The sequence below is a fragment of the Acinetobacter sp. ANC 4216 genome, from assembly GCF_004331195.1.
In the GTDB taxonomy this organism is placed as follows: Bacteria; Pseudomonadota; Gammaproteobacteria; order Pseudomonadales; family Moraxellaceae; genus Acinetobacter; species Acinetobacter kookii.
On sequence record NZ_SJOC01000014.1, the window covers coordinates 57,672 to 102,123 of the forward strand.

At 42.2% G+C, this 44,452-nt stretch carries 42 protein-coding genes and 1 rRNA gene (1 of these 43 running past the window's edge); 19 read left to right on the forward strand and 24 right to left on the reverse strand.

Annotated features, from left to right (window positions below):
- Positions 1–118, reverse strand: partial view of a cysteine synthase CysM gene (gene cysM, locus E0H88_RS12255; protein ID WP_131274373.1) — the start only. The gene continues 803 nt to the left of window position 1, outside the view; 118 of the gene's 921 nt are visible here — the first part of the coding sequence; the start codon lies at positions 116–118; its stop codon lies beyond the left edge, outside the window.
- A gap of 153 nt (positions 119–271) precedes the next feature.
- Between cysM and E0H88_RS12260 the strand changes: the two genes are divergently transcribed.
- From E0H88_RS12260 to rsfS, 5 genes are all read left to right on the forward strand, one after another.
- Positions 272–3,082, forward strand: coding sequence for a GacS-like sensor histidine kinase (locus E0H88_RS12260; RefSeq protein ID WP_131274374.1), 2,811 nt, complete (start codon positions 272–274; stop codon positions 3,080–3,082).
- Between the two features lie 126 nt (positions 3,083–3,208).
- Positions 3,209–3,997: a crotonase/enoyl-CoA hydratase family protein gene (locus tag E0H88_RS12265; RefSeq protein WP_092820289.1), complete on the forward strand. Its 789-nt coding sequence runs from the start codon at positions 3,209–3,211 to the stop codon at positions 3,995–3,997.
- A gap of 36 nt (positions 3,998–4,033) precedes the next feature.
- Entirely contained in the window at positions 4,034–4,900 is an 867-nt protein-coding gene (locus E0H88_RS12270) for an NAD(P)-dependent oxidoreductase (protein ID WP_131274375.1), read from the forward strand.
- A 34-nt stretch (positions 4,901–4,934) separates the two neighbouring features.
- Complete coding sequence (locus tag E0H88_RS12275; RefSeq protein WP_092820287.1) at positions 4,935–5,729, forward strand: hydroxypyruvate isomerase family protein; 795 nt, start codon at positions 4,935–4,937, stop codon at positions 5,727–5,729.
- Between the two features lie 77 nt (positions 5,730–5,806).
- The gene (gene rsfS / locus E0H88_RS12280) at positions 5,807–6,208 is read left to right on the forward strand and encodes a ribosome silencing factor (RefSeq protein WP_092820286.1); all 402 of its coding nucleotides are present in this window, start codon (positions 5,807–5,809) and stop codon (positions 6,206–6,208) included.
- Between the two features lie 100 nt (positions 6,209–6,308).
- Here the strand turns inward: rsfS and E0H88_RS12285 are convergent, their stop codons facing one another.
- The 5 genes from E0H88_RS12285 to E0H88_RS12305 form a co-directional block, all read right to left on the reverse strand.
- Positions 6,309–6,929, reverse strand: a complete 621-nt coding sequence (locus tag E0H88_RS12285) for a hypothetical protein (RefSeq protein ID WP_092820285.1) — start codon at positions 6,927–6,929, stop codon at positions 6,309–6,311.
- A 21-nt stretch (positions 6,930–6,950) separates the two neighbouring features.
- Entirely contained in the window at positions 6,951–8,285 is a 1,335-nt protein-coding gene (locus E0H88_RS12290; protein WP_131274376.1) for an ammonium transporter, read from the reverse strand.
- A gap of 369 nt (positions 8,286–8,654) precedes the next feature.
- Positions 8,655–10,109: an NAD(P)(+) transhydrogenase (Re/Si-specific) subunit beta gene (locus tag E0H88_RS12295; protein WP_092820283.1), complete on the reverse strand. Its 1,455-nt coding sequence runs from the start codon at positions 10,107–10,109 to the stop codon at positions 8,655–8,657.
- A 3-nt stretch (positions 10,110–10,112) separates the two neighbouring features.
- On the reverse strand, positions 10,113–10,436 hold the full coding sequence (locus E0H88_RS12300) for a proton-translocating transhydrogenase family protein (protein WP_092820282.1): 324 nt from the start codon (positions 10,434–10,436) through the stop codon (positions 10,113–10,115).
- Between the two features lie 11 nt (positions 10,437–10,447).
- Complete coding sequence (locus E0H88_RS12305) at positions 10,448–11,575, reverse strand: Re/Si-specific NAD(P)(+) transhydrogenase subunit alpha (protein ID WP_131274377.1); 1,128 nt, start codon at positions 11,573–11,575, stop codon at positions 10,448–10,450.
- Between the two features lie 978 nt (positions 11,576–12,553).
- Here E0H88_RS12305 and E0H88_RS12315 point away from each other — a divergent pair.
- Positions 12,554–13,480, forward strand: coding sequence for a DMT family transporter (locus E0H88_RS12315; protein ID WP_131274378.1), 927 nt, complete (start codon positions 12,554–12,556; stop codon positions 13,478–13,480).
- A 186-nt stretch (positions 13,481–13,666) separates the two neighbouring features.
- Positions 13,667–14,854, forward strand: coding sequence for an MFS transporter (locus tag E0H88_RS12320; protein ID WP_131274379.1), 1,188 nt, complete (start codon positions 13,667–13,669; stop codon positions 14,852–14,854).
- 60 nt (positions 14,855–14,914) lie between these two features.
- Here E0H88_RS12320 and E0H88_RS12325 read toward each other — a convergent pair whose 3' ends face one another.
- The 10 genes from E0H88_RS12325 to E0H88_RS12370 all read right to left on the reverse strand — a co-directional run bounded on the left by E0H88_RS12325 (position 14,915) and on the right by E0H88_RS12370 (position 27,258).
- Positions 14,915–15,559: a HEPN domain-containing protein gene (locus E0H88_RS12325; RefSeq protein ID WP_131274380.1), complete on the reverse strand. Its 645-nt coding sequence runs from the start codon at positions 15,557–15,559 to the stop codon at positions 14,915–14,917.
- A gap of 191 nt (positions 15,560–15,750) precedes the next feature.
- Complete coding sequence (locus E0H88_RS12330) at positions 15,751–16,884, reverse strand: glycosyltransferase family 4 protein (protein ID WP_131274381.1); 1,134 nt, start codon at positions 16,882–16,884, stop codon at positions 15,751–15,753.
- Positions 16,881–18,029 carry a glycosyltransferase family 4 protein gene (locus E0H88_RS12335; RefSeq protein WP_131274382.1) on the reverse strand — a complete coding sequence of 383 codons (1,149 nt, stop codon included), beginning with the start codon at positions 18,027–18,029 and terminating at the stop codon, positions 16,881–16,883. The genes E0H88_RS12330 and E0H88_RS12335 overlap by 4 nt, the downstream gene beginning before the upstream one ends.
- Positions 18,026–18,922 (reverse strand): GDP-mannose 4,6-dehydratase, encoded by an 897-nt coding sequence (locus E0H88_RS12340; RefSeq protein ID WP_131274383.1) that lies wholly within the window; start codon positions 18,920–18,922, stop codon positions 18,026–18,028. Before E0H88_RS12340 ends, E0H88_RS12335 begins: the two co-directional genes overlap by 4 nt.
- Positions 18,922–19,956, reverse strand: coding sequence for a GDP-mannose 4,6-dehydratase (gene gmd / locus E0H88_RS12345; protein WP_131274384.1), 1,035 nt, complete (start codon positions 19,954–19,956; stop codon positions 18,922–18,924). Before gmd ends, E0H88_RS12340 begins: the two co-directional genes overlap by 1 nt.
- Positions 19,957–20,000: 44 nt before the next feature.
- Positions 20,001–22,499, reverse strand: coding sequence for a glycosyltransferase family 4 protein (locus E0H88_RS12350; RefSeq protein WP_165493317.1), 2,499 nt, complete (start codon positions 22,497–22,499; stop codon positions 20,001–20,003).
- The gene (locus tag E0H88_RS12355; RefSeq protein WP_131274386.1) at positions 22,483–23,826 is read right to left on the reverse strand and encodes a class I SAM-dependent methyltransferase; all 1,344 of its coding nucleotides are present in this window, start codon (positions 23,824–23,826) and stop codon (positions 22,483–22,485) included. The genes E0H88_RS12350 and E0H88_RS12355 overlap by 17 nt, the downstream gene beginning before the upstream one ends.
- Positions 23,823–25,043 (reverse strand): ABC transporter ATP-binding protein, encoded by a 1,221-nt coding sequence (locus E0H88_RS12360; protein ID WP_131274387.1) that lies wholly within the window; start codon positions 25,041–25,043, stop codon positions 23,823–23,825. Before E0H88_RS12360 ends, E0H88_RS12355 begins: the two co-directional genes overlap by 4 nt.
- Positions 25,043–25,837: an ABC transporter permease gene (locus E0H88_RS12365; protein WP_131274388.1), complete on the reverse strand. Its 795-nt coding sequence runs from the start codon at positions 25,835–25,837 to the stop codon at positions 25,043–25,045. Before E0H88_RS12365 ends, E0H88_RS12360 begins: the two co-directional genes overlap by 1 nt.
- Positions 25,837–27,258: a mannose-1-phosphate guanylyltransferase/mannose-6-phosphate isomerase gene (locus E0H88_RS12370; RefSeq protein ID WP_131274389.1), complete on the reverse strand. Its 1,422-nt coding sequence runs from the start codon at positions 27,256–27,258 to the stop codon at positions 25,837–25,839. Before E0H88_RS12370 ends, E0H88_RS12365 begins: the two co-directional genes overlap by 1 nt.
- 331 nt (positions 27,259–27,589) lie before the next feature.
- Between E0H88_RS12370 and dusA the strand changes: the two genes are divergently transcribed.
- Positions 27,590–28,609 carry a tRNA dihydrouridine(20/20a) synthase DusA gene (gene dusA / locus E0H88_RS12375; RefSeq protein WP_131274390.1) on the forward strand — a complete coding sequence of 340 codons (1,020 nt, stop codon included), beginning with the start codon at positions 27,590–27,592 and terminating at the stop codon, positions 28,607–28,609.
- Between the two features lie 177 nt (positions 28,610–28,786).
- Here the strand turns inward: dusA and E0H88_RS12380 are convergent, their stop codons facing one another.
- Positions 28,787–29,164: a cytochrome b562 gene (locus E0H88_RS12380; RefSeq protein ID WP_131274391.1), complete on the reverse strand. Its 378-nt coding sequence runs from the start codon at positions 29,162–29,164 to the stop codon at positions 28,787–28,789.
- 153 nt (positions 29,165–29,317) lie between these two features.
- Positions 29,318–30,583 carry a bifunctional phosphopantothenoylcysteine decarboxylase/phosphopantothenate--cysteine ligase CoaBC gene (gene coaBC, locus E0H88_RS12385; protein WP_092820268.1) on the reverse strand — a complete coding sequence of 422 codons (1,266 nt, stop codon included), beginning with the start codon at positions 30,581–30,583 and terminating at the stop codon, positions 29,318–29,320.
- A gap of 112 nt (positions 30,584–30,695) precedes the next feature.
- On the opposite strand from coaBC, the gene radC reads away from it, so the two are divergent.
- Both radC and E0H88_RS12395 read left to right on the forward strand, forming a co-directional pair.
- On the forward strand, positions 30,696–31,388 hold the full coding sequence (gene radC / locus E0H88_RS12390) for a RadC family protein (protein ID WP_092820267.1): 693 nt from the start codon (positions 30,696–30,698) through the stop codon (positions 31,386–31,388).
- 73 nt (positions 31,389–31,461) lie between these two features.
- Positions 31,462–32,373, forward strand: coding sequence for a bestrophin family protein (locus tag E0H88_RS12395; protein WP_092820266.1), 912 nt, complete (start codon positions 31,462–31,464; stop codon positions 32,371–32,373).
- Positions 32,374–32,502: 129 nt separating this feature from the next.
- Here the strand turns inward: E0H88_RS12395 and E0H88_RS12400 are convergent, their stop codons facing one another.
- Positions 32,503–33,354: a PHP domain-containing protein gene (locus E0H88_RS12400; RefSeq protein ID WP_092820265.1), complete on the reverse strand. Its 852-nt coding sequence runs from the start codon at positions 33,352–33,354 to the stop codon at positions 32,503–32,505.
- 45 nt (positions 33,355–33,399) lie between these two features.
- On the opposite strand from E0H88_RS12400, the gene E0H88_RS12405 reads away from it, so the two are divergent.
- Genes E0H88_RS12405 through mnmC form a run of 4 tightly spaced genes read left to right on the forward strand, consistent with a single transcriptional unit; the run spans position 33,400 to position 36,842 of the window.
- Positions 33,400–34,014 carry an inner membrane-spanning protein YciB gene (locus tag E0H88_RS12405; protein WP_131274392.1) on the forward strand — a complete coding sequence of 205 codons (615 nt, stop codon included), beginning with the start codon at positions 33,400–33,402 and terminating at the stop codon, positions 34,012–34,014.
- Positions 34,015–34,040: 26 nt separating this feature from the next.
- A complete protein-coding gene (locus E0H88_RS12410) occupies positions 34,041–34,343 on the forward strand; it encodes a YciI family protein (RefSeq protein WP_131274393.1) in 303 nt (100 codons plus the stop codon).
- A gap of 4 nt (positions 34,344–34,347) precedes the next feature.
- Positions 34,348–34,866, forward strand: coding sequence for an SH3 domain-containing protein (locus tag E0H88_RS12415; protein WP_092820262.1), 519 nt, complete (start codon positions 34,348–34,350; stop codon positions 34,864–34,866).
- 56 nt (positions 34,867–34,922) lie between these two features.
- Positions 34,923–36,842 carry a bifunctional tRNA (5-methylaminomethyl-2-thiouridine)(34)-methyltransferase MnmC2/FAD-dependent 5-carboxymethylaminomethyl-2-thiouridine(34) oxidoreductase MnmC1 gene (mnmC, locus tag E0H88_RS12420; protein ID WP_131274394.1) on the forward strand — a complete coding sequence of 640 codons (1,920 nt, stop codon included), beginning with the start codon at positions 34,923–34,925 and terminating at the stop codon, positions 36,840–36,842.
- A 142-nt stretch (positions 36,843–36,984) separates the two neighbouring features.
- On the opposite strand, the gene E0H88_RS12425 is transcribed toward mnmC, so the two are convergent.
- On the reverse strand, positions 36,985–37,299 hold the full coding sequence (locus E0H88_RS12425; RefSeq protein WP_092820261.1) for a rhodanese-like domain-containing protein: 315 nt from the start codon (positions 37,297–37,299) through the stop codon (positions 36,985–36,987).
- A gap of 91 nt (positions 37,300–37,390) precedes the next feature.
- On the opposite strand from E0H88_RS12425, the gene E0H88_RS12430 reads away from it, so the two are divergent.
- On the forward strand, positions 37,391–37,879 hold the full coding sequence (locus E0H88_RS12430) for a YajQ family cyclic di-GMP-binding protein (protein ID WP_086195903.1): 489 nt from the start codon (positions 37,391–37,393) through the stop codon (positions 37,877–37,879).
- A gap of 32 nt (positions 37,880–37,911) precedes the next feature.
- Positions 37,912–38,412, forward strand: coding sequence for a DUF4442 domain-containing protein (locus tag E0H88_RS12435; RefSeq protein WP_131274395.1), 501 nt, complete (start codon positions 37,912–37,914; stop codon positions 38,410–38,412).
- Positions 38,413–38,532: 120 nt separating this feature from the next.
- On the opposite strand, the gene E0H88_RS12440 is transcribed toward E0H88_RS12435, so the two are convergent.
- The 3 genes from E0H88_RS12440 to E0H88_RS12450 are packed head-to-tail and all read right to left on the reverse strand — an operon-like array spanning position 38,533 to position 40,294.
- On the reverse strand, positions 38,533–38,904 hold the full coding sequence (locus tag E0H88_RS12440; RefSeq protein WP_240921688.1) for an acyl-CoA thioesterase: 372 nt from the start codon (positions 38,902–38,904) through the stop codon (positions 38,533–38,535).
- Positions 38,905–38,959: 55 nt separating this feature from the next.
- Positions 38,960–39,397 carry a thioredoxin TrxC gene (trxC, locus tag E0H88_RS12445; protein ID WP_131274396.1) on the reverse strand — a complete coding sequence of 146 codons (438 nt, stop codon included), beginning with the start codon at positions 39,395–39,397 and terminating at the stop codon, positions 38,960–38,962.
- A complete protein-coding gene (locus tag E0H88_RS12450) occupies positions 39,398–40,294 on the reverse strand; it encodes an alpha/beta hydrolase (protein ID WP_092820257.1) in 897 nt (298 codons plus the stop codon).
- Between the two features lie 124 nt (positions 40,295–40,418).
- Between E0H88_RS12450 and E0H88_RS12455 the strand changes: the two genes are divergently transcribed.
- From E0H88_RS12455 to E0H88_RS12465, 3 genes are all read left to right on the forward strand, one after another.
- The gene (locus E0H88_RS12455) at positions 40,419–40,754 is read left to right on the forward strand and encodes a protein tyrosine phosphatase family protein (protein ID WP_131274397.1); all 336 of its coding nucleotides are present in this window, start codon (positions 40,419–40,421) and stop codon (positions 40,752–40,754) included.
- 599 nt (positions 40,755–41,353) lie between these two features.
- Complete coding sequence (locus E0H88_RS12460; protein ID WP_131274398.1) at positions 41,354–42,601, forward strand: hypothetical protein; 1,248 nt, start codon at positions 41,354–41,356, stop codon at positions 42,599–42,601.
- Positions 42,602–42,792: 191 nt separating this feature from the next.
- Positions 42,793–44,166, forward strand: coding sequence for a dihydrolipoyl dehydrogenase (locus tag E0H88_RS12465; protein ID WP_131274400.1), 1,374 nt, complete (start codon positions 42,793–42,795; stop codon positions 44,164–44,166).
- A 174-nt stretch (positions 44,167–44,340) separates the two neighbouring features.
- Here E0H88_RS12465 and rrf read toward each other — a convergent pair.
- Positions 44,341–44,452, reverse strand: a 5S ribosomal RNA gene (gene rrf / locus E0H88_RS12470); the annotation flags it as partial.

Consider the following 44,452-nt stretch of genomic DNA (forward strand, 5'->3'; position numbering starts at 1 on the left):
CCAATACTGTTGCTTGAGTGTGACTTGCCAGACGTTGTAAACGCACCAGAGGCGTTTTTCCTACATAGTGATCCAGTAAAAATTCGTCAGCTTGGAAATCAGGGGTGGTATTACTCATTATTTGCACCTATATCGAGGTGCGCCTATTGTATGGAAAAATGCTTCCTCCTGCACCCATTTAGCAGGCTTTTTATTGAAAGTGATTAAAGCACAGCCAGTTTTAAATAAAGCGTGCTAATATGCAAAGCATAGGGAATCAACTGCTTTAACCATGTCAAATATCAATAAAAAGTTATTTAAGCGTCTACACTTAAATCATGCTTATGGACAACTCATCGCCATGATTTTTGTCCCCATTATGGTTTTGGCATGTGTGGGGGCATTGCTGGTTTTATCCGAAACATCCAATGCCTCACGTGCGCAGCAACGTCAGATGGCTATTGCGATTGTGACCCGCTATCAGCTTACCGCCGAAGCTGCATTCGATCTGCTCAACCGCTATCCATGGCAATATGATCAGGCTCGTAATACCCTGCAAGTGATGCTGGATGAAAAACATCTCATTCGTGCCGCAATTATCGATCCCCAAGGCAGAAACCGTTTAAGTATTGGTTTTCAGGATCAGGAAGCTTGGCCCAAGATTGACGCTAAAGCCGATTTTGTCGGGCCTATCCTGCATAATCACAATCATATCTATGCCTTAAAAATTAATGAACATACCGATAACCCGGCCACACTGGTAATTGAGCTGGATAACCAGCCCCTGGAAATTGCCCACTACCGGGTCATGATTGTGCTGATTGCCACCGGCCTGCTGACGTTATTGCTGCTGTTACTGTGCCTGAATTTCTACTCACGGCGCTGGATTGCGCCAATGTACGAAATCCGGATGCAGTTACAGCGCCTGAATGCCGACACGCTTGATCAGCACATGGTGATTAACAGTACCGGGGAATTGCGCTTATTGCAGCGCGATATTGCCAACGTGGTGAAACGCCTGCACTTTAGCTTTCTGGAACTCAAAGAACATACCGAACAGACCGAAGATGATTTGCGCCGTACTTTAGATACCCTGGAAGTTCAGAACATTACCTATCGTCAGGCACGCGACCAGGCGATTTCAGCCAACCAGTCCAAGTCGGTGTTTCTGGCCAATATCAGCCATGAACTGCGTACTCCCTTGAACAGTATTGACGGTTTTATTCATTTATTGCTGCGCCAAGGCAACCTGAGCAATGAGCAGAACCTGTATTTGCAAACCATCCGTAAATCATCTGCGCATCTGCTGGCGCTGATTAATGACGTGCTGGATTTCTCCAAGATTGATGCCGGCAAGCTGGAACTGGAAACGGCCCCGTTTGACCTGGAAGAAGCCATTTTTGACGTGATGGATATGCTCTCGCCATTGGCTGCGCAAAAGCACATCGATATGGCATTCTATTATGCCGACAATGTGCCAACGCAAGTCATTGGCGATGCCTTACGCTTCAAGCAGATTCTGACCAACCTGATTTCCAATGCCATCAAATTTACCCCAGATGGCGAAATTATTGTCCGTACCCGCATGGAACATGATGACATTGGACAATGCCTGTTGCACTTTAGCGTGCAGGACAGCGGCATTGGCCTGAGCGGTACAGACCGGAAAAAACTGTTTGAATCCTTCTCGCAAGGTGATGCTTCGGTGACCCGTCAATTTGGTGGTACAGGACTTGGCCTGGCCATTTCCAAACAGCTAGTGCATTTGATGCAGGGCCAAATTGGCTTTGAAGACAACCAGGAGCGCGCACCGACCGAAAAAGGCTCGACCTTCTGGTTTACCGCCATGTTTGTGGTGGATGAAGACATTGAAATTGTGCATCCGCACTTTGAACAAATGCAGGTGGTTTCCTATTTGGCCCATCCTGCAACCGCCAACATTCTGCGCCATTATCTGGAAAATTATGGTGTGCATCATGTCGAAACCGGCTCGATTCTGGACCTGTTCAGCCAGCTGAATAAATTCCCGACCAACGATGAAAATACCTGGCTGATTGTCGACCATAGCGGCGATGGTGAAGCACTGCTGAAAGAAATCCGTCAACGCTACCACGGCAATATTGCCGTGTATGGCTACCAGATGGCGCTCGATCCAAACATGCTGAACGATTACCGCGCCCGTCCGCTGTATCAGCCTTTAAGCCGTAGTGCCTTGATTCAGCTGCTCAGCAATCAGCCTGTTTTCGAGCAGGATGTGCATGAAGAATTTAATGGACAAGGTTTGCATGTACTGGCTGTGGATGACCATTTACCGAACCTGATTGTTCTAGAAGCACTGCTTGCAGAGCTGAATGTCACCACCACCAAGGCCTTAAGCGGTCAGGAAGCCATTGAAATTATTCAGCAGCGCATCGAGCAGGAGTTGCCGGCATTTGATGTGGTGTTTATGGATATCCAAATGCCGGTGATGTCCGGAATTGATACCACCCGTGCCATTCGCTCGCTAGAGTCGACCCTGGAGAATCATAAGCGCCTGCCGATTATTGCCCTGACCGCACATGCCCTGGCCGATGAAAAGCAGAAACTGTTGCAGGTCGGTATGGATGATTACGTCACCAAACCGATTCAGATGGAACAGATTATTCAGATTCTGACCCACTGGACCTCGGAAAGCTTCAAAAAGGCGAAAAGCATCGAGAAGTCCATTCTGATTGAAGCGCTGGATCCCAATATTCTGGATTGGCAACAAAGCCTGCAACTGGCGGCCAATAAAGAAGATCTGGCCATCGATTTACTGCAAATGCTGATCGACAGTTTCCCGACAGAACTGGATGAAATGCAGCAGTTGATTGAAATGGAAGATTTTCCTCAACTGGAACATGTGCTGCACCGCTTATATGGGGCGACCCGCTATGTCGGGGTCCCTCGCCTGCAGGAAGTCACCGGTGGATTTGAACAGTTTGTTTCTTCCTTACGTAAAGAACGCCGCAAGGCGGATGAGGCCTTTATTCAGGAAACCCTGAAACGCTTTGATGAATTGCAGTCGGTCATTCAGCAGGTTGAACAGGCCTCACAGCAAATTTTGAACAAGCAAAGCATTTGAAGGACTTATTCAAATTTTGGCAGTAGCGTCCATCTTTAGATGTGACTCTGCTGTCATGTATCGCGGCATGTATCAGAGAAATACCCGTGTTATGCTCAAAACCATATAAAAATACAGGTCTAACCCATGGCTTTACTTCGCATAGAAAAAAATAATGGCATTGCCACCGTTTCCTTAAACCGTCCAGAAAAGCGCAATGCCATGAGCTTTGCTTTATTGCGCGAACTGGTGCATGCCGCCAAACAAATTAAAAAAGACCGCTCCATTCGCTGTGTCATTTTAACCGGCGAAGCACATGTCTTTAGTGCCGGAATTGACCTGGCCGATTTAAATGCGCCAAAAAATACCGCTTATGCAGCCTGGGAACTGCTCAAACCGGGACAAAGCCTGTTCCAGAAAGCTTTTTTAATCTGGCAGGAACTGCCTGTACCGGTCATTGCGGCAATCGAAGGCTATTGTCTGGGTGCCGGCATGCAACTGGCTTTGGCAGCCGATATTCGTATTGCCCATCCGGACACCAAAATGTCGATTATGGAAAGCCGCTGGGGACTGGTGCCGGACATGGGACTGACCCGTTCCATTAAAGGCATCATCAGTGTCGATCTGGCCAAAGAACTGACCTTGACCGGACGTATTTTTGATGCCAGCTATGCCAAAGAGATTGGTTTGGTGACGCATCTGGATGAATCACCGATGAGCAAAGCCCAAGCGATTGCAGAAGAAATGCTGCAACGCTCTCCGGATGCGCTGGCAGCGGCTAAACAGGTTCTTGATGCCATGCAACATGAACCGAAAAAATCATTACGCCTGGAGAAAATCTGGCAACTGAAATTACTGTTGGGCAAAAACAGTAAATTGGCCCGTAAAAAAGACAAGAACCCGGAAGTTCAGTTTTTACCGCGCCAATATAAGTAAAATAGTCCAATAACAGCATGGTCCAGAGAAAAACACATGAGTTTTGATCGTAATACAAAAATCGCATTCCTAGGCATGGGTCTCATGGGCAGCCGCATGGCGACCCGGCTGATTCAGGCCGGTTTTGACGTGGCGGTATGGAACAGAACGGCATCCGCCTGTGACGTGCTGATTGATATGGGCGCTACGGCCCTAGACTTGCAAAATATTGGGCAATATCCGGTAATTCTGACCTGTCTGGCCGATGATGCTGCCGTACAGGCGGTGTTTGATCACATCCAGCATCAACTGACTGCGGGTCAAGTGATTGTGGATTTCTCCAGTTTATCTGTGGATAAAACCAAAGCTTTGGCACTGCAGGCACAAAACCAGCAAGTGCAATGGATTGACTCGCCTGTTTCCGGGGGTACCGCAGGTGCCGAACAGGGCACACTGGTGATCTTTGCCGGTGGCGACACGCAAACCATTCAGGATTTATCGCTGATTTATAATGTGCTCTCGCAACGTGTGACGCGTATGGGCGAAACAGGTACGGGGCAAGCCACCAAAATCTGCAATCAGCTGATTGTTGCAGCAAACAGCACCTTAATTGCAGAAGCAGTAGCATTAGCCAGACAGGCCGGTGTAGATACCACCTTGCTTGCCCCTGCACTTGCCGGTGGTTTTGCCGACTCGAAACCGTTTCAGATTTTAAGCCCGCGTATGGCAACGCATACTTTTGAGCCGGTGCAATGGAAAGTGCAAACCCTGTCCAAAGACCTGAATAATGCCATGCAGCTGGCTGAACAGTTCAATTTAAATATTCCTGTCGCAAAACAGGCACTTTCACAATTGAAAACCCACCAAAATAATGGCTATGCTGAGGCTGATCTGGCAACTGTCATTCAACTGGTTGAATCTTGAGCAGACCATTTCTTAGCACGCAAGGAGTAACAGCATGATGAAGCTGGCGGTAAATTTATCCATGATTTTTACTGAAGTACCTTTGATTGAGCGCTTTGCTCTGGCGCGCGCGCACGGGTTTCAGTATGTGGAAATTCAGTTTCCCTATGAACTCAGCATTGAACAGATTCAGACCCAACTGACCCTGCATGATCTTGGCTTGTGCCTGATTAATGTACCTGCAGGTGACCTGATGCAAGGCGGCAATGGGCTGGCTGGCGTACCGGGTCAAGAAATTGAATTTCATCGTGCCCTGGAAAAGGCCATTGAATATGCCACCGCACTGAATGTATCCAGTGTGAATATTTTGGCAGGCAAGCAACCGCTCGATTCAGATTTGTTGCCTTGCTTAAATACACTGGCAAAAAATTTAAAACTGGCCTGTTCCATGTTTGCTGTACACAACATCCAGCCGGTGTTTGAAATGATTAATGGCACCGACATGCCGCGCTTTCTGGTACAGAATATTGCCCAGGCCCAGGAGATGCTGGAAGCTGTACGACACCCTGCGCTGAAAATGCAATATGACTGCTATCACATGGCAATGATGGGTGAAGATGTGCTGCAAGGCTTAAAGGAAAATATTCAGGATATTGGGCACATCCAGTTTGCAGACTGCCCGGGACGTCATCAGCCTGATACTGCACAAATTCCATACGCAGACATTTTTCAATGGTTAAGCCAAAGTCCCTATACGGGTTTCACCGCGGCAGAATACAAGCCCCAAGCGCATTCCAGCCATTCCTTTGCCTGGAAAGATAAATATTTTGCAAAACATCCACAAAGTTAAATTATGAACAGATTTGAAATTTAGCCCCAAAACCGCTATATTACACAGTGAGATATTGTCCGGAAATTAAACCTTTTATGAATTTAGAACCATCGCCCAGCGCTTCTAATTCTCTCGAACACGCAATGAATGCTCATGCTAAAGATGTACAAGCTTGCTTAAAAGTTGTACATGAAGCCCTCTTAGATGTAAAAGCAAAAGATATTCTAGAACTTGATGTCAGCTCAATCAGCAATGTGGCAGATGCCATGGTCATTGCGAGTGGTACATCAACCCGTCACATTAAAGCCCTTGCAGACAATGTTGCTGAAGAAGCACGTAAAGCAGGTTTCCGCCCTCTCGGCGTTGAAGGTGAACGTGATGCCGAATGGATCCTCATCGATCTTGGTTTTGTTGTCGTTCACGTCATGCTTCCAACAGCGCGTAAATTTTACGATCTGGAAAGCTTATGGCGCGCAACTCCAGAATCAGTAGCCTAAATTAAAAAAGCGACCTTCAGGTCGCTTTTTTTGTGCTGCTGTTTTGGGGATGCCCAGCCTGAACTTTAGACCGAACATCCACTCCATCCAGATTAATCCACTATAATAAGTGATGTAAATCCACAGAAGGATATTTGCTCTTGATGTCCATTTTCACCCGTGCATAGACCTGATCGGCCTTGCTTGGCCCATAAAATTCGCAATAGCATTCATAGGATGCAGTAATCACCTGAGCATAACTGGTAAGCGGCAAACATTCCGTAAAAGCAGCATCATTCAGATTCGCGGATTGCTGAATGGCAATGCCCAGGGCTTGGACATGATTTTTCACTTCCGCATTAAAATCATTCTGATCAGCTGTAGCTACTGTTTGCACTACCCCATTAATCAAATCAAAAAAAGCATCGGCAAAATCGGCTGAAATCGGCACCTCTGTCAGCTCTTCCGTTTGCACTTTCGGCTTGGTATCCAGTAGCACCTGTTTTTCAACCGCCGACATTTCGCATAACACCTGTTTCAACATTTCCTTGCGCTGAACACGCAATTCATCGGTATTGCAAATATCATTCATAAAACGGTTGAGTACAAATGAAGGCTTGTCGCCATACTCCTGTTCCCAGTAATTCAATACCCGTTCCAGTACAGTTCCTTGCAAATAATGGCTTAAACCGCGCTCAATTGCCTGTTTCTTTTGCATCACAGTGAGTAATTCATTTGGCATAGCTAAACTCCCCTTCTTGGTTCAGTGGCGTCTGGTAATATCATCTGTTTCAAAAGTCACATCGCGCTGAAATTCAGGATAAGACAGCTCGGCATGTTCGGTATAATCCAGACCGCGCTGTTCATGTTGCGTTCCGACACGCAAACTCCCCAGCATTTTCTTTAGCACCTTAAAGGTAATCAGCGCGATTCCAAATCCCCAGGCAAATGCTGCCAGCACCCCTAGCACCTGAATGGAAACAATTTGCGAGTTGAACATATCGGCTTCAAAAAACAGGCCGGCAGCCACTGTTCCCCACGCCCCGCAAAAACCGTGTACCGTCACTGCATCCACGACATCATCCAGTTTTAATTTTTCCATTAAGACCGGCAAGGTACTTACCAGCAAACCTGCAATGGCACCGGTGATGACGGCAAAAAGTGGCGACATGGTTGCACAACCTGCCGTAATACCCACCAAACCGCCCAATGAGGCATTAATGGTGGTCTTCATCAGGATTGCCTTGCCACGAACCAAGGCATACAACATATAAGCCACCGCAGCAGCACAGGCGGCCAGATGGGTATTTAAAGCAATCCGGCCAATACTGACATTGGCATTCACCGTGGATGCCGCATTAAAACCGAACCATGCAAACCACAGGATAAAACCACCCAAGGCTACCAAGGGCAAGTTATGTCCCGCCAAAAAATGACTTTGTCCATTACGACCAAAACGTCCCAAGCGCGGCCCCAAAACAATGATTCCGGCCAAAGCGACCCAACCACCGATGGAATGCACCACGGTTGAACCGGCGAAGTCGATAAACCCCAAGGCCTTTAACCAGCCTGTACCCTCAAAAATACTGCCCCATGCCCAACTACCAAAGACAGGATAAATAAGGCCACTGACCACGGCAGCAACGACAATATAAGCGACAAAGTGAATACGCTCCGCCATGGCACCACTGGCAATTGTGGTTGCAGTAGCGGCAAACATCATTTGAAAGAACAGCAGATTCCAATGCCAGCCATCCATGTTATCGGGTGCGAAATGACTGGTGCCAATCCAGCCCGAAGCGTTCATGCCGAACATGAGCCCAAAGCCCACCAACCAGAAGACCAATCCCCCCAGACAAGCATCCATATAGTTTTTCATTAATACGTTAACGGTATTCTTGCTGCGTACAGAGCCACTTTCTACCATTGCAAAACCGGCCTGCATCAAGAACACCAGAATCCCGCCGATGACCACCCAAACGCTGTCGAGTGATAAACGTATTTCTTGAATATTGGCTGTGTTTGTCGCAGCTTCACTTGCAAATGCAGGTAGTGAACAGACGCATAACAGCAATACTAGACACTTTATTATTTTCATGAACAGTCCCCCTAAAACTGAATCACAAAAATGCAAAAGAAATGCCAGATTATCGAGATTTATCTTTTTATTTAAAAAGGCCGGCAAATGCCGGTCTTAGCACAACTTAATTTCTAAAAATATCCCTAATCAGCAATATCTATTTAGAAATAAACAGTTAATTGCCATTTTATAAAGCATTTTTGTAATATCGCTTGATCAGACAGCACCAAATAAAACAAGAAACCATATCCTTATAAAATGTATCCTGCTCTATTCTTCAATTTAATTATTGAAAAGTCATATATTTTAGAAACAAAAAACCACCCGAAGGTGGTTTTAATCTCCCTAAATCCCTCTTTATGAAAGAGGAACTTTTGAAGCGTGGATTTAGTGACCGCCGCCGTTAATGGCTTTAGTCATGTCTTCCACAACTTTCTTGGCATCACCGAAAATCATCATGGTTTTTTCGTTATAGAACAAGTCATTGTCCAGACCTGCATAACCGGTTGCCATAGAACGCTTGATCACCATAATGGTACGCGCCTTATGTGCTTCAAGAATCGGCATACCATAAATTGGTGAACTTGGATCATCTTTCGCTGCCGGGTTGACGACGTCATTTGCACCAATGACCAACACCACATCAGTTGCCGGGAAGTCAGAGTTGATTTCATCCATTTCCAGGATGTCTTCATAAGCCACGTCAGCTTCAGCAAGCAATACGTTCATGTGACCAGGCATACGACCTGCAACCGGGTGAATTGCAAAGCGTACTTTAACGCCTTGTTCTTTCAGGATTTCACACAGTTCTTTTACGGCATTTTGTGCACGGCCTTGAGCCATACCATAACCCGGAACAATCACTACGCTGTCTGCATTTGACATCAGGAAGCCTGCATCATCTGCTGAACCTGAGCGGTGGTTACGCTGAACCTGCTCGCCCTTGTCACCAGAAGCCACTGCTGCACCACCCATTGCACCACCAAACAATACGTTGATGATTGAACGGTTCATGGCTTTACACATGATGTAAGACAGAATTGCACCTGAAGAACCTACCAGGGAACCGGCAACAATCAGCATATTGTTTTCTAAAGTGAAACCAATACCTGCTGCAGCCCAGCCAGAGAATGAGTTCAACAGTGACACCACAACCGGCATATCGCCACCACCGACCGGTGCAATCCATACCCAGCCAAATGCAAGTGCAAGTGCAGTCATTGCCCAGAAAGATGTCATGTCGCCGGTTAAGAAGAAGTTGATACCACAACCCAGCATTGCCAGGAAAATAATCGCCTGTACCGGCTTAACCCAGCCACCCGAAATGGTTTTCGCCCATTTCTTCGCAGCCAGTTTACCGTAAGCAAATACGGAAGCTGTAAAGGTGATTGCACCCACGAAACAACCCACGAACAATTCAAATAAATGAACGCTGCTCATATGTGCATGCTGAACACCAGCTGCTGTTAACGCCGCTTCATTCTGTGCAAATAGCGCAGTTAACTGGTTGTTATGCAAAATCGCGGCAATGGCAATCAATACTGCAGCCAAACCAACAAGCGAGTGCATCAAGGCAACAGTTTCTGGCATTTGCGTCATTGGAACGGTACGTGCACGGGCAATACCCACAACAGCACCAAGAACCATTGCACCGACAATCATCCAGATCACAGGATGTTCAGCCACAAAGAAAGTCGTGATCACGGCAATTGCCATCGCAATCATACCGTAACGGTTACCGGCAATTGCAGTCTTAGGACCCGACAAGCCGCGCAGGGTCAAGATAAAAAGAATGGCACCGATCAAATAGAACCAATTGGCATATTCTCGAATAAATTCCATTGATTAGCCCTCTTTTTTCTTTTGCTTTGGCTTAAACATTTCAAGCATACGTGCAGTCACGGCAAAACCACCGAAAATGTTGATACTTGCCAGGAACACTGCAACCGCGCCTAAAATGCTCACGATGTTTACGCTTTGAAAAGCCACGTTGGCATCGACACCAATCACTGGCAAGCCTACGGTTTGAATCATTGCACCAACGATAATGATCGAAGACAATGCATTGGTTACCGCCATAAGTGGCGTATGTAAAGCAGGTGTTACGCCCCAAACCACGTAGTAACCTACGAAGATGGCAAGGACGAAAATTGTAATCGTTTCAACCATGATGACTCTCCTTAACCACGCTTCAGCAGTACTTGACCGCCATGAGTTACCAGAAGGGCTTTTTGAATTTCCTCTTCCGGATTGATGGCAAAGTTTTTCTCTGCATCAAACAGGGTATCGAGGAAATTAAAGACGTTACGTGCATACAATGCTGAAGCTTCAGTCGCAACTGTAGAAGGAATATTTGGAATACCCAAAATGGTCACGCCATTATCCGTCACGACATTTTCACCGCACTTGGAACCTTCCACGTTACCGCCAGACTCAACCGCCATATCCAGAATGATTGAACCCGGTTTCATTTTGGCCACTGTTTCAGCACGAATTAAACGCGGTGCATCACGGCCCGGCAACAGTGCAGTGGTAATCACGATATCGGCATTCGAAACAGCTTTATCGACAATGACCGCCTGGTCTTTGATGTATTGCTCACCTGGCATCCATCCATAACCATTTTTAGCAGCGTCAGCAGCTTTCTGCTTTTCTTCATCCGACATTGGCACATCGAGCCATTTACCACCAAGCGATTCGACCTGGTCACGTGCAGTTGGACGTAAATCGGTTGCTTCAACCACAGCACCTAAACGTTTTGCAGTTGCAATCGCTTGCAGACCGGCAACACCTACACCCATAATCACCACACGGGCCGGTTTTACCGTACCGGCAGCCGTCATGAGCATAGGGAACATGCGTTGATATTCTGCGGCCGCCAAAAGTACCGATTTATAACCGGCCAAGTTAGCTTGAGAAGACAGCACGTCCATGTTTTGGGCACGGGACAGCGTACGCGGCAAAAGCTCTAATGCAAATGCAGAAACCTGCTGCGCTGCAAACTGATCCAGCTCAGTGTTGCGATACGGGTCAAACATCGCAATGACTGCAGTTTTTGGCGCAAGTTTTTGAATTTCTTCGCCTTGAGGGGCACGAACTTTCAAAATAATCTGACTGCCGGTATAGGCATCATCCGTAATTTTGGCACCGACCTGTTCATAGGCACTGTCAATATAAGCGGCTTTTACCCCTGCTCTACGTTCAATGACTACAGTATGACCAGCACTGATCAACTTCTTGACTGTTTCTGGCGTTGCCGCCACACGATTTTCACCGACAACAGTTTCGGTTGGGATTCCGATCTGCATGAGCGTTCCTCAAGCTAATTTTTCTTAAGTAAACATCGCCGTAAGCAATGTTTCCCCCTAGATGCGTTTTTGTTGAATTTTTGGATTCTAATTGAACTTTTTTAAATTACCACCCAATATTTATTTAATAAATACCCATATTTTGAACTGGTGATTCATAAAAATAATCATACGATATATCATCTATAGGTTTAGCATTTATTTCAGCTGTGCTGAATGACTTTAACTACCACGCTCAATATTTAATGTTTGGCTTTACTTAAGTGCCTGGGCCGAAGCTGCTCTACCTGACCAAAATCCGAGATTGATCTTTCTGACAATACAGCCTTGCTGGCTTGAATTTATTTCTTCCCTCAAATTGCCTGATTTATTTATAAAATTATTAAAATTAAATGGTTTTTTTTATTCATTGACTCTGGTGACATCTGAAAGGCTTTTTTTGTCTTGAAAAAATATCCGTCACTGAAAAACTCGTGCTGCGACGATTGCATATTTTTACAACACTAAAAAATAGATAATTTTCTTATTTTTATGCTTTTTTTGCTCTTTTATGTTTATTCGTCCTAAGTCTAATCCGATTCAAAATTTAATAAATATTTTTTTCATCGTCATTTCGCATGATGATGTTTTAAATTTAATCAGCGGGTTGCGCGTATTTATTGCACCCATTTGGTGCAAATAATCGACTTTTAGGCTGATTTCCGACTTTTCATTCACAAATTCACTGATCTTTAGCCTAACAAACCCTTGGCAGAAGTATTGTCCGGATAAAATTTATTCAAGACTGATTGCCCGGATTTCTAACTTTCGCAGAAAATTGTAGCGACGGATAAAAATCAGCCTGAGTTTAGCGATCAATTATTCCATACAGGAATCATCACCATCATATTTTTGCATTTAACCTGGGCGGCCAAAAACTTTATAATTCACATTTAGTTCCTGATTGCTCTGATCAGCAACCCTCATCAAGTAGATAAAATGAAACTGAGTCTAACCAAAACACAACTGGGTTCATTGTTTGCGATCTGTGCTGCTTTCCTGTTTAGTACCAAAGCCATTTTTATTAAGCAAACCTATGCCCTGTCACCTCTGGTTGATGGCACAGTGTTAATGGCTTTGCGTATGGCCAGCGCCTTACCGTTTTTTTTGCTGCTGTGCTGGTTCAACCGTCATCACAATAAAGCGCTGGCAGCGAAAGACTGGGGTTTATTGATTGTTGCAGGGCTAATAGGTTACTACTTTTCAAGCTGGCTGGATTTTGTCGGTCTGATGTATATCAGTGCCTCTCTGGAACGGATTATTCTCTTTCTTTATCCGACCCTGACCGTTTTGGCTTCCAGCGTGATCTATAAACAACGCTTGAGCCTAAAAAGCCTGTTTGCTATCGCTTTAAGTTATGGCGGTACGGTTATTGTGATGTTGCAGGAACAAAGTAATGTCCCTCATGAAGGTCATTTCTGGCTGGGAGCAAGTCTGGTCTTTGCCAGTGCAGTATGTTTTGCTGCCTACTTACTGCTGACCCCACGCCTGATTCAACGGTTTGGTTCATGGAATTTTACCGGTTTGGCCCTGAGTATTGCCTGTATCGGCACCTTAACCCACTATTTTGTTGCCACACCCCAACCTCTGAACTTACTGTCTCAGCTTCCTTCCAGTGTAATCTGGTATGGAGTCGCTTTAGGCTTTCTGGTCACCGTGTTGCCCACCATTCTGATGGCGCAAAGCATTGCCCGGCTGGGTGCTGCGCAGTCTGCCATGATTGCTTCGATCGGGCCGATTCTGACCATTATCTTGGCCACCATTTTTCTGGGTGAGCATCTAAATGCCATTCAATGGCTGGGCTGTATGCTCAATATTGTTGGCGTCATGATGATCACTCTTTCTAAAAAGAAATTCTCACATTAATTTTTTTGGTCTGATTCAAGCCTTGTACAACCTAAAAAGTACGGCTTTTAAAATAGCCACAGAACGCCGAATAAAGACCGCTTTTCCCGTATATTTGTACATCCAGACTGATAGCGCTTGCTATACTCTGCAGGTACATTGCAATGCCGGCAAATTTTGTCTGCATGAAACAAAACAAGGATGGTTATGAAAACTTCTCTCGACATCAGCCAGGATAAATCTTTGCTCTGGCTGATGGCCATAGCCTGTGGTCTGTGTGCGGGAGCCAACTATTATTGCCAGCCTTTAATCCATTCCATCCAGCAATATTTTCATGTTCCTGAATCACAAGTTGCCTTAACCGTGACGTTTGCCCAGGTATCCTATGCACTGGGCTTGCTGTTTATTGTTCCAATGGGTGACATTGTCAATAAAACCAAATTCATTCCTTTACTGATGATCATGGCGGCCATCGGTTTATTTCTATGTGCTTTTGCCGTCAACTTACCCATGCTTTGGCTGGGAACCATGATTACGGGACTATTTTCAGTTGCGGCACAAGTCCTGATTCCCCTAGCCACCATGGCCGTCAAACCGGAAAAAACCGGTGAAGTGGTAGGTTTCCTGATGAGCGGACTGCTGGTCGGACTGCTGCTATCCACCAGTCTTGCGGGTTTAATGTCTAACCTGTTCAACTGGAAACTGATCTATATGCTCAGTGCGGTATTGATGCTGATTTTGGCTTTTCTACTCAAAGCTAGACTGCCACACATCCCCATATTAAAAATGAGCTATGCGCAAATTTTTAAATCCATGGCAATTTTACTGAAACAGGAGCCGCGTTTAGGATTTCGTTCCTTGATTGGCGGTTTTGTATTTGCTGCCATGAGTACCCTGTTTTCGACCATTGCCGTTTTGCTGACCTCATCCCCGTTTTATCTCTCTGATGTGCTGGTCGGTGTTGTAACTTTGGTGGGGGTATTCGGTGCATTGTCTACGTCTAAAATTGGCAAAATTGCCGATCAGGGCCATACTCAATCCCTCACCTGGATAGGTCTGTTCACCCTGATTGTGAGCTGGATTTTTCTTTATTTTGGTGGGCAATCTCTGCAAAGCTATATTTTGGGTTACGGCGTCATCAGCCTGGGCCTGACCATTGTGCACACCAGTAATCAAAATATTATTTTCCGTTTACGTCCAGATGCTAAATCGAGGATTAATTCTATTTATATGACCTCTTACTTTATTGGTGGGGCGTGCGGTTCCGCATTGGGCGTTTATTCATGGCATCATGGTGGCTGGAGCATGACCTGTCTGGCAGGATTGAGTCTGGTGCTCTGCGCTGCCTTTTTTGCCTTTCTGGATATGCGCTATCACTCTGCTGCCTCCACTTAGGCATAAAAAACTGGCAAATAAAGAATTTTCTGCCCGACTCGGCTGATTGCAAAATAGAATTTAACAAACTTGTACAACGGGATAAAACGGTTTGCCCAAATCCAGACTATGCGCATTTTCTAACAGTACAAAGATAAAGGTCGGTAACAAGGCGGCCAAAATATTACAGGCATCCTGCAATTGCCGGCGATTGACCGAACTGTTATAGGTGGCACCGCCATGAATGATCTGATTGCGCAAGGTATAAAGACGATTAAAAACAATAAATAAAATATCTACTGAGGCCTTTTCCTGTAAGGTTTTTTGGACTTTTTTCTTCTCCTGTTCAAAATCTTCTTTCCAGCTGTGCTGGCTGATTTTTTGATTCTGATAATCCCAGAACTCCTGATACACATAGGGATTTTCTAGAAGCAGACGGATGGGTTGGCTAAATTTATCCCAAAGCACATGATAAATTTTATGTTCCCGATCTTTCTGACAAATTAAATATAAAAACTGCCTGAATGTCTGCTTGTCCTGATTGAAGGCAATATCTTGTGCATAAATGGCATTAAATGAAATCCACAGGCTCATGAATTTAAGATCAAGGTCGCTATCGAGTTCGAGTGATTTTTTTAACCAGCTTAAGCCGCGATGGATTCTCAAGTTGAAATAATCTGAATGCTCTGCCTTTTTACTTTTAAAAACTTCTTCTAAAAGCATCATTTATCTGCTCATACTTTATTATTCTCATAATTAAACATACCCAATTCTATGAAATTTACAATATACGGAATTGAATAGTTTGTTGTTTGGGATCGAATAATTCATATATCTCTATATAAAGGGCCTATTCACGCCTTTCTGCCAGGTGGTTGCTTTGAGCAGAAAGGCCAGATAAGCCTGATTTTTATATTTTATTGTTTTATTGCATCATGCGTATTATCGAGTAAAGATCGGTATAACTTGACATATTGATCTGTCATAAGATCAGCGGTAAACAGTTTTTCATAACGCTGCTTTGCATTTTGTCCATATCGCTGAGCCGAAATTGGATCATGCCATAGTGAAAGCATTGCATCACGTAAAGCTATAGGATCTGATGGCGGGACGACCAACCCGGTTTCTTGATGAATATTTATGTAAGTTGTACCAGTACCAATTTCACTTGAAATTAAAGGCTTGCCATACATAGCCCCTTCCAATAAAGAAATGCCGAAAGCTTCGGAACGTAAGTGTGATGGAAATACTATGCCGTAACTTAACTCAAGTAAGGCAAATTTATCCTCATCAGGCAACTGCCCCAAGAAATGAATATTATTTAAACCCATTTTGGCAGCTTGCTGACACAGCTCATCCTCCAGAGGCCCTGCGCCCATAATGACAACAGGCAAATCCACACCTCTCATAGCTTCTACCAGAATGTGCAATCCTTTGTAGTAGCGTATTGCACCCACAAATAAGAAGAAACGCTCCCCCAAATGCTGCTGCCAATATTCTCGGCGTGCTATATCACTTGGAGGATAGGCAGCTCGGTCAAGTCCAATTGGAATAATGCTGGTTTTATGCTGGTAACGGTGCAGTATCGGACTAGTCACCATATAATTGGGAGAAGTTGCGACAATGTGATCAACACTATGCATAAACCTATGCAACAAGGGTTTATATAATTGTAATAACAGTTTCTGCTTAACAATATCTGAGTGATAAGTGACTACTGTTGGTTTCTTACATCGAGTTCCAAAATGTACTAAATCCATGAAGGGCCAAGGAAAATGATAATGGACAATATCCGCTTGTGAGGCTAATTCCCGGAAGTCTTTAAAGACTGATAATGAAAGTCCAGTCGATGCAAAATACAAGTCTTGCTTGGACGTATGCGTAAGATGATGGGCGTATGGCTGATTACGGGTTGCCCCTCGCTTACTTAATGTCAAGACTTCAGCAGCAACGTCATGAACTCTTCCACCTTCAGCGAGTTGACATATGACTTGCTCAACCCCTCCAACCGAATCAGGATAATAACACTTAAAAAAATGTAAAATTTTCAAGAAGAAGACACCATTATTTTTTTATATACATGAGTAGTTTGCTCGGCACAAAGCGACCAGGAAAATACAGACGCTCGTTCCAGGCCCTTTTTGATGGCCCATTCTCTCCAGGTATCGTCCTGCAAACCTTGAGCTAAAAGTTCAGATAATTTATTTATATCTTGTGCTTCTGACATTAATGCTACCTCACCTACCACCTCAGGTAAAGAAGAGCTATTTGAACACACCACAGGTATGCCAGATGCCATAGCTTCCAAAACAGGCAAACCAAAACCTTCATATAAAGAAGGAAATGCAAACAGTCTGGCTCCAGCAAAGAGTAAAGGCAGTTGTTCTGCAGGCAGGAAACCTAAATATTTTGCCCAACCTTCTTTTTCTGCCTGTTTAATTTTTTGATGGATGTCTTCACTCCGCCACCCCTGATACCCCGTCAGCACCAGTGGATAATGTTGTCTGAGACTCATCGGCAACATTGCATAAGCATCTAATAAAGCCATAATATTTTTACGTGGCTCAATCGTTCCCACAAAAAGAGAATATTTTCCACTGCTTAAACCGTATCTCTGTAAACAGGGAGTTAATTCATCAGCTGACCGAGGATGAAACTCTGGACCACATGCCAAGGGGACTGCATGAATTTTATCGATAGGCCAAGAAAAATAACTGGATAATTCTTGACGTGTATATTCAGAATCTGTGATTAACGCATCTGCATGTTTTAATGTTTTTTTTAATTCTTTTTGCAAGTATTTAATACGCTGTGGTGTATTGCATTCACTCCAAGTAAATGGAGACAAATCATGAAATGTTGCAACCTTTGGCCCCGCAAAGGGCGGAAGAAAAAAATTGGGGCCATGAAACAAGAAATCTTTATTGCCACGTAAAGCCCTTGCCTTTAAACAGGGCATTAATAATCTATAAGCTTCAGTCGCTAAATAACTGCTTTGAACCCACTGCTTAAGTTTATGCTGATTTCCTGCTTCTTCAGTTACTTGAGGTAATTCGGGCAAAAATTTCTTACCAGTAAAAAATCGGAGATCTGTAATCTCTGAAGAGCCTTGTAAATGCCTTGCCAGTTCATAAGTATATCGACCAATCCCTGTCAGAGGAAAACGCACGGCATCTATAGATAAGATAACTTTCATTCGCTTTTTAACATCCAGGTTAAAGTTTCATGAAGTTTAGGCATCTTCCAATCCCCTATTATTGTTTTTAGTAAGGTAGCATCTCCACACAAGGTTTTAACTTCACCAGCACGAACAAATGCCGGGTTGACCCGAATCTCTATATGATGGCCAGTAATTTCTTCACACATCGCCACGATTTCACGTAATGAATAAACCTCTTCGGAGCATACATTAACAACTTGCTCAAATGCTTTTGCCTCTATTAAGCGACGATAAGCATTGACCACTGCTCGCACATCACTAAAATCCCTCCATACCTCAAGATTACCTAATTCGATTACACTGGATTGCGCTTTAAAATGAGCAACAATTTTAGGCAACAGGAAATTTTCTGCCTGACCTCTACCCGTATAATTAAAGGGTCTCGTGATAATAATCGGTAATCGCTCTTGCCAAAGTTTGGCCATATACTCCATGGCTAGTTTACTTACCGCATAATCGTTAGCCGGTGCGGGCAAGGTACTTTCAGGAAGGCTTCCTTCCGAGGTATTTCCATACACATTTGCACTACTAGCAAGCAATACCGCTTCTGGTTTTTTTTCAGCTTTTGCCAACACTTCCAAAAGATTACGTGTGCCTTGCAAATTGATCTGATAAAAAGCATTCGCATCGCCATGCCCAACAAATGCAATTGCAGCCAAATGAATGACGATATCAGGTTGTACCCGAGAGATTACGGCAGTCAATTCTGCAATACTCATCAGGTCTGCCTGATAATAATCAACAGTAGTAGCAGGTTGAGAACCTAAACCTGCTACATGATATCCGGCAGCTCGCATTTCTGCTGCCATATATTGTCCAGTGAAACCTTCACTACCAGTAATCAATACTGTTTTGACTGCATTCATCATCAGAATGAAAAACCTTGTGTGTTACGGCGCAAGTCTTGCTCTACCATCATTTGGCACAGCTCTTCTAGCGTCGTTTTAGGCTCCCAGCCTAATTTTTCTTTGGCTTTTTGAGGATTACCAATTAATAATTCTACCTCAGCAGGACGGTAGAATTTTGGATTAACACGTACTAAGACTTTACCTGTTACTTCATCAATACCCACCTCATTTTCATCTTTTCCTTCAAAACGAAGTGTATAACCGGCAGCTTTAAATGCCATAGCTACAAAATCACGAACTGTTTCAGTACGGTTTGTTGCCAACACATATGTATCAGGCTCATCTGCCTGCAACATAAGCCACATGCCTTCCACGTACTCTTTAGCAAAGCCCCAGTCACGTTTGGCATCCAGATTACCGAGCTCCAGTACATCCAGTTTACCGAGTTTGATCTTGGCAACAGAATCGGTAATTTTACGGGTCACAAACTCGCGACCACGGAGCGGAGATTCATGGTTGAATAAAATACCGCTACAACCAAAAATGTTATAACTTTCTCGATAATTGATCGTAATCCAGTGTGCATAAAGCTTTGCAACACCGTATGGACTACGTGGGTAAAATGGAGTTTCTTCCACTTGTGGAATCGCCTGCACCTTACCAAACATTTCAGAAGTTGAAGCTTGATAAAAACGAATTTTTGGATTTACGATCCGAATGGCTTCAAGTAAATTTAAAGGCCCAATACCGGTAATTTCTGCTGTCGTTACAGGTTGATCAAAAGACACGCCGACAAAACTTTGTGCTGCCAGATTATATACTTCAGTCGCACTGGTAGTTTGTAAAAGTCGAATACTCGAAGACAAATCCGTTAAATCGTATTCAACCAAATGAAGGTTCGGATGTTGATCAATCCCTAATTCTTCAATACGCCAAAAATTCACTGAACTTGTACGGCGGTAAGTACCATAAACTGTATACCCCTTTTCAAGTAATAGCTGTGCTAAATAAGCACCATCTTGACCGGTAATACCCGTAATAATAGAAGTTTTCATCATAATATACCTAATAATAAATTAGTAATTTTGCAATATAAATATCAAGTTAAATCAAATGCTTTCATAAGTTGAACTGTACTTTGCTTCCATGTTAAAGCATTAATAGAAGAAGTTTTTGGATGGTTATTCTGTAGAAAAAGTTCAATCCAATTCTCTATAAAGGTGGCTAATTCCCTATCATGAGTACAATTAAAATAAGCTGCTTGACTCCCTGCAACCTCTCGAAATACAGGAATATCTCTGGCGATTATGGGAATATTGTGTTTTGCTGCTTCAATAAGTGGAAGACCAAACCCTTCGCCTACACTTGCAGCTATTAGACACGTTGAAGAGTTGTATACCAAATTCAAATATTCATCACTTATTCCTTGTAACCAAAATAATCTTTTTCCAAGTTGTTTATGATTTCTTATCTTGTTGATAACCTTCTCATTGCGCCAACCTTCTTTCCCCACAATAACAAGCACTTTGTCAGAGTCAGGCTGAGACCAAAAAATGTCAAAAGCATCTAATACTAAATCATGCCCTTTGCGTGGCTCAACAGTACCTACCATTAAAAATGACTTTGAATTTTTTATTTGCTCTAATACATAATTTGAATCATTCGGGAGCCCTGTAGATGGTATCGAACTATCTATATCAGCCCCAAGATAAAAATGTCTGATTTTAAGAAATTGATTTGGCTTAGTTACATGATCGTTAATCCATTCTTTTAATTTTGTCGCAACATCTTGAGAGATACATAGGGCATAATCTGCGAGTGCAACAACTTTAAGCCATTCTATGAACTCATTAGATAGGTCAGGTACAAAAAATTCCGGGAACTGAACTGGCAATAAGTCATAAACTACTACACCGACAACTACTCCACGTATCTGTAGTTCATTTAATATTGCTTTTTTAGCAATAAAACTGCCGGGATGAAGATCGAGAATTAAAATATGATCACCAGGGAAAAAATGTACAATTGACTCTCTAAGAGAAGATTCTTCAACAGGATGCAGTTTTCCATTTATATTTAAAGAATGATAAAAATAATGATGTCCACTATAAGAAAAAATTGGTTCAACAGAATAATTACTAAATTCGTTAGTCGATAATTCATGCAGTATGGCTCTTACCACACGTTGTATACCTGTGGCATGATCAAAATGAATTAAACAACTAATATCTATATAAATCTTATTTTTAACACTTGGGTGATTTGCACCGATAGATTTACTTATTACTCTGATTTCTCTGTCATTCAAATGATAAATTTTGATTAACTCTCCTGCTTCTTTAATAATTAGATCTTCTTCATCTATTTTTTGATCTTTAATTTTTCTATTTAAATAAAGATCTTCAAACTTTTCTAAAATTAAGCCAGCAGATTTGTCCCAAGAAAACTTTTCAAGCTGTTTTTTTTCCTGTTCAATCAATAAAGAACGATAATTTTTATCAATAATAATTTTATTAAGTTTTCCTGCTAATTCATCAATATCAAATGGATCAAATAGGGCCTCTGGACAACCCACTACTTCAGGTAAACTCGAAGAATTTGCAGCCAAAACTGGGGCAGCGCATGCTATTGCTTCTAATGGAGGTAATCCGAAGCCTTCACTATAGGAGGGAAAAACAAATGCAGCACATTTATTATATAGTATAGAAATATGTTCATCTGGTGCGTAACCTAAGAATATTAAACATTGTCTAGGTATTAAATATTTCTCTGCAATTTTTCTAAAATGTTCTTCTGCCTGCTGGATATCCTTTCCTACCATAACAAGGGGATAGGAATTCTGATGGTTAGGACTAAGTTTTGAATAAGCCTTAAGTAAGGAACTTAAATTTTTATGATCATCAGCCCCTCCCACATATAGAAAAAACTTTTCATCATTAAGGGAGGGAATAACATCTTTAACAGAACATGACTTATGAAAAAAAACGTCTGATCTATACGAATTTGCAGCAACGACAATGTCATCTGGACTGATATAAAGACGGTTACATATTTCTTGTTTAGAATAGTTGGAAACAGTTAAAATTAAGTCCGATTTTTTTGTTTGATTAATCTTTTCTAAATACCAACCTCGAATAGAACTGCTGAGATATTTATCTTCATAGATCAGTGGTATTACATCATGTAAGGTTGTACATATAATCATGTCACTATGATATCTGCCTATACTCGTAGCAGCATTCTCGTTCCATCCTTCTTGAAAATTAGGAATCCACAACACGTCAGGATTAAGCTTAAAAATACACCATTCTCTGATTAATTCTGCAACGGCTCTATGTGCAGGATTACCTGAAATCCCACTTATATCGTCAAAGTGTTGCAGCCAAAACTTAATATTTTCAGGTGGAACTGAGGCACCAAAAATATCATAAATTTCAGCTTTATTAGATCCGAGTGATGAATTTGCAAGTAGAATTAGTTCATGTTTATCTTTAGTTAATTTAGCCAGTGCTTTAACAATTTCTACAACATATCGGCCAACACCTCTTTGACCCGAGGCCTCACTTTGGGCACATTGCACATCAACAACAATCCGCATTATCGGCTCCTTTTTCATTAATAACTTTCTTAAGCTTTTTATTTATTTCAGATTCATAAGGAGTCAAAATTATAGTTTCATTGCTGTTTAAGCTAATGCCCTCTACTTTTGTATTGAAAGTTAGATTTCCTTTTGCCGAAAACTGAACAAGACGTTGATGTAATCGAGGAAATTTCTTGGTAATTGATATGATTCCAGAACGTAGGTATGGTTTATTTGAAACAAAATTAATGCTAGATCTGATCAGTAGATATAATACTTTTTTACTCATATCATAGGATCTAATACGATGAGTAGTTTCAAATATTTCACCCGATATAACCTTTTTTATAAATCTTAAAGGACGGGTTATTCTCCAAGACGTACTTTGGTGTAGATCTAAAACTCTTCCATGCCAATAGCCTATTTGTGAGTGTAATTCCTGCTGAGTTAGTTCGAAACTAGCGATCTCCTGCTGTAGCTTGCTTAGCTCTAACTCTAAATTATGAGCATTATTTTCTGTTAAATGGATAATATGTTTTAACTGATTTTCAATATTATCTACTTGTCGGGCTTTTACTTCAGCTTGATGTACCTTATCTAAAAAAGCCGTATCATAACGTTCAGCTAAAGTATTTAGTTGTAAACCATATTCTTGATTAAATGCATGATCAAATAGCTCCAGTATTTCAGTTGAAGCCGTCTTTTGTGCTATCACCGCATAGTCAGGACTTACACCTTCAAATACATCATTTAATGTAGGTGATAATTTCCCTACAAGTTCTTTAGATTCTTGTAATCTCATGATTTTTGTACGGGAAAAACCATAATACTCTGGCAAAAAAGAAAGTAGTTGGGGGGGGATTGGTCTTTGGTGAGTTGGATCTAAATAAAAAAATTTAGTGGCAACAGCAATACTTTCAGGATTCGGAGTTTCCATAATCAATAAGCCACCTGGTTTCAATACGCGTAGCGCTTCTGAAACTAATGTACGTAACTGATCAAAAGAGATGTGCTCTACAACGTGAAAAGCTGAAACTATAGTTTGGCTTTCATCAGGAAGTGCTGAAAGATATTCAGTAGCATCTCCTTTCTGAGCAGGAAGATTTCGATCAACACAGCCTTGAAGCATTTCCTCATCTTGATCTACACCTTGAGGTAAAAAGTCTTCCTGTAGGAGTAATTCAAGCCACTCACCTCTCCCACAACCTAAATCAGTCGCTGGTGCTACTGGATAGATTTCCTTCAAAGGTGAAATAAAAGGAAGATATGCCCGTAGGCGTGAGATAATTAACTCACTTGGTCCCCGATATTTTTCCTCAAAAGCCCTATAAAAATTATCGCTCACTGAGAATGCTCCACAGTAGATGGTAACCAGGCTACCCCAACAAAATTTTCTTTATCTATATTAAGAACATTAAAAACGAGCGCCAAGTCTCGCCATTCGTAATTCTTATTTATATGGGTGTCATCAGCATGTAAAGCAATTGCAACTGAATAAGTACCTGGCCCCAAATTAGCAGCAAACTGAAAGGTAAAATTCACTACAGCACCCTTTTTTACTGCTTTTATTTTATGTTTCAGATGATGTGTATTTGTACCAAAGATGGACTGGCCCAGCCTGTCTTTAATCATATAACCAAGAACAAGTTCGGGAATATCGTTAACAGCTCTTACCACAACTTTTAATTTAACTTGTTGACCAACATTTATAAATTCAACTCGCTGATCCTGTTCATTGAGCAGCATCACCTCATCTACTGTCGCTTCGCCTGTACCTGAAATAGTTTGCAATTTCCCGTCATTAGAAACGTGTTGTCTTACAGTCTGATTTTCTCTTTCAGCCAACAAAGCATTGTAATAGTCCATGACTGCTTCTGGCTCACCTTCCATTTCGATTCGGCCTTGACTTAATAAAATAGCGCGGTCGCAAATGCTTTGAATGGCTTGTTTATCATGGCTAACGATTAATAATGTAGTGCCTTGTTTACGGAAATCTCGAATCCGTTCAAAACTTTTATGCTGAAAATATGCATCACCGACTGAAAGTGCTTCATCTACAATTAACACATCGGGTCTAATTGCAGTTGCTACACTAAAGGCGAGACGCATTTGCATACCGCTACTATATACGCGTACAGGTTGGTCAATATAGTCACCAATTTCAGCAAATGCTTCTATATCTGGCATCAACCGATCTATATCTGCACTGGTCATTCCCAACAACTGCCCAGCCATATAGGCATTTTGACGACCGCTAAAGTCTGGATGAAATCCCATCCCCAACTCAAGCATTGCTGCTACCCGACCATCAATTTGGACACTGCCAGTAGTCGGTTGTGTAGTACCCGTAATGAGTTTTAGTAATGTACTTTTTCCCGCTCCATTTATACCAATGATGCCTACGGCTTCACCTGGTTGAACGGTAAAATTAATATCTTGCAATACCCATTTAAGTTCATGATATTTAGCCTTACCGGGTGTAAACCACTCCCGCAAACGCATCCATCTATTGGAATATTGCTTATATGCCTTACCCAAATTGGTAACTGTAATTGTACCCATTAAAGCTCATCCACCATTTCACCAACATGTTTACGAAACAGGCTTAAGCCTAAGGCACACAGCCCTAAACCCAATATCAATGGATAAACAAGAGTTATAAAATCAGGTGTTTGACCAGAAACAAAAATTCCCTGATACGCATGGATAACCGGATACATTGGATTTATGACCATTATGGATTTTATGGATTCTGGCAAAATGGCGGCCGGGTAAACAATAGGGGTTAGCCAGAACCAAAACTGTAAAAAAATTCCAAAAAACTGACCGACATCTCGAAAAAAGACATTCAGCACGCCTAAAGTCATGCCCAAACCTATTGCAAATAAAAGTTGGACCAACAAAACAGGAATAATCGAAAAAATGGCCAAACCAGGCCAAAATCCTATAACAATTAAAAAAATTAAAAATAAGGAAAAAATAATGGCAAAGTTCACACCGGCATTCAGCACCGTAATAATAGGCAAACACATGCGTGGAAAACTGATTTTTTTCAATAAATTAGCATTATCTAAAAAAATATTTTGACCACGACCCACAATTTCAGCAAACAATCCCCAGGTCAGCACCCCTGCACATAAATAAATACTGTAAGCAAAACCACTTTCAATACCGGGTAATTTAGCCCTCATCACCTGAGAGAAAATTACGGTGTAGACTAAAATCATGGCTAATGGGTTGAGAAATGTCCACGCTCCTCCCAATAAGGAATTGCGGTATTTACTTTGAAATTCCCGCTTGACACTTCCATAGATAAACCCACGATACCCCCATAGAGGTTTTAAAAAGCCAATCATTAAACGCGTCCATAATTATCTTGAAAACGGACAATATCATCTTCACCCAAATACTCACCGCTTTGTACTTCAATCATCACCAAATCTAGTACACCTGGATTTTCCAGGCGGTGTTGATGGCCTGCCGGGATATAAGTGGATTCATTGGTATTGACAAAAAAGTCTCGTTCGCCATTGACCACTTTAGCCATGCCACTGACCACGATCCAGTGTTCACTGCGATGATGATGCATTTGCAGGCTTAAACTTGCACCGGGTTTGACTTCTATACGCTTGATTTTAAAACGGGCACCCTCTTCCAGAACGGTATATGTACCCCACGGACGAACCACTGTGTTATGAAGTTTATAAGCTTCATGATTTTGCGCTTTAAGTGCGTTATACAAAATCTTGACGTCTTGAACCCGTGACTTATCTGTCACCAGCAAAGCATCGGGAGTATCCACAATAACTAGATTATTTACCCCAATTGCACCAATCAGTCTGCCTGTACCTTCACTATGAATATAACTATTCTGAACATCATGAAGAATGGTTTCACCAATTACCGTATTACCTGCTTCATCATGCTCACCCAAGCGATCCATCGCAGACCAGGAACCAATATCATCCCAACCGATATCACAAGGAATCACCGCTACATTGGAAGATTTCTCCATAACCGCGTAATCAATAGAAATATCCGGTACAGTTGCAAATGAAATTTTATCTAATTCAATTTGTCTACGATTATTACCTTGTATTGTCTGAGAAGCTTCCAGACAAGTGCGGACAGAGTCCACAACCTCTGGACAATGCTGCGTCATTTCACGAATTAAAGTTCCAGCAGAAAAACAGAATATGCCTGCGTTCCAATAGAAACAACCAGAAGCGACATATTCCTGTGCCAGTTCTAAAGATGGCTTTTCTACAAAGCGCTTAACATTATTTCCATCAGCCTCGATATAACCATACCCCGTCTCAGGCGCATTTGGAGTAATACCAAAAGTGACTAATTTCCCTTCAGTTGCAAGAGTAACTGCCTGATTAACAGCTTTTGCAAATGCAGCATGATTAGAGATCAGATGATCAGCTGCCAATACCAACAATAATGCATCATCCCCATGATGCTGCCTCATGTGTAACGCTGCAGAAACAACTGCAGCCGCCGTATTTCGGCCAAATGGTTCCAAAATAAAACTGGTTGGTACTTCAGTTTTATTGACCTCTATGTAGTCATCCAAAGTTTTAAACTGTAATTCCCTATTCGTCACAGTTAAAATCTCAGTTACCTCTGGCAATGAAACTCCACGTAAAAAAGCTTTCTGCAATAAACTTTCACCATCTGGTAGACGAATAAATGGTTTGGTATGTTGTTCACGTGAGACTGGCCAGAGTCGAGAACCGGCTCCACCACAAAGAATTGTTGGTATTAATTTCATAAATGTATGTCTAAAGGAATTTATTAAGTTTTAACCCTAGTTTATAAATTATCTCTAAATGATAGAGTTATTTAAATTTAATCATGGGAATGCTAACTGAATAAACCTATGGATTCAAGACAAACTCATACTTCAGTCGTATACAGAAAAATAAAACTGTTCATGATTTATGCAGAAATTCTATTTCAATACAACCAATAAACGCATTTACACTTTTACATCCTATAAACATGATTCAATCTGAAATCAATCAATCCGGCTCAATGGTCGATTTTTTTCTTAAACTCCGTATAATTTGCTGTCTTGTTGTTCGTGTAATCAGGTTTGCTTTATGTCTACTCTCCAATCCCTAAGCCCTCGCATTTCGGTCGCGCCGATGATGGATTGGACTACCCGTGACTACCGTTTTTTTGCCCGCCTGTTTAATCCGAATATTATTATGTATACCGAAATGGTGACGACGGGTGCCATTCTTTTTGGCGGTGCAGCACGCCATTTGGACTATAACAACGAAGAACACCCGATTGTGCTGCAACTCGGTGGCTCAAATCCGAAAGATCTTGCGACCTGTACTAAAATGGCACAAGACTGGGGCTATGATGAAGTCAACCTGAATGTGGGCTGCCCCAGTGACCGCGTACAAAACAACAAAATTGGCGCATGCTTAATGGCAGAACCCGACCTGGTGGCTGAATGTATTGCTGAAATGCGCAATGCCGTGGATATTCCTGTGACGGTCAAGCACCGGATCGGTATTGATGACATGCAGTCTTATGAAGAAATGCTGCATTTTGTCGATACCGTAGCCAAAACAGGTTGTGACAATTTTATCGTGCATGCACGTATTGCTCTGCTTCAGGGCTTGTCACCGAAAGAAAACCGCGATGTTCCGCCTTTGCGTTATGAAGATGTTTACCGTTTAAAACAGGAACGTCCAAACCTGCTGATTGAGATTAACGGCGGAATCAAAACCCTGGCTGAAACCCAAGAACATTTAAAACATGTTGATGGGGTGATGATTGGCCGCGAGGCTTATCACAATCCCTATCTACTGGCTGAACTTGGACAACTCTGGAACCTGGAAGCGCCTGACCGTTTTGAGATTATGGCGCAAATGATGCCGTATATTGCCAAACGTATGGAGGAAGGTGCTCCACTTTCTATTATTACCCGTCATATTTTAGGGTTATTCCAGAATTTGCCGGGTGCACGAAAATGGCGTCAGGCTTTAAGCGGCGGCAATGCCAAAACCCTAAAAGATGTAGAGACAGCTTTGATCAATATTCAGGAAGCGATGCAACGCACTGAAGAATATATAAAAGAAAATCAGAGCTCTCTAGCTTCAAGTTAATTGCACGTATCCTCATACAAAATGCCAGTCCATTTAACCATGGGCTGGCATTTTAATTTTGCATGCGGCTTGCTGGGATACGATTTACACCGTTCACACAATGGTCACGAACAAGCGTAAATGGGCTTCATCTCGCTTTTCACCCTGCCTCACCTGAAACGCTAAATATGCATCACATCAGTGATGGTTATAAGCAGCATGTCCTCGATCTTTAACCGCAGCAATTTTTTTACCTTCCACTTTGGCCTGCTCTAATTGGCCAGCCTGAACCAATAACCGGGTTTTATCAATCTCTGCCAGCAACTGATCATACAAGGCATCTGAGCTCGGTGCTTTTGCATTATGGGCTTTTAATTTCACTTTTTTTGCATCCAAAGCTGCAGCTTTCATATTATCCAGCGCTTTCAATGCATCGTTCTGATTATCCGCCTTGTTAAACATTTTAAAATTTTTTCCAAGCGTCATCATATTCTGTTCAAGCGTACCAGCAAAGCTGAAACTGCTGAACGACAAAGCAGCAGAAAGCATGACTGTGGTGAATGTTTTTTTAATCATGTTGATGTCCTTGTAAAGATCCGTTTCAAAAACAGGAGGGTCTTATTGTTACAGTTAAATTGCTCTAAACATTTGCGCTTTAAGCATTCAACATAATGTAGATAGCATAAAAAATGCAACGGACAGGTTGCATTTTAATTCATGACCTGTGTTTTAAACTGGTTCTATTTCCTGTTGCAAGGCATCATGAATTGCTTCTACCAGCTGCTGCGCGATTTCCTGTTTCGAGGCTTTTTCCAGATCACGTTTTTCCATCTGATAACTTTCAGCAAAAAATACCGTCATGGCATTTTGGTCCGATGCAAAACCGATGTCAGAACGTGAAACATCATTGCAGGCAATCATATCCAGTTTTTTCGCGACCAGCTTGCCTGCGGCATATTCTTCCACATTGCGGGTCTCTGCAGCAAATCCCACCATAAATGGACGTTTTTGTTGCTGGGCAATGGTCGCCACAATATCCGGATTTTTAATTAAAGCCACATTCAGCTCATCACCGGCTTTCTTGATTTTATGCTCGGCCACTTCTGCAACGCGGTAATCCGCCACCGCAGCCGTGGCAATAAAGATGTCACAGCCTTTGTCCAGCTGTTCCATACTGTGTTCCAGCATCTGCATGGCAGATTGCACATTAATACGGCGTACACCATTTGGAGTATCCAGACTGACCGGTCCTGCAATTAAAGTGACTTTGGCACCTGCTGCATAGCAGGCCGCGGCCAAGGAAAAACCCATCTTCCCGGTACTGTGGTTGGAAATATAACGGACCGGGTCCAGTGCTTCACGCGTAGGTCCCGCAGTAATCACGACATGTTTGCCAGCCAGCATGCCAAACTTTTCTGCAATCGCACGCTGTGCACGGTGGAAATATTCAGTCACCTGATGCGCCAAATCTTCCGGCTCAGGCATACGCCCCAAACCGACATCGCCACAGGCCTGTGAACCGGCATCCGGCATAATCACATGCACGCCATCTTCCACCAGTGTATTCAAATTGCGCTGGGTCGCTTTGGCCGCCCACATTTGCTGATTCATGGCGGGTGCGACCCAAACAGGCGCTTTGGTCGCCAGATATAAAGTACTCAGTAAATCATCTGCCAAACCTGTCGCGAATTTTGCCAGCGTGTCACAAGTTGCAGGCGCAACCAGCAGTAAGTCAGCCCAACGCGCCAACTCAATATGCCCCATGCCTGCTTCAGCTTCAGGATTGAGTAATTCAGTGTGCACCGGATTTCCCGACAGGGCCTGAAAGGTCAACGGAGTAATAAAAGCCTGTGCCCCATGCGTCATGACCACACGGACATTAAAGCCTGCATCTTTTAAACGACGGACCAAAATGGCACTTTTATATGCCGCAATACCACCAGTTACCGCTAAAACAATGTTTTTATTTGGAATCACACTCAAATCGAAGCTCACGAACAGGCTACCTTTCTGTTGCAGTGGCGCTCACAATAGCATTAAATAAAGTCATACCCAAGTCAGCGACTTGCTGTAATACTCTCACTAATAACAAAAAAGTCTAAAAACAATGAATTTATCGATTAAACACTGGCCTGAACAGGAACGTCCACGCGAAAGGCTGATTCAACAAGGCGCTGCAAGTCTGTCAGATGCTGAACTGCTGGCCATCTTTTTACGCTCCGGCTCCAGGCAACATTCTGCCGTGGAGCTTTCGCGCATGCTCTTGCAGCATTTTGGCGGGCTCAACCCTATTTTGGATGCTGGACTTCAAGATTTAAGCCAATTTCATGGTATCGGTGCCAGCAAATATGCCCAACTGATTGCGGTAAAGGAATTGGGACGGCGCTATATTTCCACCCATTTACAGCAGGGAAAAATTGAATTAAGCAATTCAAAAATACTCCTGGATTTTTTGAAATTCGAATTGCTGGGTGAAAAGCAGGAAGTTTTTGCGGTACTTTGCCTGGATGCACATTTAAGAAAAATAAGCTTTAAGAAAATGTTCTACGGTTCGCTTAATTCGTGTGAAATTTCCACAAATCAGCTGCTGCGTCATGCCATCAATCAACATGCCAGCAGTCTCGTCATTGCGCATAATCATCCTTGGGGGATGCCACAGCCATCGAGCGCCGATGTCGAACTCACACAACGTATTCTAAGTGCCTGTCAATTATTGGAAATCAAGCTGATTGACCATTGTATTGTGTCACCAGAAGGAAGCTGTTCTCTGGCGGAGCTGGGACTGATTTCAACTCAATAATAGTTGTAACAAATATTGACAAAAGCCCTGCTAACATTGAAGATCAACAAAAAATTTTGATGATACTAATAACATGATTGTTCGTGATCAACCTAGTGTATTCAAGCTGCTCTTTTCCTGGCGCGGAACCATCCTGCCCAAGGTTTTGCCGCCTTTAGGTGTGGTCATGCTGATCTCCTCAGTGATTGGCGGTCTGTCTTATATTGGTTACTTTCATTTTCCAGAACTTCCCCTGGTGGGCTTTACCTTAATTGGGGTGGTACTGTCGATTTTTCTCGGCTTTAAAAACACCGCCTGTTATGACCGCTGGTGGGAAGCCCGTAAACTGTGGGGCATGCTGATTGCCAATGCGCGGCATTTTGACCGCGACTGTCGCATGCTCAGCCAAGGACGCCGTGAACGCATCATTCAGCACGTGATTGTGTTTGCCAATGTACTGCGTGACCGTTTGCGTCATCAAACGGCGAATCCTATGGCATTGGTAGAAACCAGCGGCATGAGCCAACAGGCTGTAACCCAGCTTTACCAGCAGGCCAATGCACCACAATACACCTTGAGCCTGATTCAATGGGAATTGATGCAAGCCCTTAAAGAAGGCGAAATTTCCGATATTATTTATACCCAGATGAACCAGCATGTGGCTGAACTGAGTCTGGTTCAAACCGGTTGCGACCGTATTGCCACCACACCTTTGCCTTTTGCCTATTCAGTCTTACTAAACCGTACCGTGTATTTTTTCTGTTTTATGTTGCCGTTTAGTCTGGGCGCAACCTTGGGTTTGGCGACGCCTTTAATGGTCGGTATTTTGGCTTATACCTTTTTGGGTCTGGATGCGCTCAGTTCCGAAATTGAAGAACCTTTCGGCACCCAAAGCAATGACTTGCCACTGGACTCAATGGTGCGCACCATTGAAATTGAACTGCTGGGAACTTTGGGTAAACCAACTCCACCACCGATTCAGGCACAGGATCATAATTTGCTTTAGACCCTCTTCCCCTTGCGGAATATATTCCTCATCCCAGAGGGAGAAGGAGCTTTTATCCTTTCTAAATTTTAATAATGGATATCGCCTCTCCTTCTAGGAGATGAGCAGCACTGCTGCGCAAGGGAGAGGTCAAACAAAACTCTCCCAAATCCCGACCTGTCCTTCCTTAACGCGCGGAATGTTGCCCAGCTTGATCCATGGCATATTGTCACCATGAAAATCACTGCCCACAGACACCTTAAGCCCAAACTGTTCAATCATCCGGTCGACCATTTGGCGGGTTGAGGCCGGCTCAATCGCTGGCGGAAGCTCCACAGCATCCCCACCAAACTGGGCAAAAATTTCAATCAAATAGCGGATATTAGTAGCTGATAAATCATATTTCGTCGGATGCGCCAGCACGGCGAAACCCTGACTCTCATGAATGACCTGAATGGTTTCTTCCAAACCCAGGCCATCAAATTTCACATAGGCTTTTTTGCCTTCTTTAATATATTTATCAAAAGCCTGTTGTGGACGACTGACATAACCTTTTTCTACCAGGGTTTTGGCAATATGGGTTCGGGTGATCCGGTCTGCAACACCCTCCACTTTGGTAATCACATCGGCATAAATATCCTCACCAATCAGCGGAACCAGCAAATCACAGATCTGTTTGGCACGAATCGCCCGAATCTGTTTTTGTTGTTCCAGTAAGGCAAGTAACGGTTCTGGTTTTTGCATATTCAATGCAACCACATGTACGGCATAGTTTTTTTTCGTTGCCGGACGTGACCATTGGCTGGAGATTTCGACACCGGAAATAATATTCAGCGGTAAAGCCTGCGCAATATTTTCAGCTATTTTTAAGCCATCCATGCTATCGTGGTCCGTCAGCGCAAGGGTATGAATGCCTTTTTCCACGGCTGCATGCACAAGTTGTTCTGGAGACAAAGTTCCATCAGAAATATTACTATGTGTATGTAAATCTATGCCTTGCATCACTTATACTATGTCATTTATTTGATCAGATTTAGATACTCTAACATGAAAGCACTTTTAGACTTTGTGCCACTCATTATTTTCTTTTATTTATATAAAACTGTTGATCCCAAAGATACCGAACATCCGCTATTACATTTGATCGGCTCAGCGGGAGGTATTGATAATAATAACATTTTAGTGGCTACCGCAGGTCTGATCATCTCAATGCTGGTGGTATATGGTGTCTTATTTGTCAGCCAGAAATTCCGCCTGGATAAACAGCAATGGATTGTACTGTTTATGACAGTCATTTTTGGTGGCATTACCTTAATGCTGAGCGATGATTTTTATATCCGTTTGAAAGCCGCTCTTTTAAATATTGTTTTTGCGGGTGCCTTCCTGCTTTCACCTTACTTTACCAAAGACAAGAAACCCCTGATTCAGCGTTTATTTGGTCCTATTTTCAATTTAACCGCAAAAGGCTGGAAAAACTTAAACTTTGCCTGGGCTGGCATGTTCGCATTCATGTCTTTCCTGCATGTTTTTTTCGCTTTTTTATTTGCTGGCGGAAAATATTGGGGCGAATTTACTGCATTTGGTGACATGATTGTGATGTTTTCCTTTATCATTGTTCAGTTTATTGTCTTGCGCAAATATTTTAAGTCGCCTGAAGCCTAATTCAGGTCAACTGATCGAGAAAGAATATGCCTTTATTCGTCGTAACGTGTACCGATAACGAGGGTACAGTCGAAAAACGTCTAGCTACGCGTCCACAGCATTTGGAACGCCTGCAAAAATTAAATGATGAAGGTCGTTTAATTGTCGCGGGTGCAATGCCTAAAGAGCCCGGCAATCCACAGGCAGGTTTTTATGGCAGCACGATTATTGTTGACTTTGAAACCCGTGAAGCACTGGATGCATGGTTGCAAGATGAGCCTTTCTTGAAAGAAGGCGTATATGGTCATATTGATGTGAAACCTTTTAATAAAGCTTTCCCTCAAGGATAAAATCATGCGTGTTGTAGTTTCAAGCTTATTGGGTTTCTCTTTAATCTGTTCAACAGCTTGGGCGGTGGAATCTGCTCCTGCTCCGACACCTGCTGTAGCCCCTGCTGCTCAAGCGACGACTGCAACACCTCCACCACAGACCACCCCACAAACCTTACCTGCAAATAAGCCGGGTACTGTTCCTGCTACCAAGCTGGATGCCAATGGTTTACCTTTGGAAACCAAACCGCTGACCGCAGAACAAATTGCCAAGAATAAGGCAGTGCAAGATGCCAAAGTCAAAGCGCTGGTTAAAGATCAGGCCACCCGCTTACAGCAACTGGAAAAAGCCAATTTAGATGCCTTGGCACAAAACCAGGAACTGCAATTGAAAAATGACAGTTTGGGCGTTCAGGTGCAGGTGTTGCAAAGTGAACGTAGTGCACAGATGTTTTTATACGGCGCAGCGACGATTGCAGTCGGCGTGTTGCTGGGCTTCCTGATTGCCAGTTATGTGTATACCAAACGTCGTCGCCAGTGGTAATGACAATATTTACTGATTCATTTAGTTTTACAGCTTGATTTAAAGGTTATTTAGGTTTGTCCCATCCTATTCAAACTGCCGATCTGGATTGGCATCAGGTCGATGGCATTGAGGTTCCCGTTTCCAAACTGTTTGGAGACGTTTATTTCTCTAAAGATAATGGTTTGCTGGAAACTCGGCATGTATTTTTAAATGGCAACGATTTATCGACCCGCCTGGCAAAGCTGAATGATTTTGAATATTTCTGTGTTGGTGAAACCGGTTTTGGCACCGGCTTAAATATTCTGGCCTTATGGCAGCTTTGGCAACAGCTTCGCCCGGACAATCACAGCCATCTGCATGCCATTTCTGTAGAAAAATTTCCCTTAAGAAAAGATGACCTGATTCGTACTTTAAACGTATGGCCTGAACTGCAACCTTTGGCTGAGCAATTAATTGCCCAATATCCGATGCCTATTGCCGGCTGTCACCGTTTATCCTTTCCGGATGAACGTTTTAGCCTGGATTTATGGCTGGGTGATGCCCATGATGTCTTTCCCGTCATGGAAAAAACAGCAACAGTCAATGCATGGTTTTTAGATGGTTTCGCCCCCTCTTGTAATCCGGATATGTGGGAAGAAAATGTTCTCAACAACATTGTGCGTTTATCAGATTTCGGAACAACATTCGCTTCATTTAGTGTAGCGGGTGTACTGAAACGCAGCTTAAAAAATCACGGTATTTCTATTACACGTCCGCGCGGTTTTGGACATAAACGGGAAATGCTTAAAGCCATCTGGAATGCGCCTGAAAATCAGGTTGAAACCTCGGAAGATTTAGAGTCCACTCAAAAAAAAATCAAGCTAAATACTGCGATCTTTAAACAGCGCCAGATTGCGATTATTGGCGCAGGAATCGCCGGTTTAAGCTGTGCCTGGGCGTTTGCTCAGCGTGGCCATCAAGTGACGATTTACGACCAATCTGCCCCCTTATCGGGTGGTTCTGGCAATCCATTGGCCTTACTGAACCCAAAACTGTGTCCGATTGAACAAAGTCCAGACCATTTAATGACTTTAGCCTGGCAACATGCATTAAATCATTATGCAACCTTTGCAGCTTTCCGCCCAATTCAGGTCAGTCAGTTGGCCCTGAAAAATGCCGATGAGTTACTGGGACTGGCAGAACAGTATCCTGAAGGAATTCTTCAAGCAGAATCCACCACAGACTGTATTCTAAATACTGAATTCTCCAATCTTAATTTATTGCAGGCAGGGGCTGTTTCTCCGCATCAATTAAGAGATCAAATCCTAGAACATCCCCTGATTCAGTATCAGCAAGCAGAAGTGTCCGAGATCAAGCAAGCGACTTTGGTGAAGGCGTTCTCTAATACTGGGCAATTATTGGGTGAATTTGATCATGTGATTGTTTGTGCTGCACGCAATAGTCAAAACTTCTTTGCACAATTTCCTGTTTTGAAGCCGATTCGCGGACAAGTCAGCTGGGTGGACAACTCCGTACAGCCTTTAGATGCCCATCAGGCCTATAGCTATGGCGGCTATTGCATGCAGCTCAATGCAGATAAGCTTGTTTTAGGCGCATCGTTTTACCCGAATCGTGATGATGAGGAAGTCCTACTGGAAGATCATCTACATAACTATGAACTGATCCACAGTGTTTTTCCTGAATATGCCAAAACTTTAGCACCGGTGGAAAACTGGCAGGGTCGTGCTTCAGTACGCGCCCAAACTCAGGATTATTTTCCTGTCGTGGGTCAGGTACAACAAGATCAGCAGATTTATGCATTGACGGGTCTGGGTTCGAAAGGGTTTTTATTTGCACCGCTATGCAGTGAAGTTTTAGCTGCACAGGTGTTGGGCGAAGCCTGCCCTATTTCATCAACTTTAGTGCGTAAACTGAGTGCCAGACGTTTTGAAAAGAAAGTAAAAGCGAAGAAACCTTATTTTAAAAATTCTCATCCTTTATCAAAAGATGAATAGCACCACTACCAAAGCGGGAGATTTTAAATTTTCTGCCCACCCTTTACAAACTCAGAAAATCTTCTAAAGATTCTTATCTGCCGCCGAGGGAAATGGAATTTTCTATCTGCCAATAAAAAAGCGCCTTGCGGCGCTTTTTTCCTTACGCACCCTGCTCTAGAGGGAGGCCTGCATCACGTGCAGCACGGGTACCACCCATCAATACCACATACTCACGTGAACTATCCAAGTTTTCCAACTTTTCAGCAGCACGGGGTGCCTTACTGCCACCACCGCATAAAATGTAAATAGGCTGATCCGACTCCACCTGAGTTAAGCTATTTGCATTTAGGTTATCAATGGGCTGATTCACAGCACCTTTTACATGACCTTCAGCAAAGGCTTTTGTATCACGAACATCCCAGATAATTGCATTTTCTGGGAACTCAAATGTTGTAATTTCTTGTTTACGGATCATTGCGCACTCCTTTGATGTAAACAACACTTGGCAAATGAAGAAAACATCCCTAGCATCTCAGATATTCTTTCCATTTGTAAAGGTCTAAACCATGCCTTCTTTCGATATTGTATCTGAATTAGAAATTTTTGAAGTAAATCATGCTGTTCAAAACACGCAAAAAGAAATTGCAACCCGTTTTGACTTCCGCGGACAAGACGTTTCTATTGAACTGAATGAAAAAAACAAGGAAATCAAGATTTCGACTGAAAGCGATTTCCAATGTGAACAAGTCTACAGCATGCTGGAAAACCATTTCTTCAAACGTAAAGTGGATATTCAGGCGCTTGATCCGCAAAAAATGACCGCTTCTGGCAAAAACGTGATTCAGGTAATCAAGCTTAAAGATGGACTTGACTCTGATACCGCAAAAAAAATTAATAAAGCCATTAAAGAAAGTGGCATCAAAGTGCAATCATCCATTCAAGGTGACAAAATTCGTGTAACGGATAAAAAACGCGATACTTTGCAACAAGTGATGGCATTTTTAAAAGAACAACAATTTGGTGTGCCTTTGCAGTTTAACAACTTTAAAGACTAAGGCATTGCTGCCATAACACGTCGAGGACTTCCATGACACCGACCAATCGCTTATCGAAACTGGTAAAAGCTACTGCTAAATTACCTAAAGCTATCCGCAATAGACTGTGGAGCAAAGTGTTTGGTCGGGTCGTGCCGATGGTGGGCAATGCCCATATTCGTTATCTGGAAGTCAGCCACGGCAAAGTGGTGGTCAAGATTGAAAACCATCGGGCCATGCAAAACCATATTGGTCAGGTTCATGCCTGTGCCATGGCACTGATTGCGGAAACTGCCACAGGTTTTGTCACCGGGATGAATGTTCCGGACTCCTGCATTGTACTGATCAAAAGCTTAAAAATTGATTTTAAACGTCCAACCCAAGGTGCAATGATTGCCACCGCAACCTTGACGGATGAGCAGCAGAAATTAATGCAAGGCTCTGAAAAAGGCGAAACGCTAGTTAGTGTTCAGGTAACGGATGAATCCGGTGAAGAGCCGATTAAATGTGAAATGCTCTGGGCCTGGGTATCAAAGTCGCAGTTAAAGAACTAATGTCATTTCCATCCTGATCGCATATCTGAAAATGAATCATTTTAAATGCCATGAAAGGCTCTGATAAAAATTAAACTGATAAAAAAACCCAATCTTGATTGGGTTTTTTTACGGTTGGAATTATTTATCTTGCTGGGAAGCTAAATATTTTTGTTTGACCTCATCCGGAATCTGACGCTTGGCCCCTTTTACATCCACAGCGACAAAAGTAAATACGCCTTCGGTTACACGAGTAGGTTCACGGGAACTGTCATGACTGTCCCATACTTCAATTTGCATTTGAATTGAGGTATTACCCACTTTTAAAATTTTGGTATAACAGCTAATCACATCACCGACTTTGACGGGAACCAAAAAAGTCATCTGATTAATTGAAATGGTTGCACAGCGTCCTTTACTAAAACGCTCTGCATGAATTGCACCTGCCAAGTCCATTTGTGAAACGATCCACCCACCAAAGACATCACCACTCCAGTTGGTATCTGCCGGCATTGCAATTGTTTGAAGGGAAAGCGTTCCTTCCGGTTTTACATGAGTATCTGACACGTTAACTCCCAGTATTGGCATTTAAATGTTGATCCAGCCACTGTTGTAGCTCTGTAGATCGTAGCGCGCCGCTTATTCTACCAATTTCATTAGTTTTATTCATCAAAACCAATGTAGGAATACTACGCACATTAAATGCACCACTGAGTCGAGGTGATTCTTCAGTATTAATTTTAGCAAAAATCACTCGCGGATTTTGTTTTGCCACCTGTTCAAAATGAGGGGCCATCATCTTGCAAGGACCACACCATTCCGCCCATAAGTCAATCAGTATAGGCAATTCACTATGGGTAACGAAGTTACTAAAATTATGCTCATTCAACTCTATGGGAGCCAGAGGAATAAGCGCATGTTGACACTGACCACAGATTGGATGTGCTTCCAGTTTATCTTCTGGTACTCGGTTTCTGGCACCACATGCAGGACATACAATAATCATTTAGCTCACTCCAATATGTTGGTGTAAAAATTCTAATTGCGTTGATATGGCTTTTTCAAACCATTGACCATGATAGATATCAAAGTGTTGCATATCCCATTCATGGTATTGTACATAAGGTGCGATATTGGTCGCTGTTTCACGGCTCGATTCAATCGGAATCAGACTATCCTGTTTAGAGGCAATAAATAAAACAGGCACACTGATTTTACGCACATCCTGAATAGGACGATAACGGATTAGGTTGAAAAAGACGCGTGCAGGAATCTCGCCACTCCAGTAATAATCAGGATTAACAATGGATAGATATCCCTCATAACTATCTGCCGTAGGCATAAAGCATAAACCCTTTTTGCTCACAACGGGCAATGTTTTCGGAGACATCCCGACTTTCGCGCCCATATAATCCTGACTCGATATTTTGAGTGCCTTAGGCAATTGTTGCAAAGGATAAAGCTTGGCACTTTCCGTACCATCGACAAATGGCACTTGCACCATCACCGCTTGGACATTTTTTAATTCTGCCGCTAAATTTAAGGCATAGCCACCACTTAAAGAGGTTCCCCAAAGTACGATACGCCGTGAATCAATCGATTTCCGCGCTACAATATGCGCAATCATGGTTCGCCAATCTTCCAATTGTGATTGAATCGAGACCAGTTCACGTGGACGGCCGGTACTCCCCCCCCAATAACGATAATCAAACAGTACAACGGCATAACCCGCCTGGGCAAAACGCTTGGCATATTGCACCAGTTTAAATTGACGTAAAGCAGCCAAACCATGTGCCATAATAATGACAGCAGGTTTATGTTCGGTTTTGGGACGATAAAAATCCGCAGCAATGACCTCTTGTCCACTATTTACATATAGGGGTTCAACCGTATAGGAATGCATACGCGCTCCGGTGCGTTATTTTATGATTATAATCGCTTATAAAAATTTCAACTGATTAAACTCAAGTTTCAGCTTAATGCTATCATAAAGCATATATCTATTGAGCAAATTATGGAGTGACAAAATGAGCGAAAATGTCGGCTTTGCAGGTCAAATTAGCCCAGAACAGGTAACGCAAGTTGTTGAAAAAGGTTTTAAATCGATTATCAACAACCGTCCGGATATGGAAGGTGGTCCAGAGCAGCCTACAAGCGCACAAATTGAAGAGGCTGCACGCAATGCGGGCTTAGACTATGTTTTTCAACCCGTCGTTGCAGGTCAAATTACTGAAGTTGATGTGCGTACATTTGCCAACCACTACAATGAACTTCCAAAACCTGTACTCATGTTCTGCCGCACTGGCAATCGTTCAAATAATTTATATCAACTCGCAAAACAAATGGATTTATTGGATGATTAAACACGTTGTCAGGCGTGCTTTTTTAGTTTCATTTTGACCTTTAATACCGCGCTGTTTGTATAACCTGTTGATTCACTCTATAGGTTAAGCTTTTCTGGCGGTATTAGGAGGTCAAATGACAACATATAAATTTTGAATTTTTAAGTCTCTCACTTCACACCTGCCTGATGAGTGATAAGGCTATCTGGCTTTATTCCCCCATTAAGACTTATGGTCAAACAATTGCAGCATTATTTACTCCCTCATTACCGATGGTAAAATTTTTAAAATAGACGGAAGTTGAATTTACCGAATATGATCATGACTTACAAAACATATATTAATGATAGAACAAAGTGGCACATGCTCGTGCCTATCATTTAATAAAGTAAAAATTAGGATTGTTCTATGAATAAAATTATTCTTCTACTACTTATTTCATCTGTCATTGTGGGATGTAGCTCTATGAATGTTCGACCTACGGTTGGGGTAAGTGTAGGAACTTCTATTTGATTTTATAAAAATAATATAAATGGTGCTATTTGCGCCATTTTTTATGTGTGTTATCTTTACACAATATAATTAAATTTCATACATAAAATTATTTTTCAGGGGTACGCATGAAATTACTTAAAGGAACACTAACTTTAACACTCACGGCAACTTTGGTAGCATGTGGTGGAGGCGGTAGTGAAGGTTATTTTTCATCACAAAATACATCAAATACTGAAAATACCACTCCTAGTGCTACTGAAGAATATGCAGCTCAAACTGCTGAATTTAATGCTGTGTTAGATCGAGAAGCAAAAGCATTATTTGGTATATCCGATATTACTGATGACAATCAGAAAAAAGGTTACTTCGATCATGCTTTTGATACTTTTGGTAATGGCCCCCTGCAACTCGCTGTTGATGCCAAGAAAGCTTTTGATCAAGATCGTTCAAAATTTGAATATTTGGCTAAATGTATGAGTAGTGGAACATATACTAATACAGGCTGTTTTGTTCTTATTGGTGATGATACCGACAATATTTTAAAAGATGCATTAAATAGTGTTTCTAATAATAAATATACTAATTGGGATTTTGATATAAACCAGACTGAAATCGCTGGCATGAAAATGACAAGCGAGCAAATCACCCAATATACAGGGAAAACAATCGTCATTATTTTTGAAAATGAAAATAGCGATAAAAATTTGAATGATGTTTGGATTTCAGGAGTGTTTAAGTATCCATTTCAACAATCTTGGGGTTTAACACAGTCTACTCAAACTCGAGTAGTTTCAATGAATCAAGACTCTAGCGAGTATGCAATAACGCTTACATTACAAGGAGTTTCTGATACAAAAGGTGCTCTCAGTGTTTATAAAAACCCCCTTTATAAAGATGGGGTTAGATATGATATTCAAAATGAATCAGCATTCTCTGTATTAACTAACGACAACCCACAAGAACCCGCTATTGAACCCGTAATTTTTACAATTGGTTCAAAAACAGGCTCACCAGGTATTTCATCTTATAGTATCAACAATGATAAAACTGAAGAATTAAGCTTACCAAATGTTATGATTCAAGGTCTCAGAACAGACAACTTAACCTCATCTACAAATACAAAAACTATTTCTGGGTCGTTATTCTATAAATACAATCCAAATCAATCAGGTTCTACTACACCTTTATTCCAATTTATTAATGCTCTAAAAGGTGCGACTTTAGATTTCAATCATAAATTGAAAGTCGAATGGACTGAACAGGATAAAAATGATCCAATGCTTACTATAAATAAATCTGTAATTCGCACCATTACAGGAACATCGACACACCAAGATGCTAAAATCATAGATACTCAATTTACAACCAAATAAAGCATAACAGCCTTAGTGCTATTCAAAGTGCTAAGGCTTCCTCTAAATTATTTTCACATCAAATCAATACATATAACTTGTTTAGTTTCAGCCCCTGTTTTCATCAAAAAAATAAGGCTATGATAGTTCTTACCACAATTTTAAATATCATCATATTTATCTGAACTATGAGCTATTCAAAACAAAAAAATATCTACGACATCATTATTATCGGTGCAGGTACAGCAGGAATTGCTGCTTATAAAGAAGCCATTAAACACACCCAAAACATTCTTATTGTTAATGATGGACCATGGGATACAACCTGTGCCCGTGTCGGCTGTATGCCAAGTAAAGTGCTTATTTCTGCTGCAAATCGTATGTATGATATCGAAACTGCGGAGAAAGTAGGTCTATCTGTCACCTCAAAAATTGATACATCGCAGGTCATGCAACATGTGCGAATGCTTAGAGATCATTTTACAAATGCGATACTCAAAGATGTAAATAGCTGGACAGCAAAACATAAAATATCAGGACAGGCACAGTTCACTAATGAAAATACAATTACTGTGAATGGTCAGAAATATCAGGCTAAAAGTTTTATTATCGCTGTAGGCTCTACTCCAACCTTTGATCTCCAGTGGAAAGAACAGCTCGGTGACCGACTCATCACTTCAGATCAAATTTTTGAACTAGAAAAATTACCTCAGTCATTGGCCGTGATTGGTAGCGGAGTCATCGCTATCGAACTTGCACAAGCCATGCAAAGATTAGGGGTCAAGACCACTGTTTTTGCACGTAGCCGTAAAGTTGGCGCCTTAAGCAGCCCAACTTTGCAAAAATTAGCGCAAGATGAAATCAGTAAAAATTTAAATATTAAATTCGAAACATTACCAACTGCAGTTCAGCTTAATACGCAAGGAGTTACAATTAACTTCCAGGAAAATAATCAAGCTCAACAACTTGATGTAGAATATCTCCTGGTTGCAACAGGCCGAAAAAGTTATTTAGATACGCTGCAATTAAACAATATCCATCACTCATATACTGATCTTAAAAAACTTCCTGTTCACGATACAACCAAACAGCTTGGAGATTACCCCATTTTCATTGTCGGTGATGCTCATAGCAACACGCCTATTCAACATGAAGCAGCACATGAGGGACGTCAAGCTGTAAATAACTGTTTAAAATATCCTGAAATTAAAAACTTAAAGACACCTACACCTTTAGCAATCGTATTTAGCGCACCAGAAATGGCAACCGTAGGGCAAAGTTTCAAACAACTCAGCGATGCAAAAATTGAATTCGTTACAGGTATGGTTTCGTATGAAAAACAAGGCCGGGCTTTAGCACTCGCTAAAAACAGTGGTGCGCTCGAAGTGTATATCCATCAATCTTCACGCAAAGTATTAGGGGCAGAATTATTTGTCGAAGCTGCAGAACATATGGCTCATTTACTGGCATGGATGATTTCTGAGAATTTAACCGTGGATGAAATTTTAGATAAGCCGTTCTATCATCCGACATTAGAAGAAGGCCTAAGAAGCACTTTAAAACATGCCCGAAGACAATTAAAGTGAGTATAAAAGTTTAATATTTAATAAATATCTTTAATATTTTTTGATAAGACGATCAATCCATCTTACTTACAGTTCACTGCAAGAAGCTTTAGTAGGCTTTTTCCAGCGTTAATATTACCTAAAAACTCCCCGCATAAAAAAAGCCCCCTCATTAGAGGGGGCTTTTGAATAATGAGCTGGCGATGACTTACTCTCACATGGGTAATCCCACACTACCATCAGCGCTAAGAGGTTTCACTTCTGAGTTCGGGAAGGGATCAGGTGGTTCACTCTTGCTATGGTCGCC

Coding starts and splice junctions, on each gene's coding strand:
- E0H88_RS12260 (WP_131274374.1), top strand. CDS start 272: ATGTCAAATATCAATAAAAAGTTATTTAAGCGTCTACACTTAAATCAT.
- E0H88_RS12265 (WP_092820289.1), top strand. CDS start 3,209: ATGGCTTTACTTCGCATAGAAAAAAATAATGGCATTGCCACCGTTTCC.
- E0H88_RS12270 (WP_131274375.1), top strand. CDS start 4,034: ATGAGTTTTGATCGTAATACAAAAATCGCATTCCTAGGCATGGGTCTC.
- E0H88_RS12275 (WP_092820287.1), top strand. CDS start 4,935: ATGATGAAGCTGGCGGTAAATTTATCCATGATTTTTACTGAAGTACCT.
- rsfS (WP_092820286.1), top strand. CDS start 5,807: ATGAATTTAGAACCATCGCCCAGCGCTTCTAATTCTCTCGAACACGCA.
- E0H88_RS12285 (WP_092820285.1), bottom strand. CDS start 6,929: ATGCCAAATGAATTACTCACTGTGATGCAAAAGAAACAGGCAATTGAG.
- E0H88_RS12290 (WP_131274376.1), bottom strand. CDS start 8,285: ATGAAAATAATAAAGTGTCTAGTATTGCTGTTATGCGTCTGTTCACTA.
- E0H88_RS12295 (WP_092820283.1), bottom strand. CDS start 10,109: ATGGAATTTATTCGAGAATATGCCAATTGGTTCTATTTGATCGGTGCC.
- E0H88_RS12300 (WP_092820282.1), bottom strand. CDS start 10,436: ATGGTTGAAACGATTACAATTTTCGTCCTTGCCATCTTCGTAGGTTAC.
- E0H88_RS12305 (WP_131274377.1), bottom strand. CDS start 11,575: ATGCAGATCGGAATCCCAACCGAAACTGTTGTCGGTGAAAATCGTGTG.
- E0H88_RS12315 (WP_131274378.1), top strand. CDS start 12,554: ATGAAACTGAGTCTAACCAAAACACAACTGGGTTCATTGTTTGCGATC.
- E0H88_RS12320 (WP_131274379.1), top strand. CDS start 13,667: ATGAAAACTTCTCTCGACATCAGCCAGGATAAATCTTTGCTCTGGCTG.
- E0H88_RS12325 (WP_131274380.1), bottom strand. CDS start 15,559: ATGATGCTTTTAGAAGAAGTTTTTAAAAGTAAAAAGGCAGAGCATTCA.
- E0H88_RS12335 (WP_131274382.1), bottom strand. CDS start 18,029: ATGAAAGTTATCTTATCTATAGATGCCGTGCGTTTTCCTCTGACAGGG.
- E0H88_RS12340 (WP_131274383.1), bottom strand. CDS start 18,922: ATGATGAATGCAGTCAAAACAGTATTGATTACTGGTAGTGAAGGTTTC.
- gmd (WP_131274384.1), bottom strand. CDS start 19,956: ATGAAAACTTCTATTATTACGGGTATTACCGGTCAAGATGGTGCTTAT.
- E0H88_RS12350 (WP_165493317.1), bottom strand. CDS start 22,499: ATGCGGATTGTTGTTGATGTGCAATGTGCCCAAAGTGAGGCCTCGGGT.
- E0H88_RS12360 (WP_131274387.1), bottom strand. CDS start 25,043: ATGGGTACAATTACAGTTACCAATTTGGGTAAGGCATATAAGCAATAT.
- E0H88_RS12365 (WP_131274388.1), bottom strand. CDS start 25,837: ATGATTGGCTTTTTAAAACCTCTATGGGGGTATCGTGGGTTTATCTAT.
- E0H88_RS12370 (WP_131274389.1), bottom strand. CDS start 27,258: ATGAAATTAATACCAACAATTCTTTGTGGTGGAGCCGGTTCTCGACTC.
- dusA (WP_131274390.1), top strand. CDS start 27,590: ATGTCTACTCTCCAATCCCTAAGCCCTCGCATTTCGGTCGCGCCGATG.
- E0H88_RS12380 (WP_131274391.1), bottom strand. CDS start 29,164: ATGATTAAAAAAACATTCACCACAGTCATGCTTTCTGCTGCTTTGTCG.
- radC (WP_092820267.1), top strand. CDS start 30,696: ATGAATTTATCGATTAAACACTGGCCTGAACAGGAACGTCCACGCGAA.
- E0H88_RS12395 (WP_092820266.1), top strand. CDS start 31,462: ATGATTGTTCGTGATCAACCTAGTGTATTCAAGCTGCTCTTTTCCTGG.
- E0H88_RS12400 (WP_092820265.1), bottom strand. CDS start 33,354: ATGCAAGGCATAGATTTACATACACATAGTAATATTTCTGATGGAACT.
- E0H88_RS12405 (WP_131274392.1), top strand. CDS start 33,400: ATGAAAGCACTTTTAGACTTTGTGCCACTCATTATTTTCTTTTATTTA.
- E0H88_RS12410 (WP_131274393.1), top strand. CDS start 34,041: ATGCCTTTATTCGTCGTAACGTGTACCGATAACGAGGGTACAGTCGAA.
- E0H88_RS12415 (WP_092820262.1), top strand. CDS start 34,348: ATGCGTGTTGTAGTTTCAAGCTTATTGGGTTTCTCTTTAATCTGTTCA.
- E0H88_RS12425 (WP_092820261.1), bottom strand. CDS start 37,299: ATGATCCGTAAACAAGAAATTACAACATTTGAGTTCCCAGAAAATGCA.
- E0H88_RS12430 (WP_086195903.1), top strand. CDS start 37,391: ATGCCTTCTTTCGATATTGTATCTGAATTAGAAATTTTTGAAGTAAAT.
- E0H88_RS12435 (WP_131274395.1), top strand. CDS start 37,912: ATGACACCGACCAATCGCTTATCGAAACTGGTAAAAGCTACTGCTAAA.
- E0H88_RS12440 (WP_240921688.1), bottom strand. CDS start 38,904: ATGCCGGCAGATACCAACTGGAGTGGTGATGTCTTTGGTGGGTGGATC.
- trxC (WP_131274396.1), bottom strand. CDS start 39,397: ATGATTATTGTATGTCCTGCATGTGGTGCCAGAAACCGAGTACCAGAA.
- E0H88_RS12450 (WP_092820257.1), bottom strand. CDS start 40,294: ATGCATTCCTATACGGTTGAACCCCTATATGTAAATAGTGGACAAGAG.
- E0H88_RS12455 (WP_131274397.1), top strand. CDS start 40,419: ATGAGCGAAAATGTCGGCTTTGCAGGTCAAATTAGCCCAGAACAGGTA.
- E0H88_RS12460 (WP_131274398.1), top strand. CDS start 41,354: ATGAAATTACTTAAAGGAACACTAACTTTAACACTCACGGCAACTTTG.